Here is a 56,359-nt window from a genome sequence, read left to right as displayed (position 1 = left end):
CCAGCCAGTAGCGCTGGCGGATATTGGTGTTGGTGGTGGTCTTGGCCGCCACCATCACTTCAGCCGGGTCGTTCAGGTAAGTGGTGGCGATGCGCTTGACCTGGGCCGGCATGGTGGCCGAGAACAAGGCGGTCTGGCGCGATTCAGGGGTTTCCCGCAGGATGCGCTCGACGTCCTCGATAAAGCCCATGCGCAGCATTTCGTCCGCTTCGTCCAGCACCAGGGTTTTCAGCTTCGACAGGTCGAGCGAGCCCTTCTCCAGGTGGTCGATGACGCGGCCCGGGGTGCCGACCACCACGTGCACGCCGCGGCGCAGCGCCTGCAGCTGAGGGCCGTAGGATTGGCCGCCGTAGATCGGCAGCACATGGAATTTCGGGATGTGGGCGGCGTAGCGCTGGAAGGCCTCCGCCACCTGGATCGCCAGTTCGCGCGTCGGCGCCAGCACCAGCGCCTGGGGCGACGCCTGCTTGATGTCGATGCGCGACAGGATCGGCAGCGCAAAAGCGGCGGTCTTGCCGGTGCCGGTTTGCGCGGTGCCCAGCACGTCGCGGTTTTCCAGCAGGTGGGGGATGGTGGAAGCCTGGATCGGAGACGGGGTCTCGTAGCCTACTTCTTTCAGCGCCTTCAAAATGGGGGCGCTGAGGTTCAAATCGGTAAACATGGTGTCAGACATGGCGGCACTCGTGAGGTTATTGTTGTATCGCCTGATGCGACGGAAAGCGCTATTTTACCCTTTTAACCCGGTAGATCCGGGTCAGGTGTGCGGCTTGACATCATCCTTCAACGCATTTAACGCCATTTTCTCGATCAATCCCGGCGCCAGCAGCTTGAGCCAGCGTCCCAGCTTGCCCTTGGCCGTCATCACCACCTCGCGCCTGCGCCCAGCCATGCCGCCGATGATCAGCTGCGCACATTCGGCCACCGGCATCGCCGCATCTTCGCGCAGGCTGCTCTTGCCCAGCTCCCCGCCGGCAGCGTTGTAACCCCGATAACGGATCTGGGTATCCACCACGCCCGGATAAGCCGTGGTCACGCTCACGCCATACGGCTTCAGCTCCGCCCGCAGCGCCTCAAAGAACCCGGCCATGGCGAACTTGGTCGCGCCGTAAGCCGTGCGCCCCGGCACCCCGACCAGTCCCGCCAGCGACGACACGGCCACGATCCGCCCCTGCGACGCCTTCAGGTAAGGCAGCGCCGCATGGGTGCACCAGATGGCGCCCCACAGGTTCACTTTCATCAGGTCTTCGTACCAGCCCAGGTCCGTCACTTCTTCAAACAGTGCGTGCGCCGAGCGCCCGGCGTTGTTGACCAGGGCATCGATACGGCCGAAACGCTCCACCGCCGCCGCCACCAGTTGCCGGCACTGCTCCTGCTGCGCCACGTCGGTGGCCACCACCAGCGTAGCCGCGCCGGCGGCGCCGCACTCGGCAGCCACCGCCTGCAAAGCCGCCTCGCTGCGCGCCGCCAGCACCAGCGCCACATCCTTGCCGCGTGCCCTGGCCAGCTGGCGTGCCACTTCTGCTCCGATGCCGTCGGATGCGCCGGTGATGATAATGACTTCCATGTATCTCCTTTGTTTCGCCGCCGGGAATGCGTTTCATTATGGGGTAAGATCGGCGCCATGAAAACCAAGTACTGCATCCCTGCCAGCCTGCTGCTGGCGGCCGCTTCTGCCGCAGCGCAGCAAGCGCCCACCGTCAAGGAAGCGCCGCTGCGCGCCCACCTGTCCTTCCTGGCCGACGACCTGCTCGAGGGCCGCGGCACCGGCCAGCGCGGCGGCGACCTCGCCGTGCGCTACCTGGAGACCCAGGCCGCAGCCATCGGCCTGAGCCCCTTGGCGGACGGCAGCTACCGCCAGCCGGTGAAATTCCAGGGCACCCGCCTGCAGCCCGGCAGCTCGATCAGATTTTTCGCCGGCCCCAGCACCCTGCTGCCGCGCCTGGGCGAGGATGTCCTGATCGGCACCGGCAGCGGCCGCGCCGAAGTGCTGTTCGACGCGCCGCTGGTGTTCGTCGGCTACGGCGCCGTCGCGCCGGAAGAAAACTGGAACGATTACAAGGACGCCGACGTCACGGGCAAGATCCTGGTCATGATGGTCAACGACCCGCAGCCTACCGCCGAAGAGCCGAAGCGCTTTGCCGGCAAAGGCTACACCTATTACGGCCGCTGGATGTACAAGTACGAGGAAGCGGCGCGGCGCGGCGCCGCCGGCGCGCTGCTGATCCACACCACGCCCTCGGCCGCCTACGGCTGGAACGTGCCCGCCACCAGCTTCTCGCTGGAGCGCTTCCACGCGCCCGGCGGCGGCAACCTGGTCGAAGGCTGGCTGTCCGAAGACTATGCGCGCACCCTGTTCAGGGAAGCCGGCTTCGACCTCGACACCCTGCGCGCCGCCGCCGAACGGCGCGACTTCCGCCCGGTGCTCCTGAATATCAGCGCCCACAGCGAGATCCGCTCCAGCGTGCGCCAGGTCGAGCAGTTCAATGTGGTCGGCATCGTGCCCGGCAGCGACTCCAAGCTGAAGGACGAAGCGGTGGTGTATTCCGCGCACTGGGACCACCTGGGCAAGGCCGACGGCCCGGCCGACGGCGCCGACCGCATTTACAACGGCGCCATCGACAACGGTTCCGGCGCCGCCGCCCTGCTGGCGATGGCTGCCGCCGCCGTGCAGCAGCCGGCCAAACGCTCGCAGGTCTTCCTGTGGCCGGCCGCCGAGGAAGTCGGCATGCACGGCGCCCAGGCCTATGTCGCCGCGCCGGCCTTCCCGCTGAAGCGCACGCTGGCCGACCTGAACCTCGATTCGATGAATTTTGCCGGGCGCACGCGCGACATCGGCGTGGCCGGCGCCGAGCGCAGCACCCTGTACCGCAGCGCCGCCAAGGTGGCCCGCCAAATGGGCCTGAAGCTGGCGCCGCCGATTGCCGACCTGTCGGGCGCCTACTTCCGCGCCGACCATTTCCAGTTCGCCAGGGCCGGCGTGCCGGCGTTCAACGTCGGTTCCGCCGTGTTCTCCGGCGACGGCCACTTCGAGTTCGAGCATGGGCACGATGCCTCGGCCGCCAGCATCGTCGCCTTCAAGGGCGACTACCACAGCGTCAAGGACGAATACCACGCCAGCTGGGACCTGGCGGGCATGGTGCAGCAGGCCCAGTTCACCCTGAACCTGGGCTATGAAGTGGCCAACGGCAAGGCCATGCCGGCCTGGAACAAGGGCGATCCGTTCAGCTTTGTGAAGCGCTAGCGGCGGCTTCGTCCTGCAGCAGCAGGGCCAGGAAGCCTTCGGCCGGCAGCGGCCGGCCGAAGAAGTAGCCCTGCATATGGCGGCAGCCATGGCGGCGCAGGAAGTCCAGCTGCTCCTGCGTCTCCACCCCTTCCGAAATCACTTCCAGCCCCAGGTTGTCGGCCAGCGCGATGATGGTGGTGACGATGGCGGCATCGTCCGGATCGACCGTCAGGTCGCGCACGAAAGTCTGGTCGATCTTCAGCACGTCGATCTCGAAGCGCTTCAGGTGCGCCAGCGAGGAGTAGCCGGTGCCGAAATCGTCGATCGCCAGCTTCACGCCCAGCTTCTTCAGTTCGTGCATGACGGCGGTGGCATGCGCCACGTCGTTCATCACCGCGCTTTCGGTCAATTCCAGCTCCAGGCAATGCGGCGCCAGGCCGGTATCGGCCAGCACTTCCGCCACCCCTTGCACGAAGTCCGGCTCGGCCAGCTGGCGCGCCGAGACGTTGACCGCGATGCGCAGCGTGCGCCGCCCGTCCTTCTGCCAGTCGCGCAGCTGGCGGCAGGCGGTGCGCAGCACCCAGTGGCCCACGGCCAGGATCTGGCCGGTTTCCTCGGCCAGCGGAATGAAGCGGTTGGGCGCCACCATGCCCATCTCCGGGTGGCGCCAGCGGATCAGCGCTTCCATGCCCATGATGCGCCCCGTGCTGCTGTCGACCTGCGGCTGGTAGTGCAGCTCGAACTCGCGCCGCTCCAGCGCCGTGCGCAGCGCGCTCTCGATGCGCAGCCGTTCGCCCAGGCGCTCGTTCATGGCCGCGGTGTAGAACTGGTACTGGTTGCCGCCCATTTCCTTGGCGCGGAACATGGCCATGTCGGCCCGTTCGGCCAGCACGCCCGGCTCCCTGCTGTCGGTCGGGAACACGGCAATGCCGGCGCTGGCGGTCAGGAACAGCTGCGTGCCCTCGAGTAGCAGCGGCGCCGCCAGGCTGTCCAGCACGCGCTGCAGCTGTTCGGCGCGCGGCGCAGCACCACCCCGTTCCGGCAGCAGCAGCAGGGCGAATTCGTCGCCGCCCAGGCGCGCCACCGTATCGACCGGCCGCACGGCCGCCTGCAAGCGTGCCGCCACGATCTGCAGCAGGCGGTCGCCGCCCTTGTGGCCCAGGCGGCTGTTGGTGAACTTGAAGCGGTCGAGGTCGATCGACACCAGCCACAGCTCGTGCCCCTTGCGCCCCGAGTGCTGGATGGTCTGCGCCAGCCGGTCCTGCAGCAGCACGCGGTTGGGCAGGCCGGTCAGCGCGTCGTGGGTCGACTGGTGTTCCAGCTCCGATTCATAGGCCTTGATGGCCGTGATGTCGTGCTGGATCGAGATGAAGTTGACCACCGCGCCGTGCTCGTCGCGCACCGGCGACAGGTACACGTCGTTCCAGTACTGGCTGCCGTCCTTGCGGTAGCAGCGCAGCACCGCGTGGCCGTCGCGCTGCTCGCGGATGGCCGCCCGCAGCTCGTCGATGCCGGGCTGGTCGAGGTCCTGGCCGAACAGCATGCGCGGGCTGCTGCCCAGCGTTTCGGCCGCGCGGTAGCCGGTGATGCGTTCATAGGCCGGGTTGACGTAGACGATCGGGTTGTGCGCTTCGGCCGCGGTGATCATCACCGCGTTGGTGCTGGACTCGATGGCGCGCTGGCGCAGCAGCAAGGCCTGGTTGGCCGCCTTCAGTTCCGCCGTGCGCATGGCCACGCGCTGCTGGATCAGCAGCTTGCGGCGCTTGAGCGAATCGATGAAGGCCGAGCCGAGCACGGTGGTCAGCACCCCCAGCACCAGCGTAAACAGCGAGGCCAGGTGCTCGCTGGCCAGCACGCGCGGGCTGGGCGTGGCTACCAGCAGCCAGCGCGAGCCCGCCACGTCCAGCGCCTGCTGCAGCGGCGCCGTGCGCGCCGGATACAGCCAGGACGGCAGCGCCAGGCCGCCGCTGCGCGGCGCCGGCGGCGCGCTGTACACCAGGCTGGCTGGATCGATGCCGGCACTGGCATACACCTGCAGCTCGGGCGCGCCGGCGTCCGCCCCGGCGCTGGCAAAAATCTTGCCGATCATTTCCCCCGGCTGCAAGGTAATGGCGGTCTCGCCCACCACGCGCCCGCCGCTGTACAGCGGCTTGACCACCACCACGCCCAGGCGCGAACGGCCGCCGGCGCGCTGCACCAGCTGCACCAGCGGCCCGGCCGCCGGCTCGCCGCTGGCATAGGCGCGCTGGCGGGCCGGGTCGTCGCGTTCGGCCAACAGGGTGTTCAGGCCGAGCGCGCCCTCGTTGCCGGCCAGCGGCTCGATGTAGTCGATCACCCGGTAGCGCGGGCGCTCGGCTGCCGGCTGCGCCCGTCCCTGCCGCAGCTCGCGCACGGCGGCGCCCGGCTGCACTGCCTGCAGCGCCGCCTCGAACGCCGGCCGCTCGGCGTGTTCGATGAAGCGCAGGTAGCTGGTGCCCAGCACATAAGGGTGGCGCGCCAGCAGCGGCGTGACGAAACGGTGGAATTCCTCGCGGCTGGCGGTGGGGCGCGCGACCAGCAGCTGGTTGACGGCATGCAGGCTGGCCAGGGCGCCGCCGATGCCTTCGCGCAGCACGAAGGCGCGCGCCTGCACCCGCTGCTCGAACGCAAGCTGGGCGCGCTGCGCCTCGAGCCGGCTGACGCCGGCAAACAGGGCGCCGGTCAGGCCGAAGCCGCACAGCAGCGCCAGCGCCGCCGTGCGGGTGCGGAAAGGTTGCCGCGGTGCTGCGTTGATCGGATCGTCCATCGTGCCCCTGCCTTCGCTGTGCGAGCTTACCATTTTCGCACGGCCGGACATTTAATGCTATAGGGCAACATTTTCCGCCCGGCTCGCGCGCGCCGGGCGCCACGGCAGCACCCTATACTGGACTGCCCACACCAAGGAGGCGACCATGGACCACACCTGGATCGTCGTGGCTGACAGCAGCCACGCCCGCATCTTCCAACTGCGCGACGGCCAGCTGCCGGCCGAGGAAATCGAAGACCTGGCCAACCCGCTGGGACGCGCCGACAACCGCCAGCTGGCATCCGACGGCCACGGCCAGTATTTCGGCCCCGACGGCCATGGCCACACCGCGCCGCGGGTGGAAGAACCGGTACAGCACGAAGTGCGCCAGTTCGCGCGCGAGATCGGCCACCGGCTCGACACCGCCGCCGCGCAACACCGCTACCAGCACCTGGCGCTGGTGGCTGCGCCGCGTTTCCTGGGCTTGCTGCGCGACAGCCTGGACAAGCAGACCCGCAAGCTGGTCACGGCCGAAATGGCGAAGAACGTCAGCGCCTTCGCGCGCCAGGACCTGGACGCCTGCCTGCAGGCGCTGGCGCGGCCGCAGCAAGGCGGCTGAGGCGATGGACCTGAGCACCCAGTGGAGCACGGTCGATGGCCCGGACGGCGCCTTCGACGCCTTCCTGGCCCTGCCGCGCGGCGGCCGCGGCCCGGCCCTGCTCTTGCTGCAGGAAATCTTCGGCGTCAACGCCCATATCCGCGCGGTCGCCGAGCAGTACGCCGCCGACGGCTACGTGGTGCTGGCGCCCGACCTGTTCTGGCGCCAGGGCCGGCGCCTCGCGTTCGGCTATGACGAGGCGGACTGGGGCCGCGCCGCCCAGTGCATGCAGCGCGCCGACGTGGCGCAGGCGCAGGCCGACATCGGCGCCGCCGCCGCCGCCCTGCGCGCCACGCCCGGCGCCGAAGGCAGGCTGGCCGCGCTGGGCTTTTGCTGGGGCGGCCGCATGGCTTACCTGGCCTTGGCCAACGGCCACGCCGAGCATGCGGTGGCCTATTACGGCGGCGGCATCCAGCACTGCCTGGAGCGCGCCGACGACATACGCGCCCCGCTGCTGCTGCATTTCGGCGCGCGCGACGCCCACATCGCACCCGCCGCAGTGCGCGCCATTGCCGAACGTTTCGAGGCGCGCGAGGAAGTGGAAATCCACCTCTATCCGGATGCCGAACACGGCTTCAACTGCAACCACCGCAGCAGCTACCACCAGCGCAGCGCAGCCGAAGCGCACGGCCACACGCTGCTGTTCTTGAGTGAAAACCAGTAAGTGCGTTCCCGCACAGATGGCGCGGTGGGGCAGTCCTACAGTTGGCTGCTAACCCAACCGGAGAAGATGATGGCAGATGAGCTGAATTCCCGGCCCGCGACTGCGGCCCCCGCTTTGTCCCCGGCCAGCACGCTGGCCGCAACCTTGATGGGCGCACTGCTGGCAGCCTGCGGCGGCGGCGGCGGTGGCGACAGCCCGCCGCCGGTGACGCAACCGGAACCACCGAAGCCGGCCTTCGCGCTGGCGGTGAAGGAAGTGGCCAGCGGCCTCAGCACTCCATTGCTGCTGACGGCGCCAGCCGGCGATACGCGCCGTTTCATTGTCGAGCGCCCGGGCCGCATCCGCATCCTGGCCAGCGACGGCAGCTTGCGCGCCACGCCCTTCCTCGACCTCACCGGCCTGCTCAGCACCGACGGCGAAGGCGGGCTGCTGTCGATGGCTTTCCATCCCGGCTATGCGCAAAACGGCCGCTTCTTCATCTACTACACGGACAAGTTCAGCAATATCGCCATCGATGAGGTGAAGGTGTCGGCCAATGCCGATATAGCCGATGCCGGCACGCTGAAGCGCATCATCACCATCCCGCACCCGACCTACACCAACCACTACGGCGGCATGCTGGCCTTTGGCGCCGACGGCTACCTGTATGCCGGCACCGGCGATGGCGGCGGCGCCGGCGATCCCGGCGGCAATGCGCAAAACCTCGACTCGCTGCTGGGCAAGCTGCTGCGCCTGAAGGTGGACGACGTGGTGGCGCCGCTGTACAACGTGCCGTCCGACAATCCCTTCGTCGGCCAGGCCGGCAAGCGCGGCGAAATCTGGGCCTACGGCTTGCGCAACCCTTGGCGCTTCGCCTTCGACAGCGCCACCGCGTCGCTGTATGTCGCCGACGTCGGCCAGGAACTGAGGGAAGAAGTCAACGTGGTGCCGGCGGGCCTGAAGCCGGCCAATTACGGCTGGAACATCATGGAGGGCGGCAGCTGCTACAACGCCGCCACCTGTTCCCAGCAGGGCCTGACCCTGCCCGTGTTCGACTACCAGCACGGCGCCAACAACGCCAACGGCTGCTCGATCACCGGCGGCTTCGTCTACCGCGGCACGGCCCTGCCGGAACTGGCCGGGCGCTACCTGTACTCGGACTATTGCAAGGGCTTCCTGAAAAGCTTCCTGTACACCAATGGTGCTGTCAGCGACAGCAAGGACTGGGCGGTGGGCGATATCGGCCAGGTGCCCGGCTTCGGCCAGGATGCGGCAGGCGAACTGTACATAACGAGCGCCAACGGCAAGGTCTATCAGATCATCCGCAAACCGTAGCGGCCCGATGCGGGTGGCGAAGGCGCGCTACAATGGGCGCTTTCCCACTTGCCCCCGAAAGACATGGCCAGACTGACGCTTGCGTTCCCGGAAGATCAATTCTGCTTTTCGACCCAGCTCACCGTGCGCGTCACCGACATCAACGGCGCCCGGCACCTCGGCAACGACTCGATGATTTCCATGATCTCGGAAGCGCGCGCGCGCTTCCTGTTCGAGTTCGGCGTGCAGGAAACCGAAGCCGACGGCACCGGCATCATCGTCACCGACCTGGCCACCACCTACCGCGCCGAAGCGCATGCGCGCGACCAGCTGCTGTTTGAAGTAGGCGTGATGGATTTCAACAAATATGGCGGCGACGTCATCTTCCGCATCACCCGCCCGGCCGATGGCACGCTGGTGGCCATGGCCAAGCAAGGCTTCGTGTTCTACAACTACAGCCACAGCCAGGTGGTGCCGATGCCGGACGACTTCCGCGCCAAGTTCAGCCGCGTCAACTGGCTCGACTGAGCGCCCTGCCCTTCACTTACTGCTGAGCTGGGTCGGCGCGCCGAAGTTTTTCTTGAACCACTCATCGACCATCGGCTTTTCATAACGCAGCGAATCGCCGCCGGCATAATGGTTCATGCGGTCCAGGTACAACATATTGCTGAGGCGGTCGGTGCCGCTGGCGAGCACCTTGCCCTCCTGTTGCAGGGTATATTGCAATTCCATGGTTGGCCAGTCGGCCCCGCCGCGCAGGATGCGCACATCGTGCATCGAGCGCCGGCGCGGTTCGACACGGCCGGCCAGGTCGATATCGGTCACCGTGATCGACAGCTGCTGGTTGGCGGGCAACTGTGGAGCCAGGTGTTCGAAGTGGGCGGTCAGCTCTTTCAGCACCTGGTCACGGTCCTGCTCCCAGAACGGCACGTCCGAGAACTTATCCGGATCCTGGTACTTGACGGTCACCTCGCCTGCCGAGGCGGCGCCGGCCGCCGCCAGCAGCAGGGCGGCGGCAATCCAGAAGCGAGTTTGGCGTTTCATGATGGGTTTCCTTTCGCAGATTACCTTCAATATACTCCCGCGCCGCCCCCTTGCCGCAACTGAAACAATTCCTGACAAAAGAGACGGCCCCGATACTTGGGGCCGATTCTTTTGCGACATCTGCTTACAATCTAAAAGTCGGGGTCAGGTCCGGCAATCGGACATTTCGCAAGCGAAATGTCCGATTGCCGGACCTGACCCCGACTTTTAATCAACTACCGATGCGGCCGCCGTCGTTCTTGGTGATGGCGATGGTGGCCGAGCGTGGGCGCTTGCCGGCGCCGTAGCCGGCATTGCCCGGCCATTGGCTGGTGTACTTGGCCGGGTCGCCGATGTTGGCGTTGGCCGTGCCTTCGCCCGGGTGCTGGATGTTGACGAACAGCGTCTTGCCATCCGGCGTTTCGGTGATGCCGGTCAGTTCGCAGTCGACCGGGCCGACCAGGAAGCGCTTCAGCGTGTCGGCCGTCGGGGTCTTGCCGACGAAGGTGTCGACATTGCCGGCGCCGTAGGCCAGCGTGACTTTCTTGCCGTCGCCCACCGAGCCCGGCAGGCCGGCCAGCATCATGCAGTTGGTGACGTCGGTGTAGGCGCCGTCGTCGGTCTGGATCCAGCAGATGCCGGTGGCGCGCGAGAACGCCAGGCCGTCCGGGCTGGAGAAGTCCTGGTCGGCAGTCAGGCTGGACAGGTTGACCAGGCCCGGGCTGGCATCGGACTGCGCGCCGAACAGGTAGACGTCCCAGGTGAAGGCGGCGGAGGCATTGCCATCCTTTTCCTTGACGCGCAGGATGTGGCCGTTCACGTTGCCGCTCTGCTTGCTGCTACCCTTCATGTCTTCATAGGTGCGCGGGTTCGGGCCGTCCGGTACCGTGCGGCCGCTGTTGTTGGTCAGCGTGAAGTAGACCTCGCCGTTGGCAGGGTTGACCGAGCACCATTCCGGGCGGTCCATCTTGGTGGCGCCGACCGCGTCGGCGGCCAGGCGGGCGTTCACCAGCACGTCGGCCTGGTCGGCGAACTTGTAGCCGGCGTAGGCAGCAATGGCGGCGTTGCCGATGTTCAGTTCGATCCACGAACCGCTACCGTCGGCGGCGAACTTGGCCACGAACAGCTTGCCCGAGTCCAGGTATTTGTCGCCGGTGGCCAGCAGGTCGGCCGGGTTGGCGTCGGCGTCGCTCCAGGTCGCGGTGGAGACGAATTTGTAGATGTACTCGTTGCGCGAATCATCGCCCATGTACACAGCCAATGGCTGGCCGGCCACGGTCTTGCCGAAGGCGGCGCTTTCGTGCGCGTAGCGGCCCAGCGCGGTGCGCTTGCGCAGGTTTTTGGACTTGTTGTACGGATCGGCTTCCACGATATAGCCCATGCCGTTCATCTCGTTGCGGTAGTCGTCGGAGCCGTCCAGCGAAGCGCCCAGCTTGGAATTGTTCCAGCGTGCGTACTTGTCGTCGGCACCGCCGGATTCCCAGCCGTGGCGCGACGCGGCGCCCTGGTTGCGGCCGTAGCGCTTGAGCGCTGCGACGCTCTTGTCGTTGCCGCGCGCGGCATCGTCGGCTGCGCCGCGGGTGAAGTAGCCGCTCCAGTTTTCTTCGCCGGAGACGAAGGAGCCCCATGGGGTGCGGCCGGTGCCGCAGTTGTTCAGCGTGCCGCGGACCTTGCTGCCGTCCGTCGAATACTTGGTTTTCGCCAGCGCATTGCCTTTCACCGGGCCGCTCAGGTCGCACTCGGTCAGGCAGGTGACGCGGCGGTTGAACGCGGAATCCTTGACGTATTCCCACTTGCCGGCGGCCTTGCGCACTTCCACCACGGAAATGCCATGCAGCGCGGTTTCGCGGTCGACTTCGGCAGCCGGGCGCGGCAGGGTGTTGGTGCCGCCGTTGGCGTGGATGAAGAAGGACGCCAGCTTTTCGTTGGTGGTCGCTTCATGGTTGATCGCCAGCAGGCCGCGCTCGTTGCCGCTGGCCGAAGGCTTGCCGGCGCTGTCCAGGCCGAAGAACTCCATGCCGTCATGGTGGTCGCCGGCGCGGTTGTCGAAATCGGCATCGCTGCCATCGTTCTTGAAAGCGGTTGCCGATGCGGTCAGCGGGTCGCCCAGCGCATAGATCACGCTGGCGGTGTAGCCAGCCGGCACGGTGACCACGTCAGCCAGGCTCTTGCCCACGGCGCTGAAGCCGAGCAGCTTCTCCACTGGTACTGGCGTCTCCGGCTTGGTGACGACCGGTGCATCGTCGCTGCCGCCGCCGCAGGCGGTCAGGGTGGCCGAACCCATCATCACGGAGATGGCCGACGCTACCGAACCGCGCAGCAGGTTGCGGCGGCTGATGCGCTTGTCGAGGACTTCGCTGAAATGTTCGTTCGGGGTATCGTTGTAGCCGATGTCGTCGTGATCGATTTTGTTTTCCATGACGCTTTCCAAAAGTGGGGTAGTTGAAACTGCCCGCTATTCTAGAAAGCGAAAATGACAACATTGTGACTATCCAAATGCGCGCCGCAAACGAAAGCGTTCAGGGGATCAGCTTTCGTTTGCCTGCCATGCCATTTTCTGCACGCTGATGTGCGGATGGCTTTCCAGCGCCTCCCAGTGCGGCAGGAAGCGGAAGCCGCGTTTCAGGTAGAACGCTGCGGCGCGCTCGTTGAGCGGCGACACGTCCAGCACCACACGCTCGTGGCCCGCGGCTTGCGCGTGCGCCTTCATGGCGTCCACCAGCGCCGCCGCCGCGCCGCTGCCGCGCTGTTCCGGCTTGACCCACATGGCAATCAGGTTGAATTCCTGCGCGGCGCTGACGACGCCGCCGACCATGCCGATCGGGGTGTCGCCGCTGAAGGCGAGCAGGTAAGTTGCCGGACCGCGCGCAGCGGCACGGTCGCGCCATTGCTGTTCAGGGTTGGCGGCGGCGCTGGCGTGCGTCACGCCAAAGGCAGTGGGCGAATCGAGCAGCGCGGCAAGGCGCAGCGCTTTGAGGATGGGCCAGTCTTGTTCGGTGCTGTGTCGTATGAGCATGCAGACGAGTATAGCAACTGTGCGTGGGCGCACGGCGCGGCTTGCCTCACGGCGGGAGACTGGGGCCAAAGGAGGCTTGCCATGCCCGAAGGCCCATCGATCGTCATCCTCACTGAACAAGTGCGCGCGTTTGAAGGCCGCACGATTTCCGCCGCCAGCGGCAACAGCAAACTCATCCCGTTCGAGGAACTGCCCGGCCAGCCTATCCTGTCGCTGCGCAGCTGGGGCAAGCACTTCCTGATCGAGCTGCCGCTGTTCGCGCTGCGTATCCACTTCCTGATGTTCGGCAGCTACCGTATCGACGAGCGAAAGGAAGGCGCCGATCCGCGGCTGTCGCTGCAATTTGAAGAAGGCGGCGAACTCAACTTCTACACCTGTTCAATCAAGCTGGTCGAAGGTGAACTGGAGCAGGCTTATGACTGGCGCGGCGACGTCATGTCCGAGCAATGGAGTCCGCGCCTGGCGCTGAAAAAATTGCGCGAAGATCCCGAGCGATTGGTGTGCGATGTTTTGCTCGACCAGAGTATCTTTGCTGGCGTTGGCAATATTATTAAAAACGAAGTATTGTTCCGATTGCGCATTCATCCTCTCTCTACAGTAATTAACTTACCCCCAGGAAAATTGCGTGAATTGGTGAAGCAGGCGCGCCAATACAGTTTTGAGTTCAAAACCTGGAAGCAGGCGTTTGAGCTTAAAAAACATTGGCAGGTACACAACCGGCGTGACTGTCCCAGATGTAATATCCCATTGCAGCGGGCCCATCTCGGGCTCACCCAGCGCCGTACTTTCTGGTGCGAACGCTGCCAAAAGCGTTACGGCGAAGCAGCCGATGTTGTAAAGATCTAGCTCATCCAGTATTGCTTGTTGTTAATAACAATGGGTAGGACTACAATCATTTTGATGCGCCTAAAAATTGCGCATCACCCAGGACTGTATGTCACATTTGGAATTTGCCAATATGTCTTTCTTGTCTTCTGCTACGCCTAAACTCACGCCGTGGCGAATCCTGCTGGTTGATGACGAACCCGACATCCACGACATCACCAAGCTCACCCTGAGCCGGTTTCGCCTGGAAGGCCGCGGCCTGACATTCCTGCACGCTTACAGCGGCGCCGAAGCGAAAGAAGTGCTGGCCAAAGAAAAAGACATCGCCCTGGTCTTCCTCGATGTGGTGATGGAGCGCGAGGACTCCGGCCTGGAAGTGGCGCGCTGGATGCGCGAAGACCTCGACAACCAGTTCACCCGCATCGTGCTGCGCACCGGCCAGCCGGGGCAGGCGCCGGAAGAACGCGTGATCGTCAATTACGACATCAACGATTACAAGGAAAAGACCGAGCTCGATCGCACCAAGCTGTTCACCACCACTTTCGCCGCCCTGCGCGCCTACCGCGACATCATGAAGGTGGAAGAAGCGCGCCGGCAGCAGATGCACTACCGCGAAGGCCTGGAGCGCGTAATCGCCGCCTCGGCCCACATCTTCCAGGCGCGCAACCTGAAGGACTTCGCCAACGGCCTGCTGCAGCAGGTGGTCGCCCTGCTGCGCCTGGAGCAAAGCATGCTGGTGCGCCTGCGCGGGGCCAGCGCCGTCAGCGGCGAGACCGATTACGAAGTGCTGGCCCAGATCGGCCAGGACGAAGACAGCCTGCTGACGCCGCAGTTGCTGGCCCAGCTCAAGGACGCTGAACGCAACCGCATTTCGCGCATGACCGGCGACACCTTCGTCGGCTACTTCCCCAACAACAGCGGCAAGGCTTCGCTGCTGGTGCTGAAAGGCGTGGAGGAGATTTCCGAGATCGACCAGAAGCTGCTGGAGATTTTCTGCAGCGGCGTCGCCATCGCCTTCGACAATATCCTGCTGACGCAGGAAATCACCGATACCCAGGCCGAGCTGATCATGCGCCTGGGCGATGTGGTCGAATCGCGCTCCAACGAAGCGGGCAACCACGTGCGCCGCATGGCCGAATTCTGCCACCTGCTGGCCACCGCGGCCGGCATGCCGGAAGAAGAAACCGCGGTACTCAAGCACGCGGCGCCGATGCACGACATTGGCAAGATCGCCACCCCGGATTCGGTGCTGCTGAAACCTGGCAAGCTCGATGCGGCCGAATGGGAGATCATGAAGCAGCACCCGTCGGTCGGCATGTCAATCCTCGACGGCTCGCAGCGCCCAATCCTGAAAGCGGCTGCCGTGATCGCCCACCAGCACCACGAGAAGTTCGACGGCAGCGGCTATCCGCAAGGGCTGAAAGGCTACGACATCCACGAATACGCCCGTATCGTGGCCGTGTCAGACGTGTTCGACGCCCTGATGCACAAGCGCTGCTACAAGGATGCCTGGCCGGTCGAGAAAGTGGTGGAGCACATGCGCGAGGTGGCGGGCAGCCACCTCGACCCGAAATACGTGGAACTGATGGTGCAGAACATCGACAAGGCGCTCGCGATCAACGAGCGATTCCCTGACTAAGCCGCTTATTTACCCAGGGCCGCCCTGGCTTCGGGCGTCAGGAACTTCAATATCTCGCCGTAGGGCACCAGGATTTCTTCGTCGCAGTTCCTTGAAACGGAGATGAAATTGGTATAGAGCAGCAGCCCTTTGTCGGTTGCGGCAACCTGGTAGTAGCGGTTTGTGTCAAGTTGTTCGGTACATATCGGCTCCGGACCCTTGTTCCCCTCGGCCCGCGCCAACACCAGGCGCTTGGCAGGCGCTGGCAGTCCCTCTTCCCCGATCTTCCCGAACCAGTAGTCCAGATCAAGTTCGCGGCCTGTTGCCACGTCCCATGTCCTGTAAGAAGTCCTGGCGCCAGGAAAGCGCCCACCGCACTCCTCAACCGCATTTGTCCTGACCGACAACAGCTGCCGGTTCCAGAATACGATCTCCTGGCTGAGCGACTGCATCGGATCATCTGCACTGCCGCCGAAATTACCTGTGATCTCCAGCAGGTTACGCCGGCAATCGTAAAAACTCTGCCTGTCGTCCGCGAAGCCTGCTCGCAGCGCCAGGTTGATCGCGTTTGCCGCCGGAGTTTTCTCCCGCAATTGCACCACCTCGAACGTGCCAAGGTCCGCGGAGGGGCCGCTGGCGTACAGCGTTTCATAGCGCTGGTCGCCAAAATATCCTTCCCCCCGGCTTACTTCAACGTCCTTTTCCAGCGGCGCGTTGAACGCATCGCCAGCGCAGGAATGGTCAGCGCCTGCAGGCCGGGCAAGGCGAATTGCCAGGCCCGGCGAGCCGCGCTTGCTCCACGTGCCCGTCAGTGCATCGTCGCCGGCCTGTTTCAACTGCCAGTGTCCGGGATTCTTCCCATCGGCATACTCGTCCCATTCACCTTCTACTGTTTTCGCAAGAGGAATCGGGGTGAGGTGGCGCCGGTAGTAGTAGGTGCCGCCGGCGCCATATTCGGGCAGGCAGGCGACAACCTTGCTGCGGCCAATGGTGCCTTCCCATACGCCATGCATTTCCGCATGGGCGCAAGCCGGAACAAGTGAGGCGAGCAGGCAGATCGCAATCTTCATGGTCAATAAGCCGTAAGGTCCACCGGCATGCGTTTGGCGCCGGAACGCCATTCGCCTGAAAGCTTTGCACCCGATAGTTTCAGCGTCATCACGGCGGTTGGCTTGCCATTCTTGTCGTTCTCCGTCAGCACAAACGCGTCGCCTTCGCGCTGCATTACCAGGGCGATCTGCTGGCGGAATTTATCGTAATAATAATGCGCGCTATCAAACGGCTTTTCACCCAGGCGGCCGCTGGGGCCAAGGAACAGCGTTACCGGCAGCCTGCCGTTGATAGTTCCCTTGAATAGCTGTCCTGACTTGTTGATTGAGGGCGCTTCGGCCTGCGCATCGCCAAGCAGCAGGCGGCGACCGTAGGAGCTCAGGTAAGGACGCATGGCCTCGCCTTTCACGCTGTATGAAAATCCGCCAAGCTCATCGAGCGCGCGCGAGGCGTGGCTGCCGCATTCCCCAAACGATACCACCAGGCTGTTCTCGGCGACGAGGAGGTAGCTGTAGTCCCTGGCTGCATCCTCGCGCCCGGACAGGCACATTTCGTATAACTCGATCTGCTCCTGGAGGCGTGCCTTGTCGGGACCGCTCTTGCGCAGGTCTCGCTTCAGCGCTGCCAGGAATTTTTCGATTTCCGCGACGTGGGCCTTGTGCGCTTTGAGGTGCAGCCTGGCCTTGGCGTCCGGAGCGGTCAGATCCAACGCGCCAACCGGGCGGCCGCTCGCTGCGTCAAAGTCGAAATCGCTGATGCCGCTGCTGCAATAAGCCCCGCAGCCTTCCTCTTCAATGCTGACGCGCACCATGCGACCCCCGTTCATCGCCTTGACGCCCTGCGATTCGATCATTGTCATGCCGTCCAGGACCTTGATCCTGGTTTCCTTCGGATCGCTAGCCGGCAGCGTCTGCAAGTAAGCGTCGTGCAGGTAGCTGTTGATGTGTTCCGCCGCACCCGGCGGGCCGCCTGCGATCCAGGGAAAGTGCGCTGTAGCCGATTTTCCGCCATCTCCTGTGAAGACATAGCTGCGCGGCTGGTCGGAAAAAGGCGCGGCTTGCGCGGCGCAGCCCAGGTTCGCCGCCAGCAGGACGGTGGTTAGTTTGATCAATTGAAAATGCATTTCTTCGAATTCTCAACACTGATAATTTCGTAATCCAGCAGGAAGGAACCATCTCCGTCGGTGCCAGGCCCTGCGACAAATTCGAATGCCAGGCCTGTCACTTCGCGTGCGTGGGCCTGTCGCGCAGCCCTCGGCGCCGGACGCCGGCGTGAAAAAGGCCAAAGCCAGCATCAAGCCGGCCAACGTTCGGAGCGAGGGTCATGCGGACTGCTTGCGCTGGTCGCGCGGGAAGCGCAGGTGGTAGTGCAAGCCCATGCCGGGCGAGCTGACCACCTTCACCGTGCCACCCAGCGGGCCGGTCACCAGGTTGTACAGGATGTGCGCGCCCAGGCCGCTGCCGCCGGAGCCGCGCTTGGTGGTGAAGAAAGGATCGAACAATTGCTGCAGCGTGGTGGAATCCATGCCAACACCGTCATCGCTGTAGTCGAACAGCACGTGGTCGCCATCGAGCTTGCCGGTGATGCGGATGGTGCCTTTTTGCCCCTCTTCAAACCCGTGCACCAGCGAGTTCACCACCATATTGGTGACGATCTGCGATACGGCGCCGGGGAAGCTTTCGCAGTGGATATCCGGCGGGCAGTCGACGTTGACGGCGATCGGCTTGCCTTTCAGCTTGGGCTGCAGCGACAGCAGCACTTCGTCCAGGTATTTGCGCAGGTTGAAGTGGCGGATATTGTCGGAGGACTGGTCCACCGCCACCTGCTTGAAGCTGCGCACCAAGGCTGCGGCGCGCTGGGTATTGGTGGTCATGATCTTGAGCGACTGGTCGACCGTGTCGAAGAACTGGCTCAAGCCGTCTTCGTCAAGCGTCCCTTCGGCCAGGTCCAGGCGGCACAGGCGCAGCTCTTCCACCAGATGGCTGGTGGCCGTGACGCAGATGCCAAGCGGGGTGTTGATCTCGTGCGCGACGCCGGCCACCAGGCGGCCCAGCGAGGCGAGCTTCTCTTGCCGCACCAGCTCCGATTGCGCGGTCTGCAATTGCGTCAGGGCGCTGGCCAGCGCGGTGTTCTGCTCTTCCAGTTCGGCCTTGGCGCGGCGGATCGCAAGGTCGGAGCGGGTACGTGCGATGGCCGCCGCGGTATGGTTGGCAACATAAGCCAGGATGTCCAGTTCGGCCTGCGAGTAGAGCACCGACGCATCGTAGCTTTGCACGATGATCACGCCCAGCGCCTGTTCGCCCACCATCATGGGACAGCCCATCCAGCTGGCGATGCCCTGGTTGCCGAGCGGTTCATTGATTTCGCCGCCGGCCATCAAGGCAGCGAACGCGGCCCCGTCCAGCAGCATCGGTTGGCGCTTCTTCAGCACGAAAGAACTCATGCCGACGCCGTATTCGAAACGCTTGAGCGGCGCTTCCAGGTCTTTCTCGTCGACGAAATAAGGGATCGAGATTTCGTCGCGCTTGGGGTGGTACAGCGCGATCAGGAAATTGCGGGCGGTGATCAGGCTGCCGACGATGTCGTGCAGGCGGGCATACAGCACGCCGGCATCCGATTCAGCGGAGGCGGAGGCGGACAGGCTGGCAATTTCATACAGTGCGCGCTGCAAGCGTTCGGCCTTGCTGCGCTCGGCCACTTCGCGCTCCAGCTCCAGCGTGCGCTCACGGACGGCGCGCTCCAGCCGGTCCATGCTTTGCAAGCCTTGCAGGGCGCTCGACACGTGGTTGGCAATCTGCGCGAACAGGGCCTGGTCTTCTTCGCTGTAGGTATGTTCTTTGTCGTAGCTCTGGATCACCATGGCGCCGATCACGTCATGGCCCTGGTCCAGCAGAGGACAGCCGACCCAATGTTCGGCAATGGTACCGACGCCGAATACCTCGTCCTCTTCGCGGGCGCGATGTTCGTCGCCCGTCATCACCAGGCGCTGCTTGTTGAGGATCACCCAGGCGGTGGGCGACTGGTCGGGCGTGGCCAACTGTACCAGCTGGTCCTTGTAGGGATGGTCGTCCACTTCGTCGACAAAGTAGACGAAACGCACGGCATTGCCGGGCGCATCGCGGTCGCTCAGGGCCACATAGAAATTCGAGGCGTACATGATGCGGCCCAGCGCCGCGTGCACGGATTGCAGGAAGACCGTGATGTCCGTGCAACTATTGGACAGCTTGCCAATTTCCAGCAGGATTTCCTGGACGGCCTCCAGGCGGCGCAGACGGCTTTCCATCTTATTCCCAAGGTTAGATGCGTCTGGGAAATATAGCAGGAGGCGCCTACGCTAGCCAGTGAAAAACAAAGCCCGCTTGACGGGCGGGCTTGTGCGAAATCAATGCAGCGACATGGCAGGCCATCGCGGCGGCAGGATCGGCGGGCCGAGCGGCGTAATGCGCGGATCGATGGCCGGGTCGGGCGTCTGGTATTTGAAGGGATTGATGATGATAGGTGGAATCGTCGGTGGTGCGGATGGCGGGCCTTTGGGGCCCAGCTCGATCGTCGCGCTGCGCTGGCGCGGTTCGCTGTCGATTCCCAGGAGCAACGATTGGCTCCCGTCTCTTACTAGCCAAGCCATATTCCCCTCCATCTCAGTGATCGGATATTCAGTATAGGCAAACAGTTAATGAATTCAAGCTGCGATTGGGGCTCGCCGCGAAACTTTTTCCGTTCATCATCCCAATTCCACCGTTCGTCGCAATCCGATGGCTGGCCCGGGCCAGCGGGCCTACAGTGACACCATGTTCAACGCCAAGAGGCCCATCATGAAAAAGGTATTCGCCCTGTCCCTGGTCCTGCTGTTCTTCTGCATGGTTGCAGGCTGGATGTCCATCGACAGCAACGACCTCGTCGTCACCGTCGGCGACTCGGACTATGACGGGCCGCTGGGCGCCCTGCTCGGCACCATGCTGGCCGGCGGCGTATTTGCCGCGCTGGCGGTAGTGATGGTGTTCGTGGCAGCCATCGTCGCGGTGGTGATGGCCGGTGTCGGCGTGATCGTGATCCTGTCCCTGGCGCTGGCCGCCGTGGTGACCATGGCTGCCGTGTCGCCCCTGCTGCTGCCTTTGATGATCCCGTTCTTCATCTACTGGCTGATGAAGCGCCGCGACCGCAAGCCTGCCGCGCCAGCCCTGGAACACGCCCCTGCCTGACCGCCTGGGTCGGGTGCTAGAATGCAAATTTGGCAACCTATACGGAATTGCATCCATGCGCCCGACCATCTCGCTGCTTCCTGTCGCAATCGCCCTCGCCTGCTGCGCTCCAGCCTTCGCTGACCAACTCGACGACGCCATCCAGGCGGAAATGAAACGCAGCCATATTCCCGGCATTGCCATCGCCGTTGTCAAAGACGGCAAGATCATTCGCGAACAAGGCTATGGTTTTGCCGACCTTGAAAACAAGGTCAAGGTCACTCCCGACACCGTGTTCCAGTCCGGCTCGATCGGCAAGACCTTCACCGCCGCGCTGGTCATGCTGCTGGCGCAGGACGGCAAGTTGTCGCTGGACGATCCGGTTTCGAAGCACCTGGCCAATACGCCCAAGACCTGGGAAGGCATCACCATCCGCCACCTGCTGTCGCATACTTCCGGCCTGGGCGATCCTTACGCCAAACTGGACCTGGCCAAGGATTACACCGAAGAAGAGCTGATCGCGCTGGAAGCCGACATTCCCGTGCTGTTTGCGCCGGGCGAAAAATGGTCCTACTCGAATATGGGCTATCACCTGCTCGGCTTCATCTGCAACAAGGCGGGCGGCAAGTTCTACGGCGACCAGCTGCGCGAGCGCATCTTCGCCCCGCTGGACATGGGCACGCGCATCATCAGCGAAGCCGACATCATCCCGCACCGTGCGCGCGGCTATGAACGCAAGGGCGGCAAGCTGGTGAACCAGTCCTGGGTGGCGCCGCGCCTGAATACCACGGCAGACGGCAGCCTGTACCTGACGGCGCGCGACCTGGCGAAATGGGACCTGGCGCTGTACGGCGACAAGGTGCTGCCGGCCAGCGTGCGCAAAGCCAGCTGGACGCCGGCCAGGCTGAACGACGGTTCCGCCACCGAATACGGCTACGGCTGGCAACTGTTCGAGCGCAACGGCCATCGCGCCATTGCCCACGGCGGCGCATGGCAGGGCTTCCGCTCGCAGTTGTACCGCTTCGTGGACGACAAGCTCTCGGTGGTGGTGCTGGCCAATTCGGCCAGCGCGCGGCCCGGCAAGCTGGGCGACATCGTCGCTGCGCATTACCTGCCGGCGCTGGCGCTCAAACCGAAGGCGGCGATTGCGGAAACCGAACCGGGCGTGGCCGAACGCGTGCGCGCCATGTTCGCCAGCATCGCCGACAGCAAGCTGCCGGAAGGCTTGAGCGACAAGGTGGCGGGCAACCTGTCGCCGGAATTCCTGGCCATGGTGTCGGAAGACTTGCGCGAATGGGGCCCGCTGCGCAGGGTGGAAGCACTGGCGCGCAGCACCGACGGCGAGGTGCGCAAGTACAGCTATCGCCTGAACTACACCAGCGGCGCCTTGCTGGTCGACCTGAGCCTGGGCAAGGGCGACAAGGTGGAACAGCTGCGCATGCGCCCCGACTGATCACCCTTCGACGCGATTGCGGCCGGCGCGCTTGGCGCGGTACAGCGCATGGTCGGCGCGCACCAGGACCGCGTCGCCGCTGCGGTCGGCCGGCGCCATGCTGGCAATGCCGATGCTGACCGTGATCGCAATGGTGCTGCCGTTGCGCCCCATCGGCGTGTCGGCAATGCGCTGGCGCAGGCGCTCGGCGAAAGCGCGCGCCGCTTCCAGGTCGGCACCCGGCAGCAGGATGGCAAATTCCTCGCCGCCGACGCGCCCCAGCATGTCGATCTTGCGCTGCGAATCGCGCATCAGCCCTGCCAGGTGGCGCAGCACGGCGTCGCCCCAGTCGTGGCCGTGAGCGTCGTTGATGTCCTTGAAGTAGTCGATGTCCAGCATCAGCACGGCGGCGCGGCCGCCGACATCGCGCTGCAGGCGGGCCTGCTCGTCTTCCAGGCGCATCATGAACTCGCGCCGGTTCGGCAGGCCGGTCAGGAAATCGGTGGTGGCCAGCTGCACCAGCTCTTCGTTCAGTCGCTTGCGCTCCGTGATATCGATGGTGGACACGATGACGAAGTCCAGCGCGTGCTCGTGGCCCGGCATCACCAGCAGCGTCAGTTCATTCTGGCGCTCCACGCCATCCAGGCGCAGGAAGCTGCCCTCGCACTGGAACAGGTGCGAGCCCTGCTCCATCGCCAGCAGCGCGCGCCCGAACTCCGGCATGGCAGAAGGCGCGAAGTTCTGCGCCAGGCCAAGCCGCCCGGGCTGCTTGCAGGCCGGGCCGGCTCCCACCTGTTCCAGTCCGGCGGCATTGACATCGGTGATGCGCACCAGCCCGGCCAGGCGCTGCAACTGGCTCGGGTTCACCTGCAGCCATTGCGCCACATCGTCCACACCCGATTCCAGCAATTCCTGCATGGCCGCACGCACGGCCGACCAGTCCTGCTGCCACAAGGCTACCGGTGCGTGGTCGTACAGGCTGCGAAAACGCGCTTCGCCTACGCGCAGGGCCTCTGCTGCGCGCGCCTGCTCCACCGCGATGCCGGCCAGGCTGGCGGCCTGGTCGATCAGCACCAGTTGCGCCACGCTGGGCCGCTGCGGCCCGCGGTGGTAGATGGCGAAGGCGCCCAGCACCTTGCCGTTGGCGCCATGCACCGGCTCCGACCAGCAGGCGCCCAGGCCGGCACGCAGCGCCATTTCACGGTAGGGCCCCCATAGCGGGTCGCTGGCGATGTCTTCCACGATTACGCGGCTATTGCTGGTGACGGCCTTGCCGCAGGAGCCATTGCCAAAGCCGATCGGCAAGCCGTCGATGGCCTGCCGGAAAAAGGCCGGCAGGCTGGGCGCGGCGGACAGCAGCAGGTGCCTGCCTTCCTCGTCCAGCAGCATGACGCTGCAGATCATGCCCGGGTTGACGGCTTCGATGCCGCGCATCAGGCTGTCCAGTACTTCCTGCTGCGGGGCGCCGGCCGCCAGCAGTTCCAGCACCTGGTGGCGTCCTTCTTCACGCCGCTCGTTCAGGATGCGTTCGGTAATATCGCGGAAGGACCAGAGCCGCGCCGCTTCGCTGCCAAGGCGCAGCGGGCGCGTCGTGACTTCAAGCACGCGCCCGTCGCGCATCTGGAGCTGGCCATGGCTGTCCTCGTCGCCCGGTCCGGCCTGCGCGCAGGCCTGCAGGAAGGCATCCGGCAATTCGATCTGGCTGGCCATATGGGCCAGCAGGATGGCGCCGTCGTTTTCCCAACCGAGCTGCTCCGGCACGTTCCACAACTGGCGGAAACGCCGGTTCGAGTTCAGCACGGCGCCGCTGTAGTTGTCGACCAGGATGCCGTCCACGGTGGAGTCGAGGATGCAGCGCAGCACCGTCTGGCTGCCCTGTGCATGTTCGGCCATGGCCAGCAGGGTTTCCTGCCCTTCGCGCAGCTCGTCGCCCATGCGGCTGCTCTGGTGGAGTGCCAGGCGCAGGCGCTGCCGGCTTTCCGCCAGCACGTAGGCCAGCAGCGCCAGCACGCAGCTGATCAGGAGGCCGCCGATGGCTATCGCGCGCGGTTTATCCGACAGCACGCCGTTCGGCCTGGGCAGCGCGCTGATATGCAGGGTCCAGCGCCGGCCGGCCAGGCTGATGCGCTTGAGCGCATGCTGGCGCCCTTCCGCAGCGGACGCCTTCGGCGCGCTGTCGAACAAGCGGTTCATGGCGTTGCGCTCTTCGCCGTCGTAGATTTCCACGTCGAGGCCGCGCAGCGCATCGTGACCCAGCGCCGCCATCACGTCGTCCATGCGAAACGGCGCGTAGACCCAGCCCTTCAAGGCGCTGCGGCGCTGGACCAGGGTATAGCGCCCAACGCCGTTCTGGTAGATCGGCAGCGCGATGAGGAAGCCGGCCTGCACCGGGCCGCTGGTTTCCTGTTTCAGCAGCAGCTTGCCGGTCATGCCCGGCAGGCCGGAGTCGCGCGCCTGCTCAAAGGCGGCGCGGCGCACCGGCTCGGACAGGCCGTCATAGCCGAAGGCCTGCAGGTTACTGCCGGAGAAAGGTTCGAGATAGACCACCGGGCCGTACTGCCTGCGCTGGCCCGGCGGCGTTACCGAATAATCAGGAAAGCCCTCGGCCCGCACCATGGCGATATGCGACTCCAGCTGCGCGCCGGGCACCATGCGCATAAAGCCGATGCCCTGCATGCCGGGAAAATTCTGCTCCAGTTCAAGGCGCTCGATATAAGTGCGGAACTCCTGGCGGTCGACGAAATCGGAGCTGGCAAACAAGCCCTGCACGCCATACAGTACCTGTACATAGGCCTGCATGCGCGCGGCCATATTGTTGACCAGTTCCCGGCCGTGGTATTCGAAGCTGGTGCGGGCATCGCGTTCCGCATCAAGGTGGGCGCCCCACCAGACGCTGCCGGTCGCGGTCAGGCAAAGCGCTGCCACCAGCCCTGCCAGCAGGCGGGGTTGGAGCAGGCGTTGCAGCGGTGGGCTGGCAGGTGGCCTCGGCATACCAGCATCTTAAGTTGTTCAGGGCAAAATAATTGCCCTATAGAAAAAGTCAATCGGCGCCAGTGCCGTGATTGCCACTCAGTGCCGCTTGATAGAGTCGGTAGCCGCGCGCGCGCAGTTCGCAGGCCGGGCAGGTGCCGCAGCCATAGCCCCAGTCGTGCAGGGCGCCGCGTTCGCCCTTGTAGCAGGTGTGGGTATCGGCCCGGATCAGGTCCACCAGCTGCTGGCCGCCGAGGCGTTCGGCCAGTTGCCAGGTTTGCGCCTTGTCCAGCCACATCAGCGGGGTTTCCAGCTTGTTGCGGGTATCCATGCCCAGGTTCAGGGCCACTTGCAGCGCCTTCATGGTGTCGTCGCGGCAGTCCGGGTAGCCGGAAAAGTCGGTTTCGCACATGCCGCCCACCAGCACGGTCAGGCCGCGGCGATACGCCAGGGTGGCGGCGACGGTCATGAACAGGAGGTTGCGGCCGGGGACGAAGGTGTTCGGCAGGCCGTTCTCCTGCATCACGATCTCGATGTCCTCGGTCATGGCCGTCTGCGACAGTTGCGAGATCAGGCCCAGGTCGACCATGTGGTCTTCGCCCAGGCGCTCGGCCCATTCCGGCTTGACGCTGCGCATCTGCTCCAGCAGGCGCGGGCGCACGGTGAGTTCGATCGCATGGCGCTGGCCGTAGTCGAAGCCGATGGTTTCCACGCGCGGGTAGCGCTCCAGGGCCCAGGCCAGGCAGGTTGTCGAGTCCTGTCCACCGCTGAACAGGACCAGTGCGGCGTCGTTTGTCAGCATCGCAGTCTTTCTTTGAGGTCTATTTGTAATCAATCATTAAGTGGCCGACAAGATTGCGGCTGATCCGGTAACATTCGGTTTCGACTTCCAGATCACAGACCACGAATTTTGGCACAAACCGGCATAAAAGTATTGAGGGGCCTTGTACTGGGCTGCGCTGCCCTGCTGCTGCCCTTGCTGGCGGCTGCCCAGGGCTGGACTTACCAGGTCCGCATCGACGCGCCGCGCCAGCTGGAGTCCCTTCTTGAAGATAACCTTGACCTGCTGCGCTACCGCTCGAACGAACGCATGGACCGCGACCAGCTGCAGCGCATGCTGCGCGCCGCGCCGGAGCAGATCAAGACGCTGGTTGCCACTGCCGGTTACTACAACCCGGCGGTGAATATCAGCCTTGACGAAAGCGGCACGCCGACCGTCAGGATCGAGGTGCAGCCGGGCGACCCGGTGCTGGTGGGTGAAGTCGACATCGTGCTGCAGGGCTTCCAGTCGTCCTCCGGCGCGCCTTTCGACAAGGATGCGCTGAAGGCGGGCTGGGGCCTGCCGAACGGCGCCGTGTTCCGCCAGGACGAATGGGAAAAGGCCAAGCGCGACCTCCTGCGCGCCGTGGTGCAGACGCGCTATCCGCGCGCGCAACTGGTTTCCAGCGAGGCGGTGGTCGACCCCGAGACCAAGCGCGCGCTGCTGCATGTGGCGCTCGATAGCGGGCCGGAGATGCGCTTCGGCGAACTGAAGATCGAAGGCTTGCGGCGCTATCCGGAATCGGCGGTGCGCAACCTGAACCCGATCAAGCCGGGCGATTATTACAGCGAAGCGGCGCTGCAGGCATACCAGGGCAAGCTGCAGGAAACCGGCTACTTTGCCAACGTCGAGGTAAGCGCCGACCTGACATCCATCCTGGATGAACAGATCGAGGCCGCCGAGAACAAGGCTGAAGGCGTGCCGCAGCCGACTTCCATGGCGCCGCTGCCCTTGCTGGTGCGGGTGGTGGAGAACAAGCGCAAGAACGCCAGCGTGGGCGTGGGTTTCAGCACCAATACGGGGTACCGCATGTCGGGCACCTATGACGACCTGAACGTGTTCGGCCTGAAGATGAAGAGCGCGCTGACGCTGGAAACCAAGCGCCAGCAGGCGCGCAGCGATTTCTACTTCCCGACCACGGCGGACGGCAATAACGACAGCGTCGGCGCGGCACTGGAACGCAAGGATATCGAGGGCGAGATCACGCGTACTGCTTCCGTCGCGGCCAAGCGGGCCTGGGGCACGCCGCTGCTCGAGCGCAGCATCTCGATCGAATACCTGAACGAAAGCAAGACCGTGAACCGGGTGCTGTCATCGCACAGCCAGTCCCTGCCGATCACCTATGCCGCCACCTGGCGCAAGGTGGACAACCTGGTGTTCCCGACCAAAGGCTATGTGCTGAATGCCACCCTGGGCGGGGCGCTGCTGCCGCTGCTGACGGACGAGAAATTCATCCGTGCCACGGCGCGCGGCATCACTTACCGCCCGCTCAGCCCGAAATCCACCGTGATCCTGCGGGCCGAATTCGGGGCGCTGGCTTCGGCGCGCCAGGATGGCGTGCCGACCACTTACCTGTTCCGCGCCGGCGGCGACAATTCCGTGCGCGGCTATGCCTACCAGGAGCTGGGCGTGGCACAAGGCGAAGCGACAGTCGGCGGCCGCTACCTGGTCACCGGCAGCGCAGAATACCAGTACTGGTTCAAGCCGACCTGGGGCGCGGCTGTGTTCTACGACGCCGGCAATGCGTCCAATTCCCTGGGCGGCCTGCGTCCCAAATCCGGCTATGGCGTCGGTGCGCGCTACAAGAGCCCTGTCGGGCCGATCAACGTCGACATCGCGTATGGCCATGCCACCAAAAAGGCGCGGCTGCACTTCTCGCTGGGGTTCACGTTCTGATGGATACGCCGTACACTCCGCCGCCGTCCGACGCGCCGCCAGCGGCTGCCAAACGCAAATGGCTGCGCCGCACGCTGGTCGGCGGCGGCGTAACACTGGCGGTGCTGGGCGGCGCCGTCTGGCTTTTGGGGCGCGAGACCACGCTGCAGCAGATCGTCGCCCAGGTCGCGCGCTCCAGCGGCGGCCAGATCGTGGTCACCGGCGTCAGCGGTTCACTGTACGGGCGCATGCATATCGGGCGCATCGTGTATCGCGACCAATCCAGCATACTCACGCTCGACAACATCGATATCAACTGGTCGCCGCTGCAGTACTTCAGCGAAGGCGTGGCGATCAGCGAGCTGCATGTAGCGCGGGCGGAGTCGCGCAGCACCGGGCCTTCCAAGCCCGCCGCGATGCCGGCATCGATCACGCCGCCGTTCCGCCTGAGCATTGCGGATGGCCGCGTCAGCACGCTGGCCCTGGTCAGCGAAGATGGCAGCCGCACCGAGCTGCGCGCCGTCAAGCTGCAGCTGCAGGGCGATGGCCAGCACTGGCAGTTGAAGGACGCCAGCGCCGAAACGCCGGTTGGCGCCCTTGCCGCCAGCGCCGAAATTTCCACCGCGCACCCGTACAAACTGAGCGCCACGGCCGCCCTCGCACCTATCCCGCCGGCACCTGCGGCCCGGCCAGGCGGTTCCACAACGACGCCGCCCGGCGCGCCGGCAGCAACGCCGCCCGACCCTGGGCTGGTCCAGCGCAGCGCGACGCGGCTGGAACTCTTCGCCAGCGGCGACCTCGCGCAACTGAAGCTGGACGTCAAAGGCAAATCGAACTACGCCAACGGCGACGGGACCCTTGTGCTGGCGCCGTTCGACGCCCTGCCCCTGCGCAGCATCCGCCTGCAGGCGCACGACGTCGACCCGGCCCGCTTCGACCCGGCCTGGCCGAGGGCAGCAATCGACCTCGCGCTGGAAGCCGCCATCAACGGCGACAAGCTGTCCGGCAAACTGGCAGCAAGCAACCGCAGCGCAGCCGGCCCGCTCGACCAGCAGAAACTGCCCCTGCAAAGCGCTTCCGCGCAGCTGGGCGGTACGCTGGATAACGCAAGCCTCAGCGGCCTGCTGATCGACCTCGGCGCCGCAGGCAAATTCACCGGCAGCGGCAAGTTGCGCCGCCTGCCGCAAGACGGCAGCATCGACACCGCCAGCGTGCGCCTGCATACCGACCGCCTCGACCTGCGCGCCCTGCATGGCGCCGCCATCAGCACGGCAATCGCCGGCGATATCAGCGCCGAAACCAAGGGCCGGCAGCACACCCTGCGCGCCGCGCTGGGGGAAGGCAAGCTGCGCCTGGACGCCCACGCCACGCTGCAAGACCTGCTGCTGACCTTGCACCAGGCGCGCATCACTGCCGGCCAGGGCAGCGTCGGCGCCACTGCGCAAGCCAGCCTGAAAGGCGACAAGGCCTTCAAGGCCAACGCGGTCGTCAAGCGCTTCGACCCGGCTGCGCTGGGCGCATTCCCGTCAGCCGACCTGAATGCGGCGCTGCAGGCAAGCGGCAAGCTGGCGCCGGACTGGCGGGCAAACGCCGATATCGCGCTGCAGCCCAGCAAGTTGATGGGACAGCCGCTGTCCGGCAGCGTCAAGCTGGCTGCCGACGCCCGGCACATCGCCAACATCGACGCCCGCCTCGCCTATGCCCGCAACACCGCCACGGCGCGCGGCGCATTCGGCGCAGCGGGCGACAAGCTGGAATGGCAGCTCGACGCCGCCCAGCTCTCCGTGCTTGACCCGCAGCTGCAAGGCAGCGCCAGGGCCAGCGGTATCCTGGGCGGCGGCTACCAGGCGCCCCGCACCAGCTTCACCGCCGAGGCGCGCGGGCTGGCTTACCTGGCCCAGCCGGCTCGCGCCGACAGCGTGATCCGCGCCAGCGGCGAGGCGGCACTGTCCGGCGCAATGGACGTCAAGCTGTCCGGCAGTGCGAGCCACATCAATCCCGCCAGTTTCGGATCTTCGGTCGCGGGCAATATCAATGCCGATTTCGACGCCACGCTGCGCGCTTCCGCGGACTGGCTGGCCAATGCCGACATCCGCCTGCAAGCGGCATCCACGCTTGGCAACGCCGCGCTGAGCGGGCACGCGAAATTCGCCGCAGGCCCGGGCCGCGTGCAGGACAGCGACATCGACCTGCACCTCGGCCCCAATATGCTGCAGGCGAAAGGCTCCTTCGGCAAGCCGCAGGACCGCATCGACTGGAAGCTCGATGCGCCGCAACTGGCCGTGCTGGGCCGCGATTGGTCCGGCAATTTGCGCGGCAGCGGCTACGCCAGTGGCGGCAACGTCGCAGGCCGCGGTCCCAGCACCCTGCCGACGCTCAGCGCCACGCTGGACGGCGCCCACCTGCGCCTGCCCGGCCAGCGGGAAATCTCCGCCATCAAAGGCAGCGCCACCATCGGCACCTCGTTCGGCCCGGACGATCCGCTGCAAGCCGACCTGACGGTCACCGGCCTGAACATGCCGGGCATCCTGCTCGACCGCCTGCGCCTGCAAGCGAGCGGCAGCGCCGGCAACCACACGGTGCAGGCAGCCGCCGCCAATCCCGACTTCGATGCCAGCGCCAAAGTGCACGGCAGCTTCAGCACGGACAACTGGAGCGGCAGCATCGATGCCCTGCAAAACAAGGGCCGCTTCGCCCTCAACCTGCAAGCGCCGGCCACGCTGCGCGTCACCGGCGGCAAAGGTGAAGGCGTGGCCGGGCTGGCCAATCCGGAGCAGCTCGCATTAAGCAGCGCCACCATCGCCATGCCGGAAGGCAGCCTGCGCATCGAGACGCTGGAGAAGAACGGCCTGCACTGGCGCAGCAAAGGCAGCGCGGCCGGCGTCAACGCCAGCTACCTCGCCCAATTGTCCGATACCTGGCGCAGCAACGTGGCCAGCACCATGACGCTGGGCGGCGACTGGTCGCTCGACCTGGTCGCGCCGGCCGCCAAAGGCGCTGCACCGGCGCTGGACGGCTACCTGCACGTATTCCGCGAAAAAGGCGACGTGACGATCACCGGCGGCGAACGCCCCATCCCGCTCGACCTGAAAGTGCTGGACGCACGCGTCACCGTGGCCGGCGACCAGTTGCGCGCCCAGGCCGAACTGGCTGGCGACCGCGCCGGCAACGCGCGCCTGGAAGCCAGCGCCCAGTTGCGCGACGGCCGCATCCCTTCCGACAGCCCCCTGACCTTCGGCGCCAGCGCCAGCCTGCCGTCCATCGCATGGCTGTCGCCGCTACTGGGCGTACAAGGCATGGAGCTGGGCGGCGCCTTGCGCGCCCACGCCGGGGGGCACGGCACCATCGCCAACCCGCTGCTGGATGGCGAAGTTGTCGGCGAGCAGCTTGTGATCAACTGGGCCGAGCAAGGCATCCGCCTGCGCAACGGCGAGCTGCAAGCGAAAGTGAGCGGCGACCAGTTGCAGCTGCAACGCCTGCGCTTCGACGGCGCCGACGGCAATGTGCAGGCCGATGGCTGGCTGCGGCTGGCCGGCGGCGACATGTCGATGGACCTCAAGCTGGCCGCCAACAAGCTCGAAGTATTCAACCGCCCGGACCGCACCCTGGTCCTGAGCGGCAGCAGCACCCTGGTGCGCGACGCCAAGCGCTTCGAATTCGACGGCAAGTTCAAGGCCAACCGCGCCGTGATTGAGTTGCCGTCGCTCGATACCCCGACCATCAGCGAAGACGTAGTGATCCTCGGCCGCGAAAAACCGAAAGCTGCCGTAACGGCCGGCCTGCCGCTGAGCATCGACCTCGACGCCGACCTGGGCGACGATTTCACCTTGCGCGGCAAAGGCCTGGACGCGCAACTTGCCGGCAGCGTGCGCGTGCGCGTGGCGGATCGCCGCGCTCCACGCGTCAACGGCAGCATCCGTGTTGTCAGCGGCACCTATGCCGCCTATGGCCAGCGCCTGGCCATCGAACGCGGCGTGCTGAATTTCACCGGCGCTTATGACAACCCGAGCCTGAACATCCGCGCCGTGCGCAAGCGCCCCGAAGGCGAAGAGCTGAGCGAGACCAACGTGGAAGCCGGCGTCGAAGTGCGCGGCACCGCCCTGGCGCCATCCGCCAAGCTGGTCTCCACGCCGTCCGTGCCGGACAGTGAAAAGCTGGCCTGGATGGTGCTCGGCCACGGCACCGCCGACATGGCCGGCAATGAAATGAGCCTGCTTGGCACTGCCGCCGGCGCCCTGCTGGGCGGCAGCGGCGGTCCAAGCCTGGCCAACCGCGTCGGACTGGATGAGCTGGGAGTCAGCCAGGCCAAAGGACTGGAAAGCACGGTGGTCACCGTCGGCAAAAAGCTGTCCTCGCGCGCCTACATCAGCTTCGAGCAAGGCGCGGGCACGGCGACCAGCCTGGTGAAGCTGCGCTACAAGCTCAATAACCGCGTGACGCTGCAGGTGCAGACTGGCACCAACAATGCGCTGGACGTGCTTTACAACTGGGCTTTCGACTGACCGGGCGGTTGCAGCTCGGGGTTATGGTCGGGCACCGGCTCGTCTTGCGGGACGGGACTATGCGGACTGTGGGGATGCACCGGCTCGGGGCGCGGCTGCGACTCATCGACCGGCACCGGCAGATCCGGTGCGCGGTGGGCGTGGATACGGTGTTTTTCCATGGCTGGAGCTCCCGAAAGCGAGATCACGAAGGTGTATTTTACGCCTGCGGTTAAAATTCTTCTTTTTTGACGAATCCGGCGCCCAATGCAACTGACTGTCACCACCGTAGTCCTGCTCATCCTTGTCCCGACGCTGATCTGGCGCGTCTACTCGCGCCTGAAGCTGGTGTTCCGCCGCCAGGAATCGGTCGCGTGGCGGCACTGGGTCGGTGCGGCGGGTTTGCCGGTCCTGCTGCTGGCTGCCGCGCAGTCCATGCTGCGCAACCCACCCGCGCTGGCGATGATGGCTGCTGCCGTGATAGCCGGTGCCTGGCTGGCCTTCTTCGCGCTCAAGAAGACGCGTTTTGAAAACACCGGCAGCAAGCTGTATTTCACGCCGCCGAGCCGGACCGCCATCCTGGTCTGCATGCTGTTCGCCGCCCGCGTGCTGCAGATCGGCGTCGAGTTCTACGTCAACCGCCAGTCCGAGCACCCGCACGTGATCAACCAGGCCGAAGTCCTGCAGCACCCGCTGACCGTGATCCCCTTCGGCCTGATGCTCGGCTACCTGGCCGCCTACTCCATCGGCCTGCTGCGCTGGAGCATGGCGCAGAAAAAGCTGGACTAAACCAGGTCGGCCAGCGCTTGCCGCACTGTCGGGAAGCGGAAGCTGTAGCCGCTGGCCAGCAGGCGCGCCGGTGCGACACTGGAGCCCTCCAGCAGCAGTGCCGATTGTTCGCCCAGCAGCAGCTCCACCGGCCACGCGGGCGTGGGCATCATGCTGGGGCGATGCAGTTCGGCAGCGGCGGCCTGGGTGAATTCCAGTTGCGTCGGGTGCTCGGGAGCAGTGAAATTCCAGGCGCCGTCGGCATTGGCGCCTAAGCGCCAGACGTGGGCCATGGCACCCAGCAAGTCGGCGATGTGTATCCACGAATTGCGCTGGCGCCCTGTGCCCATGCGGCCACCGAAGCCCAGCCTGATCGGCAGCAGCATCGGCTGCAGCGCGCCACCACGGCCGTAGACCACGCCGAAACGTGCCAGCGCAACTGGCACACCATATTCCCGTGCGCGGCTGGCCGCCGCCTCCCATTCCTGGCACAGCTGCGACATGAAGATCGCCTGCGGCGGGCTAGCCTCGTTCAACACATGTTCGCCGCCTTGCGGCTGGATACCGTAGTAGCCGACCGCGGAAGCATTGATCAACAGGCGCGGCTTGCGCGCCGCGCCTGCGATCCAGTCCACCACGCCCTGCGTCAATCCGCTGCGGCTGTTGCGCAGCACTGCTTTGCGGCGCTCGCTCCAGCGCCAGCCGAGGATGCGGGCGCCTGCCAGGTTGATGATGACGTCGATATTCTCCGCTGGCGACAAGTCGGCCATGCTGCCCACCGCGCGCACCGCGCCGCCGAACTCCCATGCCGCCTTGCGCGGCTCGCGCGACAGCACAATCACCCGGTGGCCGCTGGCGAGCAAGGCAGGCACCAGCGAACAGCCAATGAAACCGGTGGCGCCGGTCACGAGCACCGTTTGCGATGGGCCGTCGAAGCGGACCTTGTCCGCTGCGGCGCCAGGCAGGGCGCGCGACGCAAATGCATCGCGAATGCCGGATACCAGCACGCCAACGCCGCACAGGGCGAGGAAGACGCTTAGCCAGCCTTGGGGCGCATAGGCGAAGCCGGTGGGCGCCTCCATGGCGAGCGGCATTCCCAACACCAGCAGCGTGATGAAGGCGCCGCCGTTAATTGCAAGGACGGTGTGCGTCACACGCTCGGTTGCCGGCAGCAGGCGGGTCTGGTCCTCCACGACGAAGTCCCACAGCGTGAGGACGATCTCGACGCCGAACAGCGCAAGCAGGACCCACGCCCAGGCGCCCTGCCACACCCAGGCCGACAAGCCGACGAACAGCACGCCGTAAATCGTCGCGCGCACTGCATGAATGGCCAGCTCACGCCGTGCCGTGGCGCGCTGCGGCAAGGCTTCCGTCAATTCATGGTGGTAGAGCGTGTCGAACGCGCCCAGGCAGCCTTGTGCGGCCATGAGCTGCAATGCAAGTAAATGCGTATTCATGCTGCCTCCTTCTCCGCCTCGCGCCTTTCGCGGAAGACGCCTGCCTGCACGAACGTCGTGCCGAACAGCGCGTGGCGGATTTCGATACGGATGTTGAAACGGTTGGGCGCCTCATTGCAATGGCGCAGGAAGGTTTTGCCCGGCGTGAGCACGCCCGGCAGTGGAATGCGCCAGCCCAGGATGTCCCAGAAATAGCCGTCGCTGGTGAAATGCAGGTTGCCGTCGGCGACGTGCAGCTTGAGTTTCATGCCCAGGCCCAGGCCCACGTATTCCAGCACTTCGCCGCGCTCGCTCTCCGCCATGTAGGAGGTGAACTTGATCGGCTTGCGGCCGTTCAGCATGTAGATACGCTGCTTGTAGATGTTCTGCGAGCCTGGCTTGCCGTAGACCTGGATGTCGACCGGGAAGCCACTGTCGCTATAGGGGATCAGCGCACCCTGGATGAAGGGCCTGCTGATGTAGCCAAGCAGCTTGCCAAAGCGCGACGCGCTCAGCTCCGACAAGGTGCCGTAGTACAGCAGCGGCTTGCCGGGTGCAGGATTCTTGGCGAAGCGCTGCTGGATGTCGGGGTGCAGCTTGTTCCATTCACTGCCGAGGATTTTGCGGAACAGCTCTCCTTCACCGACCGCCGGCAATGCCTCGCCGGCATCGCGGGCAGCAGCGTCGATCCGGTACAGGCGCCAGGCGGCGGGCAGCATGAGCGCCAGCGTGGCGATGTCGAGCCACACGTTCGGCCATACCCCGGCGCGCAGCGAAACCATGATGTCCTGCGGCCCCCACAGCAGCATGCCGGCCGCCACCCACAGCCAGGCCGCCTGCTCGCGGCGCTGGTCGCCAAACCACACCAGCGCCAGCATCCACAGCCCGACACACTGGATGGTCGGGCCGAATAGCGCCATCCACCAGGCGTGCTGCGGCCGCGTCGAGGCCGGGCCCAGCCAGGCAAGGTACCAGTCCAGGGCAGCCGCGCTGGCACCCCATGGCAGTGCCAGGCCGACCAGCAAGTGTGCGGCGGCGCTGGCGTACATCCAGCGCACCAGCCATTTACGCTCCATCTTTACCTCCAAAATAGATTTGGCAGCGGTCGCCATCGCATGCGGGGCGCGCAGCGCCGATCCTGAGCCAGCGCGAAATGCGGTAACGGTTGCGGGCGAAGCTGCGATAGGCCGATGCCAGCAGTGGCCGCAGTGCAGGCACGCGCAATGGCCATACCAGGCAGGAGCGGCCCACCAGCGTATATGCCTCGAGGATGGCGTCGGTGCCGACCAGCATGGTGCCGTTGGCACGCAAGCCGTGCAGTTCGGTGTTCATAGCGGCCAGGCTGGCGCCCAGTGGGGCGGGATCGAACCCTTGGGCCGCGATATCGACGAATTCCAGCTGGCCGGAGTGGTCCCAGCGCCGCAGGCGCGCCATCTCGCGCCGGCAAAACGGGCAGGCATCATCGAAATACAAGGTCAGTACGGACATGGACCAGCTTCCTTTGTGACGAAAAAACTACAATAGTGAAATTTATCTTCCACTCCTTTAACATGACGAAACTCACGGAGTTTCACCGGTTCCAGAATGAATAGTTGTTGAATTATGTTATTTTTCATTTTTTTCTGTCGTTACAGAAATTAAAGACGATATTTCAACCGATGTCAAATCCTTAAAGGTCGTGTATTCTAAATTCACACAAAATGATTGCCATTAGGAAATATTCTTATGACGACTTACAACAAGACCGCTAAGGGCCGGGAAGAGATCTCGGCGCGCACCTATGGGCTGCAAACCCGTATGCGTACCCTGCTGGTGATGATTGACGGCCGCCATCCAATGGAAGAGCTGCTGCCGAAAGTCACCGGACTCGGGCTCGATGCCGGGGCCGTGCAGGAACTGCTGGCACAAGGTTTCATCGAAGAAGGCGAAGCGCCGCCGATTACCATCATGCCGATCCTGCCTACCGAAGAAGAACTCGCTGCGCAATACAAGCAGGCGCGGGAATTCTATGCGCGCACCATCGAGCCAACCCTGGGCCTGCGCGGCCAGGTCCTGCAGGCCAAGCTGGAAGCGGCGCAGACGCTGGAGGATCTGAAAGCGATGCGCATCACATTCTTCGAAATGGTGAACCGCATCCGCGGCCGGCCGGTGGCACTGGCATTGAAGAAGGAACTCGACGGCATTCTTGGCGCCTGCTCCAAAGAAGCAGCCTGAGCACACGCTTAAGTTGATCCAGGTCATTCCCGGCAACGCCGGGCTTTCCCATACTGGTTGCCAGTTGAGAGGAGAAAGCACATGACCATGATTGAAAATATCGGCACGGTGGACCGTGCCTTGCGCGTTGCCGTCGGCCTGGGTTTGATCGCGGCTTCGCTATTCGGCCTGATCGGCCTGTGGGGCTGGATTGGCGTGGTGCCGCTGCTGACGGGCACGCTCAAGTTCTGCCCTTTGTACCAGGCCATCGGGGTCACCACGAACGATTAAGCCGCCGTACCGTCTTGCGCGCCGGTTCAGGCAGCGCGGCACGAAATAGTAGGCGGCCCCGAACAAAGGCGGCTAAGGCCACGCCGGCGATGACAAAGTTCCCCGGGTCGTCATACGATTCCCGGTCCACCACCGCATTCGACGGATGTTGCGGATCGACCCATGCCAAGATGGGTGCCTGCGCCTTGCGCGCCATAGGCCTCCATTTCCAGCTTGCGCATATTCACTGGAACGGCCACGTAATGCTGGGCAGCCCGCCAGCCGAGCCATTGACGTGCGGGGCTGTATAGGGACGCAACCAGATAAGCCAGGCACACACCCAGCTTGAGCGCGATGGCAGCCTTTGACTCTTCGCCGCTGGTCCAGCGTGACGTGCGGCCAGCCGCGGTCAGGCGGCGGCGGCCTGGCGGCGCTGCAGCACGAAGATCGGCTGCGCCCACTGGGTGTCTTTCTTTTTCTTGCTCGTGATGAGCGTGAGGTCGGAAGGATCGTAGACGTCGGTGTTGTGGGTCAGCGGCGTCGTCATCAGGTACTGTGCGTCGGTGTTCTTCAGGAACTCGCCGACCAGCTGGATGTTGCGGATGTCCAGGTGGGCGAACGGTTCGTCGATGAACACGAAGCCGCCGGAGCCGTCTTCCGACTTCAGCAAACCAATCAGCAGCACCAGCGATTTCATCACCTGCTGGCCGCCCGACGCTTCGCCGTCGTTCAGGCCGATCGGGCCCTTGCCGTCGAACTTGAAGCGCACCTGCAGGCCCGCTTGCGACAGCAGCAGGTCGTCATTCTCCAGCTTGACCGGCTCGACGTGCACGTCGATATTGGCCAGCGCGCCCAGTTCCTTGATGTTCGACGAATAGGTCTTGATCGTGTAGCGCAGGCGCTCGATGTAGGCGCCGCGCGCATTGGCGGTCGCTTCGATCGCACGGTTGTTCTGGTAACGGCGCTCTTCGGTTTCCGACTTCCGGTTCGACAGCTGCTCGTTCAAACGAGCATACTGGTCGATCACGGTCGCATCCAGTTCCCAGTCGTCGCGCGCCAGCGAGGCCTGCAGGCTGGCAATACGCAGGTCGACCTGGTGCGCGTTCTGGTGCTGCTGTACCAGCGCCTGGCGGCGCGCAGGACGGCGCCAGGCGCCCGGCAGGTGGCGCCACTGGCGGCGCAGCGCCAGCATGGCGCGTGCGTGGTCGGAGCGCTGCTCCATCTGGCGCTTGAAGTTCAGGCGCATGCCGGCTTCCGCTTCGGACAGCGACATGCGGGCACTTTGCCACGAGGTGTCGGCTTTGGTACGGGCCACGGTGGCGTTCTTCATCAGGCCTTGCAGCTCGCCCAGGCGCGAGCCCACTTCCAGGCGCTCGGCGCGCAGCGGCACGGCGGAGCGTGCGGCTTCGTCGAATTCCCCGGTGCGGGCCGACAGCTCCTTCACCGCATCGACGCCGGCCAGGCGGGCTTTGAGTGCGGAAGTTTCCGAGGCCAGCTTGGAAATCTGCAGCGTGTACTTGTCTTCTTCGGCTTCCAGGTTCGGCAGGTTCTTCTGGATCGCGTCCATACGCGAGGTCTTGCCGGCCGAACCGAAGCGGTAGCGCGACGCTTCCACGAACAGCGAGCGGCCGCCGCGGCGTTCCTTGTGGTAGGCCTCCGGCGTGATCCATTCTTCGATATTGCCCAGCTTGGCGCCGTCTTCCACCGACTCCACGCGGGTGATGCGCGACAGCTGGTCGATCAGCCATTCCGGTGCCAGGCCGCTGAACTTCACCACCGACAGCAGGCTTTGGTTCTTCGGTTCGTGCGCCTTCACGCAATCGGGCACGATGAAGTGGCGATAGCGCTCCTTTTCCGCCAGGCGGTAGGCGGAAGACGCATCGGACGAGCGCTCCAGCAGCACCACGGAGGCATAGCCGCCCAGCACGCCCTCAACCGCACCCTGCCACTTCGGATCGGTCACTTCGACGATATCCGACAGCATGGCGTGCGGGATGCCCGCATCGTTCAGGGCACGGCGCATGGCGCGCACATTGTCCGGCTCCGGCATGGCGCTCTTGCCCGACAGCGCATTGATGGTAGCCTTGTCCTGCGCGATGCGGTTGGACACGGAGTCGCGCTGCGAGCGCAGTTTCAGCAGCTCGGCTTCCTTGGTTTCCAGTTCCGCTGCGGCATCGGCCACGTCCGCGCCGGATTCGGCAGCCAGCTTTTGCAGGCGGGACTTCTGCTCCGCCAGCGATTCCAGCGGCTTGAGCTTGCCGTTGATGTGGTTCAGGCGCGAAGTCAGCGCAGTCTGTTCCTGTTCCAGCAGGGTTTCCTGCTGCTGCGCATCCTGCAACGCCTTGGCTTGCTTGGCTACTTCATTGCGCTTGTCGGCCAGCACCTGGTCGGCCTGCGCCAACGGCTTGCGCGCTTCGCGCAACTGGCGGCTGACGTTAGCGGACTTCTCGCGCGCCTCGTGGTATTCCAGCGATGGCAGCACTTCTTCCTGCAGGTTGCGGCGTTCCTTGTGCAGCGTTTCCCACTGGTGGTAATTGGCCACGCGCAGGCGCAGACCCTCCAGGTTGGTCTTGGAACCCTCCAGTTCGGCCTCGAAGCGCTTCAGCTCTTCCTCGGTATCGCGCTGGTGGCGCTTGGCCTCGTCGTAGGCATCCAGCACTTCCTTGTCGCCGAATACCTGGAACACCAGGTCCAGCAACTGGCGCGGCGCGTATTCGCACAGCTTGTCGGTTTCGCCCTGCTCCAGCGCCAGCACTTTGGACATTGCTTGCGACAGGCCGGCATTGGCCAGGCGCTTGCGGTAGTTCTCCACGCCCAGCCAGTCGTTGGCTTCGGTGACTTCTTCGATGTCCACGTTACCGGGACGCATCAGGTACTGGCGCTTCCAGTCGCCGCCGTTCTTCTGCACCTGGCAGAACAGGGTTACTTCGTCTTCAGCGAAGAAACCGCTGCTGCGGAACGGACGGTTGGACAGCTGCTTGCCCCGCGGCTTGTTATCCACCACGGCGCGCAGCCAGGCGGTCTGCTGGCCGCTGTGGCGGGCGTAATGCTTGTAGGTGCGGCCCATCGAGCAATCGAGGCCGAACAGCGTGCGCAGCGCGTCCAGCAAGGTGGTCTTGCCGGAGCCGTTCTGGCCCGCGATGGTGATGATCTTGGCATCCAGCGGAATGTTCTTGATGCGCTGCCAGTAGTCCCAGTGGACCAGCTCAAGGGATTTGATTTGGAACATCGCTTATTCTTCCGTTGGAGTTTCTTCATTGGCCGCTTGCTGCGGCTCGGCGTCGTTGGCTGCAGCCAGCACTTCACGCGGAATGTGCACGATCTGCGCCGGGGCGCGCTTGAACACGTCGGCCAGGGCGCCGTTGATGATGCGCTCTTTCAGCAGGTCGGTATCCATCAGCAGGTCCAGCAGCGGGCCTTCGACGATGATCTCGCCGCGGCGCTCGATGAAACCGAGCTTGCCCAGGATGCCCAGGTTCATGTCCATGCGGGTCTTCTTGCCCAGCTTGTCACCGAAGTCGGCCAGCAGCGCCTTGTACGGGATGCCGATCGAAGTGTCTTCCGCGCGCGGCACCGGCTTGTCGTTGCCGAACATATCGTTCTGGTCGTCGTCCGCCGCCTGGTGGGTTTCCTGGCGTTCGCGCTTGGGCAGGATGATCAGCGCCCACAGCACCACCAGCAGGGCCACGCCGTCGCGCGCCAGGCCGAAATTATTGTTCTGCCAGGTGTCTTTGGCGCCGAATACCTTCGGCTCGATATTGCGGTGCAGGGCCAGCGTGACGTGGTCGGCGTAGACGTTATCCAGCAGCTTCATGCCGCAGGCGGCGAGGCGGGCATCGACTTCGGCGCGGAACAACTCGTCCGACAGGGCGCGCTTGACCATCTTGTCGTCGCGGCGCAGGGTCTGGTGCGCTACCAGGCGCGCGATCAGGATTTGGGTATCGTCACTCATCGGACTTCGGACTTTCTTTGTCTAATTCGAGGGTCAGCGCGGCCAGGGATATGGCGGCGATCTCCAGGTCGGGCAGTTGCACCATCTCGTCTTGCGGCGAGAAGCGCACCGGCAGGCGCGCCAGGTCGGCTGTGGTGCCCTGCATCGACGCCTCGGCCTCGTCGCCCAGCAACGGCAGCATCGACGCGCGGTAGGACGCCAGGGCGAAGGATGCCGGCAGCAGCGCTTCGTGCACCTTGACTTCGCGCGGAGAGCCTTCGGCCACGGCCGGGAAGTTGTTCAGCTGCGCGAAGTCGGACAGGCGGGCCAGCCAGTCGTCCAGCTCCCTCTGCATCGCAGGGGTATCGTTGATCGTGGTCGGCGCATCCTGGCCGGCAGGCAGGCCGTTCAGCCCAGTGTTATTGGCACGTTCTGTCATTAATTCTGTCTCGGCGACGTCGATCATCTCGGCAGGCGTGATGAACAGCGGTTTCACCGGTTGGTCGATCGCATCAAGCGCCAGCGAAGACAGGTCCTCATGGGCCAGCAGCCAGCGTTTGATGTCGGTAGTAGAGAGGCCGGACTGGCCCAGGTGCACGCGCTGGCGCTCGATCTGGTTCAGTGCGCGCGAGAACATGCCCTGCATGTTCAGCAGCTGCGACTGGGCACGGCCGATGGCTTGCGCGGCGCGGTGCGTGGCACTGTCCGCATTTTCGTCAGTGGTAATGGCACGCAGGATCACCGAGCCCTTCTCGACCCAATCGCAGGCCTGGTGCCACTTTGCCTGCGATTCGCGCAGGCGGAATTCGGAACCGGACGCGATGGCGTCGCGGAATTCTTCGGTCAGGTCGACCAGGCGGCCCAGCAAATGCTGCAGCTGCTCGGTGGTGATGCCGCCCACGGCTTGCGCGCCCGCCACCTGCGACAGCAGGAAACCCATTTCGGCATCGTCGTCTTCCGGAGCAGCCAGCGCCAGCAGGCTGTCGATCGAGGCCAGCACATTGCGCGCCATCGGCGTCACGCGGTATACCGATTGCTGCGCATCCCACGCCAGCAGGCCGTTGGAGCGCAGGCGGTTCAGCACCGTTTCCAGGCTTTCCGGCAGCAGGTAGGCCAGGCGCGTGTTGATATCGGCGCGCGAAAACGCGGACGAAGTTGTTTCATTTGCAAGTTCGCGCAGGACCAGCAGGCGCACCAGCACTCCCTCGAAGCCGCCGTGGAACAATGCAGTAAACACCTGCAGCAGCGGCTGGGCGCGCTTCAGGTGATAGACCTGCTCGATCTCGTCGGCGGAAATATGGGGCTGGAAGTGGGCCTGCAGGGCGTCCTGCTGCTCTTGCTCCGTCGGGTTGGTGTCGGCCGGGGCCGCACTTGCCATCAAATCAATCATTGCGCTCCAGTAATTAAAACCGGGGTCGGCCACCAATTTGAAAGTCGGGGTCAGCTCCGGCAATCGGACATTTCGCATAGCGAAATGTCCGATTGCCGGAGCTGACCCCGACTTTCAAATTGGTAGCAAGCCCCGACTTTGAGGGTGCAAGTATAACAGGCCGGGTGTGGCTATTTTCGGTTGACTTTCTCTAGGACTTGCTCGAAGGAATCACCGTCTTCTTCCTTCAACAGGATGCGCGCCGGGTACCAGTCGAGGTCGGGGGCCAGCCACAGGTCGACCCGCTGCTCATGGCCGCCGACTTGCTTGCGGCTGAAGTGCAGTACCTTTTGTTCGCCGAGGGTGGGATTTTCCAGCGTTTCGCTGCCAACCACGCGGAAGGTCCAGGGCTCGCCGTCCCGCCGGCCGGCTACGAAGAAGGTCCATTCGCTGCCAGGCGTGAACTTGTCCGGGGTGGCGCGGGCCAGGATCGCCAGCTGGAAGGTCACGCTGCTGCGGTCCTGTTCGCCGCCGCGGATGGCGTAACTCGTTTTGCCGTCCTCGAACTCGATACGGCGCGTGTCGCGCTCGAAACGGGTGGTGGTCGGCTCCTTGCGGAAGCGTTTTTCGTAGAAGGTGGCGGGCGCCAGGCCGTAGCCGTCCAGCGTGCCTTCGCTGCGCTGCTCGAGCACTTTGCCGAACAGGCTGGAACGCGCTTCGCTGTGCAGCGAGTAGCTGCCTTCTCCCTGGCGCCAGGCGATCGTGCCGGTGCCTGCCAGCGGGAAGCCGTGGTTGCTGCCCTTGACGGCATACGACAGGTCGGCCGACGGCGGCAGGCTGGTGGCGCGCTTGGCGACCGGATAATCGGGTTTGGCGGCGCTGGCGGTGGTGGCAGCGAAGGCCAGGGCCAGGGTAATCAGGGTACTGCGCATGGCGACATCCTTACTTGATGATGCGTGTGACGGTTTGGGTGGTGACGGCGCCGTTGCTTTCCGTATTACGGATCTGCACCGGATACCAGTCCAGGCTTGGCGCCAGCCAGATGTCCAGCCTGGCGCTGTAGCTGCCGGGCTTGGGCGGGCGCGCCAGGTGCCAGGTCACCAGCTTGCCCATCTTGGTTTCGATCTCATCTTCGCCCACCAGCAGGAAGCTGTAGACCTGGGCGTTGCGGTCTTCACCGACCAGGATCTCCATCGGCTTGCCGAACTGGTTGACGTCCGCGCGCCCGATGCCGGCCAGCTGGAACAGCACCGTGGCGCGGTCCTGCGCTCCCGCTGTCAGCGGCACGCTGCGTTCGCTGGCGGAGAAGGTGATCTTCTGCTCCTGCTGGTTGAAGTGGGTGGCGGTGGCCGAACGGTTGCGGCGTTTCTCGCTGAACTTCGCAGGGGCGATGCCGAATTCGTTGATCGTGCCTTCGCTGTTCACTTCCAGCAGGTTGACGCGCGCGATCAGCAGGCTGATGCCAACTTCCTGCGTCGCCTTGTAACTGGCGCCGTCCGTCTGCCAGCCAATGCTGGCCGATCCGCTCCAGTTGGTGCCGTCCGCGTCCTTGCGCCTGACGTCCAGTTCGAACCGGGCGGACGGCGGCAAGGCGACCTTCCAGCGTGTGAGCTCGGCTGGCGGCTCGGCCTGTGGCGCAGCTTCAGGCTGCGCTTGCGCGGATTCTACGCCAGCGGTGGCCGGCGCAGCGCCCGCTTGGCCGCCTTGCGCAGCCGCTTCCGGCTCCGCAGGCGCAGTTTCCGCCGGCGCGGGTTCGCCGACCGGCGCCGCTTCTTCAGGCGGCGGGGCGGGCTTGGGCGGCTTCGGCTTCGGCTTCGGCTTGGGCTTCGGCTTGGGCGGCGGCGCTTTGACCGGCTCCGGCACTACCGGATCGGGCGGCGGCGGCGGGCGCAGCTCCGCGCTGATGACATTTTTTTCCGTATCGCGTTCGCGCTCGGCCGCGCCAATGCGGCCACTGACCCAGTTGATCGTCACAAAATGCAGTGCCACGGTGGCAGCACAGATAGCAATGATGCGGCGGCGGTGGCGGGGAAGTGTAACGATCGTCATGGTCGCTAGTTTAACGTGTAGCCCCCCATTTCCGCTGACAGCACGCTCAATGGCATAATTTGCCGGATATTCTGACCAGGAGTCCCGATGTCCCTTTTGCGCCAGCGCGGCCAGGCCGATTCCGGCAAGGTCGGCATGGTCGAGCTGTTTTTCGATCTTGTATTCGTGTTTGCCGTTACCCAGCTTTCCCACACCCTGCTGAAAAGGCTGGATGCCGAAGGCGCATTGCAGGTCGGCCTGCTGTTCCTGGCGACCTGGTGGGTCTGGATCTACACGGTCTGGGCTACCAACTGGTTCGACCCTGAGAAGAAATCCGTGCGCGCTGCCCTGTTCGCGCTGCTGGCGGCGGGCCTGCTGATGTCGGTTTCGATCCCGCGCGCCTTCACCGACCTGGGCTGGCTGTTCGGCGCTTCCATCCTGGTGCAGCAGCTTGGCCGCACGCTGGCAATGCTGGCAGCCAGCCGCGGCGAAGATGCCGCTTTGCGCTGCAATTTCGTGCGCATCGCTTTGTGGCTTGGCGCCAGCGGCGCGCTGTGGCTGGCCGGTGGCCTGGCGGCTCCCGAATCGCGCCTGGCGTGGTGGCTCGGCGCGCTGGCGGTGGATATGCTGGGGCCGGTCATGTTTTACTTCGTGCCTGGCCTGGGCCGCTCCACGCTGGCCGACTGGAATGTCGACGGCAGCCATATGGCCGAACGCTGCGCCTTGTTCATCATCATCGCGCTCGGCGAATCGCTGCTGGTGACCGGCGCCACGTTTGCCGACCTGGCTTTCGATCGCGCTACCGTACTGGCCTTCCTGCTGGCAGTGATGGGGGCGATCCTGATGTGGTGGCTGTATTTCGACCACGGGCTGGAACAAGGGCATCACCGCATCGTGCATTCCGAAACGCCGGGCCGCCATGCGCGCAACAACTACACCTACCTGCACATTCCGATCGTGGCGGGCATCATCGTCGGTGCCGTGGGCGATGAGCTGGTGCTGAGCCATCCCCACCATGGCAGCGCGGCCGCCTTGGCGGCCATCATCGGCGGCCCGCTGCTCTTCCTGAGCGGTACTGCCGTGTTCAAATGGCTGGCGCATACGCGCGCCTGGCCGCCGCTTTCCCATTTGCTCGGCATCGCCCTGCTGCTGGTGCTGGGCATGCTGTCGATGGTGCTGCACCTTTCCCCGCTGCTGGCCACCGGCGCTTGCGTTGCCGTGCTGCTGCTCGTTGCTGTCTGGGAGAGCTGTGTGCTACGCTAAACCACCTACCCTCGGAGACCCGAAATGAGCAATCCACAAATGCCCCACATCCCCGGCGCTGCAGTCATGACGGATACGCTGGACTTCGTTAAATCCCTGTGGGGGAGCATGGGCGTGCCAGGCATCAGTATGCCCGGCATCGCCGCGCCGACGCTGTCGGTGGATGACCTGGACAAGAAAATCAGCGAGCTGAAAGCGGTCGAGTCCTGGCTCAACCTGAACGCCACCATGCTGCGTTCGAGCATCCATGCGCTGGAAGTGCAGCGCGGCACCATCGCGGCGCTCAAATCGATGGGGCAATCGCTGGCTGCCGCTGTGCAGCAAGCGCCGCACAACGATCCGTTTGCCAAGCCGGCAGCTGCCAAGCCTGCCGACAAGCCGGCGACCGAAGCCGCCAGGCCGGCCGACAAACCAGGCGACAAACCAGACGACAAACCGGCCGCCGACGCCAAGCCTGCTGCGCACGACAGCGCCAGCGCCGCCGCCAACCAGATGGCCAATCCCGCCGCCTGGTGGAACCTGCTGCAGGAACAGTTTGCGCAAGCCGTCAACACGGCCATGGCTGCCGACCCGGTCGCCAAACCGGCAGCAGCCAGGAACGGCGCCGCGCACGACGCCAGCAAACCAGCGGCCAAGCCGGCGGCGCGCAAGCCAGCCGCCAAGCACGCCCCGAAAGCGCCGAAGCCTTAATTCAGCTTCTGGATACGGATGGCCTCAATCAGGCCATCCTCATCGCGCTGCACCTTCATGATATTGATCAAGCCTTCGTCTTCCATGGCCCTGGCCGCGTCGTGTGCGGTCTGGAAGGATTCCAGCGTGTCCCCTTTCGCGCTGACTGGACGAATCCAGGCAGCAGCCCCGACCTTCATCTTGCTATAGACCTCTTTGGCGATATCGCGCATGGATCACTCCTTGTCGTGGTCATCTTTCATGGCGGCCTTCAGCTCGGCTTCGATTTCTTCCGCCGACATCCGGCCGGGAATCAACTTTTGCAACTGCTCGATTAGCTGCGCAAAGCGCTGCTGGCCCGGTGCAATCCGGTCAACGTGCATCAGTACATCATTCGCTTCCGACATCAGGGTGTCGTTATAGCCCTTGGCCTGCATGTGCGAGATCAGGATCTGGGCGAAGTTGAACAGGATACGCATATTGTCAGGCAGGTTGCGGCGCGCTTCGCGCATCCATTCCACCGCATCGTCCAGCTTATTGGTCTTCCATAGCAGCACGCCCTTGTTCATCAGCTCCGACGCTTCCCTGCGCGCCGTGTTGATGAAGGCGGCACCCTCCTCGCCCATGCGGGCCTTGTCGAAGATGCGCTGTACTTCGTCGTGGATGACGGTGTTCTCGTCATTGTTGCGCACCACGTAGCACAGCAGCTCGATCGGCGCATCTTTCACGCCGACAGCAAACAGCAAGGTGGCCAGTTCCAGGCAGGTCGCCGTGTCAGGCCGTTCGCTGTCCTGTTTCAGCATGGTTTCCAGCTCGTCGCCGGACTTGCGCGCACGGCGGTAGTCGCCGCTCTCGTGGTACACCAGGCCTTCGGTAATCTTGGAGCGCAGCTCCACCATGCTGCCGGAGAAGTCGCGCTGCGCCGCAGCCAGCAGCAGCAAGGCCTCCTTGGCGTCGTTCTTCTGGCCCAGCACGCGCGCCAGGCCGAAGTAGGCGTCGACCGTCTTCATGATCGAGTATTCGCCAATCTGCAGGCACTTGCGGAAGGCCCGCTCGGCCAGCGGGATATTCCCCAGCTTGAGCGCGGTCGTGCCCAGCGCGCGCTGGCGCGGCACCGAATTGGGCGACATCCTGGCAGCGCGCTCCAGCACATCGCAGCTTTCCTCGATGCGGCCCATGTTCTGCAAGGACTTGGCCAACTGGTCGTAGGCGTCCAGGTAGAAGCGGTTCTCGGCAATCACCCCCTGGAACATCTGGCGCGCCGCTTCGTCTTCACCGTTGGCCATGCGGATCTTGCCGATGCCGGTGCGGGCCCAGTTGAAGTCGCGCTCTTGCAGTACTTTTTCGTAGACCAGGCGTGCTTGCTCCGTCTCGCCGGCTTTGAGCAGCAAGGTGGCGCGCATGCGCATCAGGTCGACTTCGTGCAGCTTGTTGCGACCTGCCGCTTCCGCGCACAGTTTGGCGGCGCGCAGGTAATCCTTTTCCAGGTAGGCCTCGTCAATGTCCTGGAATATCTGCTTTTTCTGCCAGGCGCGGTTCAGGCGCGTCAGCAGCACGCCTTCGGTGATCGGCTTGATCAGGTAGGCGTCGGGCTGGTGCTCGGCGGCGCCCATTACCGCCTCCACGCTTTTTTCCGCGGAGACCATCAGCCACACGCAGCTTGGCATCAGCAAGCCCCGAGTGCGGGCTTCTTCCAGCACGTGCTGCCCGCTTTTGCCTTCGCCCAGGTTGAAGTCGCACAGGATCACGTCGTATTGCACGCGCGCCAGCAGGCCCATTGCTTCGCCGCCGCTCGAGGCCTGGTCGATATGGCGTGCGCCCAGACTGCGTAAGGCTTCGCGCAGCAACTGGCGCACCCCGACAAAGTCGTCCACGATCAGGTAGCGCCTGTCGGCCCAATTGATACCGGGTTCTTTTTCCGTCGCTGCTGCGACAGCTGTGGTGACGGCGGGCGCGTTCATGGCAAACGCAGGATGAAGCAGCCGCCGCCCAGCATGCCGCCGTTTTCCAGCGCAATGCTGCCCTGGCGCTGGCGATGTTTATGGGACTTGGCAACTTCGCTGGCGAAATACAGGCCCAGGCCGCTGCTATTGGTCAGGAAGTTGATGCCCTGCCCTGTAACCTGGCCTGCCTCCAGCATATTGGGCGGGAAGCCGCTGCCGTTGTCTTCCACACGCACCTCCAGGAAGCCATCGTGCTCGCGAATGGTGAGGGCGATGCGGTCGCGCGTGTAGCGCACGGCATTGTTGATCGCATGCGCCAGCAGGCCCAGAACAAGGTCTTCGTCAAGGGTCCAGATCAGGCCTGGCGGGAATCCGGTATCGAGCCGGATGCCTTTCGATTGCAGCAGGACACGCTGCTGGGCCACCAGCTGATCGACCACTTCGCTGACCTGCACCGGAGTCGGGTCGAAGGGGTAATTGGGCCGGCCGACTTCCTTGTAGAGCGCTAGTAGCTGGATCAGGTGGTCGTTCAGGCGCTTGGACTGGTACAGCATTTGCGCCATCTGCGGGTAGGCCGGATTGTCTTGCGCGGAATCCCCTGCCTGCACAAGCAGGTTCTCCAGCGTACCGGTCAGCACGCAGATGGAATTCTTCATGTCGTGCACCGTGGAGGCAAGGAACATGAACAGCTCTGGCGAGCCGGCGCGCTCTTCCATGGATTCTCCAGCCATTGGATAGGAAACCATTATAGCTTGCGCCGCTGCTTGAGCAGGAAGCGTCCGGGGTCCAGTGCGGCGGCCAGTGTTGCTTCGATGGGAAGGGGCTCGTCTTCCAGTTGACAGGCCAGGATTTCGGCGGCGAGGGGCGCCCAGATCAGGCCACGGCTGGCGTAGCCAAGCAAGGCGTAGAGGCCCGGGTGGCGCGGCAGGTCGCGCAGGCGTTCGGTGCGGGCCTGGTTTGCGTTGTCGGGCAGCGGGCCCACCAGCGGCAGGCGGTCGGGAGCCATGGTGCGGAAGCCCACGCGGCCTTGCAGCGGAGCGCCTGCGCCATGCGGGTTGCCCAGGATCTCTTCTGCGCGCAGCAGGTTTTCGTCCTGGCTGGATTGCCAGAGCTGGCGTGCGGCGGACTTGTCGTAGGTGGCGCCGACGCAAATGATGCCGTCGACCGGCGGCGTCATATAGGCTTCGCGGCAAACCACCAGATTCAGGCTGGGGAAGCTGCCTTCCTGCAGGTGGGTGACCTGGCCGCGCATGGTGTAGAGCGGCAGCTCGCGCGCCGGTTCAAGCGCGGTGGCACCGGCGCCGTTTGCCAGCACGACGACCGGTGCCGTGGCGAGCAGCTTGCCTTGGGCGTCCAGCACGTTCCATTCGCTGCCGGAGCGTTCGATGTGCAAGGCTTCGGTATGGAAGATGCGCTGCAGCTTGTCGCCACACGCTTGCAGCATGGCGCGGCAGGCGGAGGCCGGTGTAGCCCAGCCACCTTCGGGGAAGTGCCAGGCGCCATAGGGTGTTGGGGCGCCGAGCATGGCGCTTGCCTGCTGTGCGTCGAGCCAGCGCACGTATTGTTCGGGGTAGCGCCAGGTGTCGACGACTTCTTTCTGCAGCAGCGCGTGTTCGGCGTCGCGCGCAAGTTGCAGCACGCCGCATCGATTGCCGCGGATTGCACCCTCCCCTGCCTCGGCGCCCGGCGCGTCCGGATCGAGGCCGCCCAGGTTCTGCCATGCGCGCTGGGCGTACAGGTAGGCGGCACGCGTCAGGCGGGTGGGGATATTGTCGTCTTTCGACAGGAGGGGCATGAAGATACCGGCACGGTTGCCGGACGCTTCCTGCGCGGGAGCGTCATGACGCTCGATCAGGGTGACCTGCCAGCCGCGCGCAGCCAGGCGTTCACACGCTGCGCTGCCTGCCACGCCGGCGCCGATCACGACGGCGCGGCGTTCGGGCGTTGGGGCGCACGGCGGTTGCGGCTTGCGGCTGGTGTAGGCAGCGTGCTGCCATCCAGCTTCCGGCTCACCGGTGACGGTGAAGCCGGCGGCGCGCAAACAGCGCAGCGCTTGCTCGTCGGGCTGGCGCATGCGCAGCGTGGATGCCGGCGCAGCCAGGCGTTGCAGGGCGCGGACCTGGCCGAGCGGTTCGGCGATGATGAATTCATCGATGCGGGCCACAATTTCGGGCAGCCAGGCTTCGGCCGGGCCGATGAGCAGGTCGAGCGTCAGGCGTTCGGCAGGTGCATGCAGGCGATGCAGGCCTGGCACGTCGAGCGGCCATTGCGCGGCCAGGCCGGGAGCGGCGGCGGCCAGCGCCGCCAGCGCCGATGCGCCGGGGACGGATGGGGCGATCGCGAGGTAGTGCAGGTGCCCGGCGCTGCGGCGCGCCAAGCTTGCAAGGAACTGGGCGCCGCTGCCGAATGCGGTGTCGAGGATGACGTGGCGGGAATCAGCCACCGTGCTGGCACTCCTCGTGGCGGAAGCATGCCAGGTCATGGTCATTCACCATGCCGATGCCCTGCATATACGCATACATAATCGTGGACCCGACGAATTTGAACCCGCGCTTGGCGAGATCTTTTGAGATGCGGTCCGACAGCTCGGTACGCGCCGGCCGGTCGCCCTGCGCAGCCACGCGGTTCACAATCGGCTTGCCGTCCACATAGCTCCAGAGCAGCCCGGACAAGCTGCTGCCCTCTTCCAGCAGGCGCAGGTAAGCGCGCGCATTGGTGATGGCGGCATTCACCTTGAGCCGGTTGCGCACGATGCCCGGGTCGCACAGCAACTGTTCGACCTTGGCCTCGTCATACGCGGCAATCTTGCGTGCGTCCCAGCCATCGAAAGCGGCGCGATAGTTGTCGCGCTTATTGAGGATAGTCTCCCAGCTCAGGCCCGCCTGCGCGCCCTCCAGGTTCAACATCTCGAACAGGCGCAGTTCGTCGCGGCATGGAACGCCCCACTCCTGGTCGTGGTAGGCGATATAGCGTGGATTGTTTGGATTGGCCCAGGAACAGCGATGTGTGCTCATGGGGTGATTATAGTGCGCTCCCCGAGGCTGGTCACGATGCGCGCCTCGCCGCGCGCCACGCATTGGTCCAGCTGGTGCACCAGGCGCGCGAACAGCTCCTCCGGCTGCGCCGCATCGGTCGCATGCACCGCGGTCCAGGCATCGCGCCCGGAGTGCTTGGAGATGTACAGCCCCACGTCAGCCAGCTCCACCACCTGCGACCAGCTCATCAGGCGAGGCTGCGACGGCAGGAAGGGATAGCAGGCGAAGCCGATCGAGCAGGTACGCGCCAACGGCGTGCCGTCCGGCAGAACGAAAGCGCGCGACGATACGGCCTGGCGGATGCGCTCCGCCACCACATGCGCGCCACTGCGGTCGGTGGCCCGCGCCAGCACCAGGAATTCTTCGCCGCCCCAGCGCACCAGGTAGTCGGACTCGCGGAATACTTCGCGCAGGCGGTCCTTCATCTGCACCAGGACCGAATCGCCGGCGGCGTGGCCGTGGCGGTCGTTGACATCCTTGAAGTGGTCCAGGTCGACCATGTAGAACACCAGGTCGCTGTCCGCGCCGGCCCCATCCCCGTCATACCCGCGCAGGCTGAGCGCCACGTCGGACTCCACATGCTGCAGGAAGAAGCGGCGGTTGCGCAAGCCGGTCAACTGGTCGGTCAGGCTCACCTCTTCCAGCGCCCTATAGGCCCGTTCCAGTTCGAGGTTCTTCTCCAGAAGCTGCGCCTGCGCCGCCGCATTGTCGAGCGCAATCGCACCATAGGCGCACAGGGTGCGGAAAATCAAGCGTTCGCGCTCACCGTAGGCGCGCGGCAGCATGGACTGCACCGTCATCACGCCCAGCACGCGCTCGCCGATCATCAGCGGCGCAAACAGCAGCGTCAATGTCGGCAAGGTGCCCGGGATCAGGTTGGGCGTATCCGACTTGTCTTCGATCTCGATCAGGATTTCATCGCGATTGCGTACGCAGCGCGCTGTGTTGAATTGCGGATCGGACAGCGCGATGCGGGTCGGCGGCAGCGGCAAGCCCATTTCCACCCCGAATGCGCAATGCAGCACCGCGCCGTCCGGGTCCAGCAGGAAGATCGAAAAGTGGGTCGAATCGAGCAGGCCATGCACATGGCGATCGAGCGCGCGGAACACCGCCGACGCATCGAGTTGCGCAGTGATTTCCTGGCCGATGGCGGACAGGTGGCTCAACGTGGCACTGGTCTGTGCCAGCACTTCCGCACGCTGCGCCTCGGCGGCGGCGAGCTGGCGATCGCGCTCGGTCTGGTGCTGCACCTGCATCGCAATCGCGCGGTTGGTCGCTTCCTGGCTGTTGCTGCGCACGCGCGCCGCATTGGCCTGTACCGAAAATTCATAGGCGCGGGCGAAGTCGCCCACTGCGGCATACTCGCGCGCCACTGAATCGAGCAATTCGCCCGGCACGATATAGCCATCGATGGTGGCAGCGATCATCAGCGCTTCGCGCAGGTACTGCAGCACCGACATCGCATTGCCGGCATGGATATCGGCCAGCACGCGCAAGGCCGCGATCTGGCTGAACGGGTCGCTCAGCTCGCGCGCCAGCGCCAGTGCCGACATGGCCGCTGCCTGCGCCTCCTGCATCCTGCCCAGCCCCGCCAGCGCATGCGCCTGGCCGCGCCGCGCGCAGCTGTGGAAATCGCTCTGGGCCAGTGCGTGGCCGCGCTGCTCCAGTTCGCGGAAGCTGGCCAGTGCCGCCTCGTAGTCGCCCAGGTCCAGTGCCAGGTCGCCCTGGTACTCCAGCGCCATGACAAAGGCGCGCGAACCGGACAGGGGCGCCAGCATTTGCAATGCGTCGCGCAGCAGCGCTTTGGCGGCCGGCCGCTGGCCCAGGTGGCGCAGCGTTTCAGCCGATTGCATCTGGGTCAGGCCGATGCACATTGGCCAACCGGTGGGCCGCGCCAGTTCCAGCCCGCGCTGCATCCATTCCAGCGCAGCGTCGTGCGCATTCAGGCGGGTGAAGGCGTTGCCGATATTGGTAGCGAGGATCACGGCGCGGCGAACCTGGCCGGAAACCAGGGCCGCCTCGAATGCCGCGATCAGGTGGCTGATGGCGCGGCCGAATTCCGCCGCCTGGAAGGCCGCCGTGCCAAGGTAATCCGAAATCCAGCCCGCCACCACCGGGTGCCGGCCCGCCAGGTCGATGGCAAAACGTTTGCTCCAGCGTTCGTTGGCTGCCGGCGCATTGCGAAACACGCTGAATAGCGCCGCCAGGCTCTCGAAAATATCGATGCGCATGGTGTCGCCTGAGGCGCGGGCATCGGCAATGGCCAGCGCCAGCTCGTTTTCGCAACCGGCGGAGTCGCCGCGGTCGACCGCAATCCAGGCCATCAGGCTGTGGGTATCGGAAGCGCCCAGCCGATCGTTCCGGCGGGCGAATTCCAGCATGGCGCGTTCGGCGATGGCGCTGGCAGTGACCAGGTCGCCGTCCAGCCAACTGGCTTCGGCCTTGATCAGCTCCCAGCGCGCTGCCAGCACACGCCTTTCCGCCGGCGGCAAAAGAACAGCCAACGGAGTTGCTTCGGCGACAAGTTGCGCCGAACGCACACCATCGCGCTGGCGCAGCTGCCAAGCCAATAGGGATAGCAATTCCAGGCGGCGTTCGCCCTCGGAATACGGTAATTCTGCTTCCCACTGGGCCAGCTCTTCGTCGAGCGCGAACAAATCCACTACTTAATATCCTTGAAATACGTGTTGCAGTAGAGAATCATACCGCACGACCGCACTTTTCGGTGTTCAAGTAGCTTAAGCTTGCTTAACGAGCAACAACGCGGCCTCCTGCCGCTGCCGTCAGCGTCGTTCGGGCTTGCTGTCGCGAGAGCTGGCGTCCGGCTTGTCGCCGCCGCTGCTGCCCTCGGTGCCGCTGCTGCCCATACTCGCGCCGCCGCCCTTGATGGCAGCATTTAACTGTTCCGCATTATTCAGGTGCTGGTGGATGGTGGGCTGCAGCCGGGTCGCCAGCGATTTCAGCTCACTGTCCTGGGCCGTCGACTCTGCCTTGCTCACCAGCTGGTGCGCTTCCTTATGGGCCTGCACGCCGGCCTGCTCCATATAGCTGCGGTCAAACTTGTCGCCGGATAGCCTCTCCAGCTTGGCTGCCATGGCTTTGTGCTTGGCATCCAGTTCGCTCGGCAGGGTCACGCTGCGCGCGGCAGCCACCTTGCGCACTTCGTCCAGCCCCTTGGTGTGGTCATCGACCATTTGCTGGGCGAAGCTCTTGACCCGGTCGCTCTGGGTCTTTTGCAATGCCAGCTTGGCGGTTTCGATTTCCGCCATATTGGCCATGGCCAGGTCGGTCAGCATTTTCTGGTCCGCTTTGGCGAGCCCTTCAGCCCAGGCGCTTCCTACACCGAGCAGGGCCGACAACACAGCTACACGCATGAAATTGTTCATCGCATCCTCCGTGACAGAATTGGCAGGAAAATTATTTTATGCAGGATGGAATAAGCTGGCCACACGCTACGTATACGCAATACTCATCACCCATGGAGGTTAATAATGAAAGCTATCGTACTCACCCTGGCCGCCCTCATGAGCACCGCCGCCATCGCTGCCGAACCGCTGAAAAAAACCGACGGCGTCTATGTCGATGGCGCCGGCATGACGGTGTATACCTTCGACAAGGACGTTGCCGGCAGCGGCAAGAGCGCCTGCCTCGATGGCTGCCTGAAAAACTGGCCGGCCGTTGCCGCTTCCGGAGAACTGGCCGCGCCGTGGTCGGCTATCACCCGCGATGACGGCAGCAAACAGCTGGCTTACAAGGGCAAGCCGCTTTACCTGTTCGCCGGCGACAAGAAGGCCGGCGACCGCGCGGGCGACAACGTCAAGGACATCTGGCACGTCGTCAAGGATTGAGCCCATGCAGGATGTGCAGGATGAGATCCATGCGCGCCTGCTGGCCTGCCTGCCGCGCCTGCGCCGTTACGCGCGGGCGCTGACCGGCGATAGCGCCCGCGCCGACGACCTGGTGCAGGACACCGTGGAACGCGGCTGGGCGCGCATCGCCCAGTGGCGGACGGACGGGGATTTGCGCGCCTGGTTGTTCGGCATCATGCACAACCTGCACGTCGACCAGTTGCGGCGCACGCCCCCGCCGGCGGTGGAGCTGGAGGATGGCGACCTGCCCTGCGCGCCATCGTCGGGAACGCTGGACATGCGCGACCTGGAGCGCGCCTTGCAGCAACTGCCGCCGGCGCAGCGCGAAGTGCTGCTGCTGGTGGCGCTGGAAGAAATGCGCTATGAAGACGTGGCGGCCACGCTCGACATCCCGCTTGGCACCGTGATGTCGCGCCTGAGCCGCGCACGCGAGAACCTGCGGCGGCTGATGGCGGGCCAGCCGCCAGCGGCCAATTTGAAGGTAGTAAAATGAACGAAGCCGAATTGCAAGCCTGGGTCGATGGCCGCCTGCCGCCGGATCGGCTGGCTGCGGTCGAGCGCTACCTGGCCGACCATCCCGCCGAAGCCGCACGGCTGCGAGCCTACCGCGAGCAGAATGCCGCCCTGCATGCGCTGTTCGATGATGTCCTGGACACCCGCGTTCCGGAAGCGCTTCACCCGCCGCACCCCGGCGCGCCATCCGCACCGCCCCCGGCCTGGTCCATCCCCGGCTGGCGCCGCATGGCCGCCATGCTGGCGGTGGCCGTCGGCGCCGCAGTGATCGGCGGCGCCGCCGGCTGGACGTTGCGCGGCGCAGGACCTGGCGGCGGCGCCGGCCTGGCAGCCGGTAGCCCCGCGCTTGCCGCCTTGCCGCGCCAGGCCGCCATCGCCCATGCTGTCTATACGCCCGAAGTCAAACACCCGGTAGAAGTCGGCGCCGACCAGCAGCAGCACCTGGTGGCCTGGCTGTCAAAACGCCTGGGCAGGCAGCTGCGCCCGCCGCAACTGGTGCAACAGGGATACGAACTGGTTGGCGGCAGGCTACTGCCCGGCGACACCGGCCCGGTGGCCCAGTTCATGTACGCCGACGCCAGCGGCCAGCGCCTGACGCTTTACGTCAGCTCCGGCCAAAAGCAAAACCGCGACACCGGATTCCGCTTCGCGCAGGAAGGCAATGTGGGGGTGTTTTACTGGATCGACGGCAGCTTCGGCTATGCGCTGTCAGCTGCCGTCGGAAAGAAAGAGCTGTCGCAGATCGCAAACGCGGTCTACGAACAGCTGCTGCCTAATTAGGCATGCGGCGGCCGGCTTCGTTGATGCGGTTACGCATCACTTCCGGCGCTGCGGGCCCTGGCGCGAACATATAGTCCTCGTCATTGATGGCCAGGCCGCTATTCGCATCGACCAGTACCTGGTCGGCCGGCTTGCCGGTTTCGCGGCTCACCACCAGCAAGCTGGCGCCTTCCGGCGACAGGTGCTCGTTACCCCAGGCAATGAAGGCCAGCAGGACAGGCTTGAAGTCGCGGCCAGCCTTGGTCAGGATGTACTCATAGCGAGGCGGACGGGTGCTGTACTGGCGGCGTTCCATCAGGCCACCCTCGACCAGGCCGGCCAGGCGGCGGGTCAGCATATTGGGCGCGATCTTCAGGCTCTTTTCGAATTCGTCGAAGCGGGTCAGGCCGTAAAACGCATCGC

49 protein-coding genes (2 of these 49 cut by a window edge) are annotated in these 56,359 nt (G+C 64.9%); 19 read left to right on the top strand and 30 right to left on the bottom strand.

Going from position 1 to position 56,359, the window contains the following annotated elements; genetic code table 11:
• On the bottom strand, positions 1-673 hold the 5' portion of the coding sequence (locus ASD07_RS27395) for a DEAD/DEAH box helicase (RefSeq protein WP_055938165.1). It extends 1,532 nt beyond the left edge of the window; the window shows 673 of its 2,205 coding nt (coding positions 1-673); the start codon lies at positions 671-673; its stop codon lies off the left edge, out of view.
• An 81-nt stretch (positions 674-754) separates the two neighbouring features.
• Positions 755-1,564, bottom strand: coding sequence for an SDR family oxidoreductase (locus ASD07_RS27390; RefSeq protein WP_055938162.1), 810 nt, complete (start codon positions 1,562-1,564; stop codon positions 755-757).
• A 57-nt stretch (positions 1,565-1,621) separates the two neighbouring features.
• Between ASD07_RS27390 and ASD07_RS27385 the strand changes: the two genes are divergently transcribed.
• Positions 1,622-3,241: a M28 family peptidase gene (locus ASD07_RS27385; RefSeq protein WP_055938159.1), complete on the top strand. Its 1,620-nt coding sequence runs from the start codon at positions 1,622-1,624 to the stop codon at positions 3,239-3,241.
• On the opposite strand, the gene ASD07_RS27380 is transcribed toward ASD07_RS27385, so the two are convergent.
• Complete coding sequence (locus ASD07_RS27380; protein ID WP_162246604.1) at positions 3,222-6,008, bottom strand: EAL domain-containing protein; 2,787 nt, start codon at positions 6,006-6,008, stop codon at positions 3,222-3,224. The genes ASD07_RS27385 and ASD07_RS27380 overlap by 20 nt on opposite strands.
• Before the next feature lie 145 nt (positions 6,009-6,153).
• Here ASD07_RS27380 and ASD07_RS27375 point away from each other — a divergent pair, with 145 nt between their 5' ends.
• From ASD07_RS27375 to ASD07_RS27360, 4 genes are all read left to right on the top strand, one after another.
• Positions 6,154-6,606 (top strand): host attachment protein, encoded by a 453-nt coding sequence (locus ASD07_RS27375; RefSeq protein WP_055938152.1) that lies wholly within the window; start codon positions 6,154-6,156, stop codon positions 6,604-6,606.
• Positions 6,607-6,616: 10 nt separating this feature from the next.
• The gene (locus ASD07_RS27370) at positions 6,617-7,309 is read left to right on the top strand and encodes a dienelactone hydrolase family protein (RefSeq protein ID WP_373922106.1); all 693 of its coding nucleotides are present in this window, start codon (positions 6,617-6,619) and stop codon (positions 7,307-7,309) included.
• A gap of 66 nt (positions 7,310-7,375) precedes the next feature.
• The gene (locus ASD07_RS27365; protein ID WP_082507592.1) at positions 7,376-8,623 is read left to right on the top strand and encodes a sorbosone dehydrogenase family protein; all 1,248 of its coding nucleotides are present in this window, start codon (positions 7,376-7,378) and stop codon (positions 8,621-8,623) included.
• A gap of 63 nt (positions 8,624-8,686) precedes the next feature.
• Positions 8,687-9,130: a thioesterase family protein gene (locus ASD07_RS27360; RefSeq protein ID WP_055938582.1), complete on the top strand. Its 444-nt coding sequence runs from the start codon at positions 8,687-8,689 to the stop codon at positions 9,128-9,130.
• 12 nt (positions 9,131-9,142) lie between these two features.
• On the opposite strand, the gene ASD07_RS27355 is transcribed toward ASD07_RS27360, so the two are convergent.
• The 3 genes from ASD07_RS27355 to ASD07_RS27345 all read right to left on the bottom strand — a co-directional run bounded on the left by ASD07_RS27355 (position 9,143) and on the right by ASD07_RS27345 (position 12,641).
• A complete protein-coding gene (locus ASD07_RS27355; protein ID WP_055938144.1) occupies positions 9,143-9,646 on the bottom strand; it encodes a DUF3016 domain-containing protein in 504 nt (167 codons plus the stop codon).
• 211 nt (positions 9,647-9,857) lie between these two features.
• The gene (locus tag ASD07_RS27350; RefSeq protein ID WP_055938140.1) at positions 9,858-12,044 is read right to left on the bottom strand and encodes a PhoX family phosphatase; all 2,187 of its coding nucleotides are present in this window, start codon (positions 12,042-12,044) and stop codon (positions 9,858-9,860) included.
• Between the two features lie 108 nt (positions 12,045-12,152).
• Positions 12,153-12,641, bottom strand: coding sequence for a GNAT family N-acetyltransferase (locus ASD07_RS27345; protein WP_055938138.1), 489 nt, complete (start codon positions 12,639-12,641; stop codon positions 12,153-12,155).
• Positions 12,642-12,722: 81 nt separating this feature from the next.
• Here ASD07_RS27345 and ASD07_RS27340 point away from each other — a divergent pair, with 81 nt between their 5' ends.
• Together ASD07_RS27340 and ASD07_RS27335 are read left to right on the top strand one after the other, a co-directional pair.
• Positions 12,723-13,487: a DNA-formamidopyrimidine glycosylase family protein gene (locus ASD07_RS27340; RefSeq protein ID WP_055938135.1), complete on the top strand. Its 765-nt coding sequence runs from the start codon at positions 12,723-12,725 to the stop codon at positions 13,485-13,487.
• A 112-nt stretch (positions 13,488-13,599) separates the two neighbouring features.
• A complete protein-coding gene (locus ASD07_RS27335) occupies positions 13,600-15,105 on the top strand; it encodes a DUF3369 domain-containing protein (RefSeq protein ID WP_055938578.1) in 1,506 nt (501 codons plus the stop codon).
• Between the two features lie 5 nt (positions 15,106-15,110).
• Here the strand turns inward: ASD07_RS27335 and ASD07_RS27330 are convergent, their stop codons facing one another.
• The 4 genes from ASD07_RS27330 to ASD07_RS27315 form a co-directional block, all read right to left on the bottom strand.
• On the bottom strand, positions 15,111-16,154 hold the full coding sequence (locus ASD07_RS27330; RefSeq protein WP_055938132.1) for a hypothetical protein: 1,044 nt from the start codon (positions 16,152-16,154) through the stop codon (positions 15,111-15,113).
• Positions 16,155-16,156: 2 nt separating this feature from the next.
• Positions 16,157-17,245 (bottom strand): hypothetical protein, encoded by a 1,089-nt coding sequence (locus ASD07_RS27325; protein ID WP_055938128.1) that lies wholly within the window; start codon positions 17,243-17,245, stop codon positions 16,157-16,159.
• Positions 17,246-17,455: 210 nt separating this feature from the next.
• Positions 17,456-19,417, bottom strand: a complete 1,962-nt coding sequence (locus ASD07_RS27320; RefSeq protein WP_055938125.1) for a GAF domain-containing protein — start codon at positions 19,415-19,417, stop codon at positions 17,456-17,458.
• A gap of 99 nt (positions 19,418-19,516) precedes the next feature.
• A complete protein-coding gene (locus tag ASD07_RS27315) occupies positions 19,517-19,726 on the bottom strand; it encodes a hypothetical protein (RefSeq protein ID WP_055938122.1) in 210 nt (69 codons plus the stop codon).
• 220 nt (positions 19,727-19,946) lie between these two features.
• Between ASD07_RS27315 and ASD07_RS27310 the strand changes: the two genes are divergently transcribed.
• Positions 19,947-20,333, top strand: coding sequence for a hypothetical protein (locus ASD07_RS27310; protein ID WP_156398195.1), 387 nt, complete (start codon positions 19,947-19,949; stop codon positions 20,331-20,333).
• 55 nt (positions 20,334-20,388) lie between these two features.
• Positions 20,389-21,765, top strand: a complete 1,377-nt coding sequence (locus ASD07_RS27305) for a serine hydrolase (RefSeq protein WP_055938115.1) — start codon at positions 20,389-20,391, stop codon at positions 21,763-21,765.
• On the opposite strand, the gene ASD07_RS27300 is transcribed toward ASD07_RS27305, so the two are convergent.
• Positions 21,766-24,735, bottom strand: coding sequence for a CHASE domain-containing protein (locus ASD07_RS27300; RefSeq protein WP_055938112.1), 2,970 nt, complete (start codon positions 24,733-24,735; stop codon positions 21,766-21,768).
• 49 nt (positions 24,736-24,784) lie between these two features.
• A complete protein-coding gene (gene queC / locus ASD07_RS27295; RefSeq protein ID WP_055938109.1) occupies positions 24,785-25,516 on the bottom strand; it encodes a 7-cyano-7-deazaguanine synthase QueC in 732 nt (243 codons plus the stop codon).
• Positions 25,517-25,648: 132 nt separating this feature from the next.
• Here queC and ASD07_RS27290 point away from each other — a divergent pair, with 132 nt between their 5' ends.
• Both ASD07_RS27290 and ASD07_RS27285 read left to right on the top strand, forming a co-directional pair.
• Complete coding sequence (locus ASD07_RS27290) at positions 25,649-27,430, top strand: autotransporter assembly complex family protein (RefSeq protein ID WP_055938107.1); 1,782 nt, start codon at positions 25,649-25,651, stop codon at positions 27,428-27,430.
• Positions 27,430-31,911: a translocation/assembly module TamB domain-containing protein gene (locus tag ASD07_RS27285; protein WP_055938105.1), complete on the top strand. Its 4,482-nt coding sequence runs from the start codon at positions 27,430-27,432 to the stop codon at positions 31,909-31,911. The genes ASD07_RS27290 and ASD07_RS27285 overlap by 1 nt, the downstream gene beginning before the upstream one ends.
• Here the strand turns inward: ASD07_RS27285 and ASD07_RS30510 are convergent.
• Positions 31,890-32,072 carry a hypothetical protein gene (locus ASD07_RS30510; RefSeq protein WP_082507590.1) on the bottom strand — a complete coding sequence of 61 codons (183 nt, stop codon included), beginning with the start codon at positions 32,070-32,072 and terminating at the stop codon, positions 31,890-31,892. The two genes, ASD07_RS27285 and ASD07_RS30510, sit on opposite strands and share 22 nt — an antisense overlap.
• Before the next feature lie 85 nt (positions 32,073-32,157).
• On the opposite strand from ASD07_RS30510, the gene ASD07_RS27275 reads away from it, so the two are divergent.
• Positions 32,158-32,679 (top strand): hypothetical protein, encoded by a 522-nt coding sequence (locus ASD07_RS27275; protein WP_055938099.1) that lies wholly within the window; start codon positions 32,158-32,160, stop codon positions 32,677-32,679.
• Here ASD07_RS27275 and ASD07_RS27270 read toward each other — a convergent pair.
• The 3 genes from ASD07_RS27270 to ASD07_RS31930 are packed head-to-tail and all read right to left on the bottom strand — an operon-like array spanning position 32,676 to position 35,582.
• Positions 32,676-34,115: a TIGR01777 family oxidoreductase gene (locus ASD07_RS27270; protein ID WP_055938092.1), complete on the bottom strand. Its 1,440-nt coding sequence runs from the start codon at positions 34,113-34,115 to the stop codon at positions 32,676-32,678. The two genes, ASD07_RS27275 and ASD07_RS27270, sit on opposite strands and share 4 nt — an antisense overlap.
• Positions 34,112-35,170, bottom strand: a complete 1,059-nt coding sequence (locus ASD07_RS30505; protein ID WP_307145457.1) for a DUF4166 domain-containing protein — start codon at positions 35,168-35,170, stop codon at positions 34,112-34,114. The genes ASD07_RS27270 and ASD07_RS30505 overlap by 4 nt, the downstream gene beginning before the upstream one ends.
• Positions 35,160-35,582 carry a thiol-disulfide oxidoreductase DCC family protein gene (locus ASD07_RS31930; RefSeq protein WP_055938089.1) on the bottom strand — a complete coding sequence of 141 codons (423 nt, stop codon included), beginning with the start codon at positions 35,580-35,582 and terminating at the stop codon, positions 35,160-35,162. The genes ASD07_RS30505 and ASD07_RS31930 overlap by 11 nt, the downstream gene beginning before the upstream one ends.
• Positions 35,583-35,819: 237 nt before the next feature.
• On the opposite strand from ASD07_RS31930, the gene ASD07_RS27255 reads away from it, so the two are divergent.
• Both ASD07_RS27255 and ASD07_RS27250 read left to right on the top strand, forming a co-directional pair.
• Positions 35,820-36,308: a hypothetical protein gene (locus ASD07_RS27255; RefSeq protein ID WP_055938086.1), complete on the top strand. Its 489-nt coding sequence runs from the start codon at positions 35,820-35,822 to the stop codon at positions 36,306-36,308.
• Positions 36,309-36,389: 81 nt separating this feature from the next.
• Positions 36,390-36,578: a DUF2892 domain-containing protein gene (locus ASD07_RS27250; protein WP_373922104.1), complete on the top strand. Its 189-nt coding sequence runs from the start codon at positions 36,390-36,392 to the stop codon at positions 36,576-36,578.
• Here ASD07_RS27250 and ASD07_RS31200 read toward each other — a convergent pair.
• From ASD07_RS31200 to ASD07_RS27225, 6 genes are all read right to left on the bottom strand, one after another.
• On the bottom strand, positions 36,562-36,774 hold the full coding sequence (locus ASD07_RS31200) for a hypothetical protein (protein ID WP_156398194.1): 213 nt from the start codon (positions 36,772-36,774) through the stop codon (positions 36,562-36,564). The genes ASD07_RS27250 and ASD07_RS31200 overlap by 17 nt on opposite strands.
• 192 nt (positions 36,775-36,966) lie before the next feature.
• Positions 36,967-39,786: an ATP-binding protein gene (locus tag ASD07_RS27245; protein ID WP_055938083.1), complete on the bottom strand. Its 2,820-nt coding sequence runs from the start codon at positions 39,784-39,786 to the stop codon at positions 36,967-36,969.
• 3 nt (positions 39,787-39,789) lie between these two features.
• Complete coding sequence (locus tag ASD07_RS27240) at positions 39,790-40,509, bottom strand: hypothetical protein (RefSeq protein WP_055938080.1); 720 nt, start codon at positions 40,507-40,509, stop codon at positions 39,790-39,792.
• Positions 40,502-41,878 carry a hypothetical protein gene (locus tag ASD07_RS27235; protein WP_055938568.1) on the bottom strand — a complete coding sequence of 459 codons (1,377 nt, stop codon included), beginning with the start codon at positions 41,876-41,878 and terminating at the stop codon, positions 40,502-40,504. Before ASD07_RS27235 ends, ASD07_RS27240 begins: the two co-directional genes overlap by 8 nt.
• A 170-nt stretch (positions 41,879-42,048) precedes the next feature.
• Positions 42,049-42,789 (bottom strand): DUF3108 domain-containing protein, encoded by a 741-nt coding sequence (locus ASD07_RS27230; RefSeq protein ID WP_055938076.1) that lies wholly within the window; start codon positions 42,787-42,789, stop codon positions 42,049-42,051.
• A gap of 10 nt (positions 42,790-42,799) precedes the next feature.
• Positions 42,800-43,906, bottom strand: a complete 1,107-nt coding sequence (locus ASD07_RS27225; RefSeq protein WP_055938074.1) for a DUF3108 domain-containing protein — start codon at positions 43,904-43,906, stop codon at positions 42,800-42,802.
• An 87-nt stretch (positions 43,907-43,993) separates the two neighbouring features.
• Between ASD07_RS27225 and ASD07_RS27220 the strand changes: the two genes are divergently transcribed.
• Together ASD07_RS27220 and ASD07_RS27215 are read left to right on the top strand one after the other, a co-directional pair.
• The gene (locus tag ASD07_RS27220; RefSeq protein ID WP_055938071.1) at positions 43,994-45,148 is read left to right on the top strand and encodes a low temperature requirement protein A; all 1,155 of its coding nucleotides are present in this window, start codon (positions 43,994-43,996) and stop codon (positions 45,146-45,148) included.
• Between the two features lie 24 nt (positions 45,149-45,172).
• On the top strand, positions 45,173-45,838 hold the full coding sequence (locus ASD07_RS27215) for a PhaM family polyhydroxyalkanoate granule multifunctional regulatory protein (RefSeq protein ID WP_055938068.1): 666 nt from the start codon (positions 45,173-45,175) through the stop codon (positions 45,836-45,838).
• On the opposite strand, the gene ASD07_RS27210 is transcribed toward ASD07_RS27215, so the two are convergent.
• From ASD07_RS27210 to ASD07_RS27180, 7 genes are all read right to left on the bottom strand, one after another.
• Complete coding sequence (locus tag ASD07_RS27210; RefSeq protein ID WP_055938065.1) at positions 45,835-46,050, bottom strand: hypothetical protein; 216 nt, start codon at positions 46,048-46,050, stop codon at positions 45,835-45,837. The genes ASD07_RS27215 and ASD07_RS27210 overlap by 4 nt on opposite strands.
• A 3-nt stretch (positions 46,051-46,053) precedes the next feature.
• Positions 46,054-47,778, bottom strand: a complete 1,725-nt coding sequence (locus ASD07_RS27205) for a response regulator (protein WP_055938063.1) — start codon at positions 47,776-47,778, stop codon at positions 46,054-46,056.
• Positions 47,775-48,476, bottom strand: coding sequence for a sensor histidine kinase KdpD (locus tag ASD07_RS27200; protein WP_156398193.1), 702 nt, complete (start codon positions 48,474-48,476; stop codon positions 47,775-47,777). The genes ASD07_RS27205 and ASD07_RS27200 overlap by 4 nt, the downstream gene beginning before the upstream one ends.
• 29 nt (positions 48,477-48,505) lie before the next feature.
• The gene (gene mnmC, locus ASD07_RS27195) at positions 48,506-50,248 is read right to left on the bottom strand and encodes an FAD-dependent 5-carboxymethylaminomethyl-2-thiouridine(34) oxidoreductase MnmC (protein ID WP_229207305.1); all 1,743 of its coding nucleotides are present in this window, start codon (positions 50,246-50,248) and stop codon (positions 48,506-48,508) included.
• The gene (locus ASD07_RS27190) at positions 50,196-50,774 is read right to left on the bottom strand and encodes a DNA-3-methyladenine glycosylase I (RefSeq protein ID WP_055938060.1); all 579 of its coding nucleotides are present in this window, start codon (positions 50,772-50,774) and stop codon (positions 50,196-50,198) included. Before ASD07_RS27190 ends, mnmC begins: the two co-directional genes overlap by 53 nt.
• Positions 50,771-53,458: a sensor domain-containing diguanylate cyclase gene (locus ASD07_RS32180; RefSeq protein ID WP_304438662.1), complete on the bottom strand. Its 2,688-nt coding sequence runs from the start codon at positions 53,456-53,458 to the stop codon at positions 50,771-50,773. Before ASD07_RS32180 ends, ASD07_RS27190 begins: the two co-directional genes overlap by 4 nt.
• 120 nt (positions 53,459-53,578) lie before the next feature.
• Positions 53,579-54,181, bottom strand: a complete 603-nt coding sequence (locus ASD07_RS27180; RefSeq protein ID WP_055938057.1) for a DUF4142 domain-containing protein — start codon at positions 54,179-54,181, stop codon at positions 53,579-53,581.
• A gap of 138 nt (positions 54,182-54,319) precedes the next feature.
• On the opposite strand from ASD07_RS27180, the gene ASD07_RS27175 reads away from it, so the two are divergent.
• From ASD07_RS27175 to ASD07_RS27165, 3 genes are read left to right on the top strand one after another with little or no spacing between them, the layout of a single operon-like run.
• The gene (locus tag ASD07_RS27175) at positions 54,320-54,643 is read left to right on the top strand and encodes a hypothetical protein (RefSeq protein WP_229207318.1); all 324 of its coding nucleotides are present in this window, start codon (positions 54,320-54,322) and stop codon (positions 54,641-54,643) included.
• A 4-nt stretch (positions 54,644-54,647) separates the two neighbouring features.
• Complete coding sequence (locus ASD07_RS27170; RefSeq protein ID WP_082507589.1) at positions 54,648-55,157, top strand: RNA polymerase sigma factor; 510 nt, start codon at positions 54,648-54,650, stop codon at positions 55,155-55,157.
• A complete protein-coding gene (locus ASD07_RS27165) occupies positions 55,154-55,957 on the top strand; it encodes an anti-sigma factor (protein ID WP_055938051.1) in 804 nt (267 codons plus the stop codon). Before ASD07_RS27170 ends, ASD07_RS27165 begins: the two co-directional genes overlap by 4 nt.
• On the opposite strand, the gene ASD07_RS27160 is transcribed toward ASD07_RS27165, so the two are convergent.
• Positions 55,950-56,359: the 3' portion of a helix-turn-helix domain-containing protein gene (locus ASD07_RS27160; RefSeq protein WP_055938047.1), read on the bottom strand. The gene runs 88 nt beyond the window's last position; 410 of the gene's 498 nt are visible here — the last part of the coding sequence; the start codon falls outside the window, past its right edge; its stop codon occupies positions 55,950-55,952. The two genes, ASD07_RS27165 and ASD07_RS27160, sit on opposite strands and share 8 nt — an antisense overlap.

It is taken from the genome of Duganella sp. Root336D2, assembly GCF_001425005.1.
In the GTDB taxonomy this organism is placed as follows: Bacteria; Pseudomonadota; Gammaproteobacteria; order Burkholderiales; family Burkholderiaceae_D; genus Rugamonas.
This window is presented reverse-complemented; position numbering and strand designations above follow the sequence as displayed.

What these genes read in the sequence shown, in the direction of transcription:
- ASD07_RS27240 (WP_055938080.1), bottom strand. Translation starts at nt 40,509, where the DNA reads ATGAGTGACGATACCCAAATCCTGATCGCGCGCCTGGTAGCGCACCAG.
- ASD07_RS27380 (WP_162246604.1), bottom strand. Translation starts at nt 6,008, where the DNA reads ATGGACGATCCGATCAACGCAGCACCGCGGCAACCTTTCCGCACCCGC.
- ASD07_RS31200 (WP_156398194.1), bottom strand. Translation starts at nt 36,774, where the DNA reads ATGGCGCGCAAGGCGCAGGCACCCATCTTGGCATGGGTCGATCCGCAA.
- ASD07_RS27330 (WP_055938132.1), bottom strand. Translation starts at nt 16,154, where the DNA reads ATGAAGATTGCGATCTGCCTGCTCGCCTCACTTGTTCCGGCTTGCGCC.
- ASD07_RS27250 (WP_373922104.1), top strand. Translation starts at nt 36,390, where the DNA reads ATGACCATGATTGAAAATATCGGCACGGTGGACCGTGCCTTGCGCGTT.
- ASD07_RS27180 (WP_055938057.1), bottom strand. Translation starts at nt 54,181, where the DNA reads ATGAACAATTTCATGCGTGTAGCTGTGTTGTCGGCCCTGCTCGGTGTA.
- ASD07_RS30510 (WP_082507590.1), bottom strand. Translation starts at nt 32,072, where the DNA reads ATGGAAAAACACCGTATCCACGCCCACCGCGCACCGGATCTGCCGGTG.
- ASD07_RS30505 (WP_307145457.1), bottom strand. Translation starts at nt 35,170, where the DNA reads ATGGAGCGTAAATGGCTGGTGCGCTGGATGTACGCCAGCGCCGCCGCA.
- ASD07_RS27375 (WP_055938152.1), top strand. Translation starts at nt 6,154, where the DNA reads ATGGACCACACCTGGATCGTCGTGGCTGACAGCAGCCACGCCCGCATC.
- ASD07_RS27215 (WP_055938068.1), top strand. Translation starts at nt 45,173, where the DNA reads ATGAGCAATCCACAAATGCCCCACATCCCCGGCGCTGCAGTCATGACG.
- ASD07_RS27235 (WP_055938568.1), bottom strand. Translation starts at nt 41,878, where the DNA reads ATGATTGATTTGATGGCAAGTGCGGCCCCGGCCGACACCAACCCGACG.
- ASD07_RS27270 (WP_055938092.1), bottom strand. Translation starts at nt 34,115, where the DNA reads ATGAATACGCATTTACTTGCATTGCAGCTCATGGCCGCACAAGGCTGC.
- ASD07_RS27385 (WP_055938159.1), top strand. Translation starts at nt 1,622, where the DNA reads ATGAAAACCAAGTACTGCATCCCTGCCAGCCTGCTGCTGGCGGCCGCT.
- ASD07_RS27300 (WP_055938112.1), bottom strand. Translation starts at nt 24,735, where the DNA reads ATGCCGAGGCCACCTGCCAGCCCACCGCTGCAACGCCTGCTCCAACCC.
- ASD07_RS27320 (WP_055938125.1), bottom strand. Translation starts at nt 19,417, where the DNA reads ATGGAAAGCCGTCTGCGCCGCCTGGAGGCCGTCCAGGAAATCCTGCTG.
- ASD07_RS27210 (WP_055938065.1), bottom strand. Translation starts at nt 46,050, where the DNA reads ATGCGCGATATCGCCAAAGAGGTCTATAGCAAGATGAAGGTCGGGGCT.
- ASD07_RS27390 (WP_055938162.1), bottom strand. Translation starts at nt 1,564, where the DNA reads ATGGAAGTCATTATCATCACCGGCGCATCCGACGGCATCGGAGCAGAA.
- ASD07_RS27355 (WP_055938144.1), bottom strand. Translation starts at nt 9,646, where the DNA reads ATGAAACGCCAAACTCGCTTCTGGATTGCCGCCGCCCTGCTGCTGGCG.
- mnmC (WP_229207305.1), bottom strand. Translation starts at nt 50,248, where the DNA reads ATGACCATGACCTGGCATGCTTCCGCCACGAGGAGTGCCAGCACGGTG.
- ASD07_RS31930 (WP_055938089.1), bottom strand. Translation starts at nt 35,582, where the DNA reads ATGTCCGTACTGACCTTGTATTTCGATGATGCCTGCCCGTTTTGCCGG.
- ASD07_RS27220 (WP_055938071.1), top strand. Translation starts at nt 43,994, where the DNA reads ATGTCCCTTTTGCGCCAGCGCGGCCAGGCCGATTCCGGCAAGGTCGGC.
- ASD07_RS27165 (WP_055938051.1), top strand. Translation starts at nt 55,154, where the DNA reads ATGAACGAAGCCGAATTGCAAGCCTGGGTCGATGGCCGCCTGCCGCCG.
- ASD07_RS27190 (WP_055938060.1), bottom strand. Translation starts at nt 50,774, where the DNA reads ATGAGCACACATCGCTGTTCCTGGGCCAATCCAAACAATCCACGCTAT.
- ASD07_RS27205 (WP_055938063.1), bottom strand. Translation starts at nt 47,778, where the DNA reads ATGAACGCGCCCGCCGTCACCACAGCTGTCGCAGCAGCGACGGAAAAA.
- ASD07_RS27175 (WP_229207318.1), top strand. Translation starts at nt 54,320, where the DNA reads ATGAGCACCGCCGCCATCGCTGCCGAACCGCTGAAAAAAACCGACGGC.
- ASD07_RS27245 (WP_055938083.1), bottom strand. Translation starts at nt 39,786, where the DNA reads ATGTTCCAAATCAAATCCCTTGAGCTGGTCCACTGGGACTACTGGCAG.
- ASD07_RS27360 (WP_055938582.1), top strand. Translation starts at nt 8,687, where the DNA reads ATGGCCAGACTGACGCTTGCGTTCCCGGAAGATCAATTCTGCTTTTCG.
- ASD07_RS27170 (WP_082507589.1), top strand. Translation starts at nt 54,648, where the DNA reads ATGCAGGATGTGCAGGATGAGATCCATGCGCGCCTGCTGGCCTGCCTG.
- queC (WP_055938109.1), bottom strand. Translation starts at nt 25,516, where the DNA reads ATGCTGACAAACGACGCCGCACTGGTCCTGTTCAGCGGTGGACAGGAC.
- ASD07_RS27285 (WP_055938105.1), top strand. Translation starts at nt 27,430, where the DNA reads ATGGATACGCCGTACACTCCGCCGCCGTCCGACGCGCCGCCAGCGGCT.
- ASD07_RS27345 (WP_055938138.1), bottom strand. Translation starts at nt 12,641, where the DNA reads ATGCTCATACGACACAGCACCGAACAAGACTGGCCCATCCTCAAAGCG.
- ASD07_RS27305 (WP_055938115.1), top strand. Translation starts at nt 20,389, where the DNA reads ATGCGCCCGACCATCTCGCTGCTTCCTGTCGCAATCGCCCTCGCCTGC.
- ASD07_RS27340 (WP_055938135.1), top strand. Translation starts at nt 12,723, where the DNA reads ATGCCCGAAGGCCCATCGATCGTCATCCTCACTGAACAAGTGCGCGCG.
- ASD07_RS27310 (WP_156398195.1), top strand. Translation starts at nt 19,947, where the DNA reads ATGAAAAAGGTATTCGCCCTGTCCCTGGTCCTGCTGTTCTTCTGCATG.
- ASD07_RS27200 (WP_156398193.1), bottom strand. Translation starts at nt 48,476, where the DNA reads ATGGAAGAGCGCGCCGGCTCGCCAGAGCTGTTCATGTTCCTTGCCTCC.
- ASD07_RS27350 (WP_055938140.1), bottom strand. Translation starts at nt 12,044, where the DNA reads ATGGAAAACAAAATCGATCACGACGACATCGGCTACAACGATACCCCG.
- ASD07_RS27225 (WP_055938074.1), bottom strand. Translation starts at nt 43,906, where the DNA reads ATGACGATCGTTACACTTCCCCGCCACCGCCGCCGCATCATTGCTATC.
- ASD07_RS27275 (WP_055938099.1), top strand. Translation starts at nt 32,158, where the DNA reads ATGCAACTGACTGTCACCACCGTAGTCCTGCTCATCCTTGTCCCGACG.
- ASD07_RS27335 (WP_055938578.1), top strand. Translation starts at nt 13,600, where the DNA reads ATGTCTTTCTTGTCTTCTGCTACGCCTAAACTCACGCCGTGGCGAATC.
- ASD07_RS27230 (WP_055938076.1), bottom strand. Translation starts at nt 42,789, where the DNA reads ATGCGCAGTACCCTGATTACCCTGGCCCTGGCCTTCGCTGCCACCACC.
- ASD07_RS27255 (WP_055938086.1), top strand. Translation starts at nt 35,820, where the DNA reads ATGACGACTTACAACAAGACCGCTAAGGGCCGGGAAGAGATCTCGGCG.
- ASD07_RS27365 (WP_082507592.1), top strand. Translation starts at nt 7,376, where the DNA reads ATGATGGCAGATGAGCTGAATTCCCGGCCCGCGACTGCGGCCCCCGCT.